The organism is Ensifer aridi (assembly GCF_002078505.1).
GTDB lineage: Bacteria > Pseudomonadota > Alphaproteobacteria > Rhizobiales > Rhizobiaceae > Sinorhizobium > Sinorhizobium aridi.
Map to the genome: position 1 here is coordinate 227,705 of NZ_LUAV01000007.1, position 47,831 is coordinate 275,535.

At 60.3% G+C, this 47,831-nt stretch carries 48 protein-coding genes, 5 tRNA genes and 2 pseudogenes (1 of these 55 cut by a window edge); 28 read left to right on the forward strand and 27 right to left on the reverse strand.

Annotated elements, in window-relative coordinates:
- Positions 1-1,187: the final stretch of a transcription-repair coupling factor gene (mfd, locus tag AYK65_RS08005; protein ID WP_081158154.1), read on the forward strand. It extends 2,329 nt beyond the left edge of the window; only the last 1,187 of its 3,516 coding nucleotides appear in the window; its start codon lies off the left edge, out of view; its stop codon occupies positions 1,185-1,187.
- Between the two features lie 46 nt (positions 1,188-1,233).
- On the opposite strand, the gene AYK65_RS08010 is transcribed toward mfd, so the two are convergent.
- Together AYK65_RS08010 and AYK65_RS08015 are read right to left on the reverse strand one after the other, a co-directional pair.
- Positions 1,234-1,899 carry a DsbA family oxidoreductase gene (locus AYK65_RS08010; protein WP_081158155.1) on the reverse strand — a complete coding sequence of 222 codons (666 nt, stop codon included), beginning with the start codon at positions 1,897-1,899 and terminating at the stop codon, positions 1,234-1,236.
- A gap of 81 nt (positions 1,900-1,980) precedes the next feature.
- The gene (locus AYK65_RS08015) at positions 1,981-3,795 is read right to left on the reverse strand and encodes an extracellular solute-binding protein (RefSeq protein ID WP_139793147.1); all 1,815 of its coding nucleotides are present in this window, start codon (positions 3,793-3,795) and stop codon (positions 1,981-1,983) included.
- Between the two features lie 322 nt (positions 3,796-4,117).
- On the opposite strand from AYK65_RS08015, the gene AYK65_RS08020 reads away from it, so the two are divergent.
- Positions 4,118-4,747, forward strand: a complete 630-nt coding sequence (locus AYK65_RS08020) for an invasion associated locus B family protein (RefSeq protein ID WP_026614157.1) — start codon at positions 4,118-4,120, stop codon at positions 4,745-4,747.
- 68 nt (positions 4,748-4,815) lie between these two features.
- Here AYK65_RS08020 and AYK65_RS08025 read toward each other — a convergent pair whose 3' ends face one another.
- Positions 4,816-5,700 carry a LysR substrate-binding domain-containing protein gene (locus tag AYK65_RS08025; RefSeq protein WP_081158157.1) on the reverse strand — a complete coding sequence of 295 codons (885 nt, stop codon included), beginning with the start codon at positions 5,698-5,700 and terminating at the stop codon, positions 4,816-4,818.
- A 588-nt stretch (positions 5,701-6,288) separates the two neighbouring features.
- On the opposite strand from AYK65_RS08025, the gene AYK65_RS08030 reads away from it, so the two are divergent.
- From AYK65_RS08030 to AYK65_RS08045, 4 genes are read left to right on the forward strand one after another with little or no spacing between them, the layout of a single operon-like run.
- Positions 6,289-7,212: an ABC transporter substrate-binding protein gene (locus AYK65_RS08030; RefSeq protein WP_420810241.1), complete on the forward strand. Its 924-nt coding sequence runs from the start codon at positions 6,289-6,291 to the stop codon at positions 7,210-7,212.
- A 21-nt stretch (positions 7,213-7,233) separates the two neighbouring features.
- A complete protein-coding gene (locus AYK65_RS08035) occupies positions 7,234-8,244 on the forward strand; it encodes a FecCD family ABC transporter permease (RefSeq protein WP_046120971.1) in 1,011 nt (336 codons plus the stop codon).
- Positions 8,241-9,272, forward strand: coding sequence for a FecCD family ABC transporter permease (locus AYK65_RS08040; protein ID WP_046120970.1), 1,032 nt, complete (start codon positions 8,241-8,243; stop codon positions 9,270-9,272). Before AYK65_RS08035 ends, AYK65_RS08040 begins: the two co-directional genes overlap by 4 nt.
- A gap of 9 nt (positions 9,273-9,281) precedes the next feature.
- Entirely contained in the window at positions 9,282-10,061 is a 780-nt protein-coding gene (locus tag AYK65_RS08045) for an ABC transporter ATP-binding protein (RefSeq protein ID WP_026614152.1), read from the forward strand.
- Positions 10,062-10,198: 137 nt separating this feature from the next.
- On the opposite strand, the gene hspQ is transcribed toward AYK65_RS08045, so the two are convergent.
- The 3 genes from hspQ to AYK65_RS08060 form a co-directional block, all read right to left on the reverse strand.
- A complete protein-coding gene (gene hspQ / locus AYK65_RS08050; protein ID WP_026614151.1) occupies positions 10,199-10,528 on the reverse strand; it encodes a heat shock protein HspQ in 330 nt (109 codons plus the stop codon).
- Between the two features lie 183 nt (positions 10,529-10,711).
- On the reverse strand, positions 10,712-12,121 hold the full coding sequence (glnA, locus tag AYK65_RS08055) for a type I glutamate--ammonia ligase (protein ID WP_026614150.1): 1,410 nt from the start codon (positions 12,119-12,121) through the stop codon (positions 10,712-10,714).
- A gap of 105 nt (positions 12,122-12,226) precedes the next feature.
- On the reverse strand, positions 12,227-12,565 hold the full coding sequence (locus AYK65_RS08060) for a P-II family nitrogen regulator (RefSeq protein ID WP_003528058.1): 339 nt from the start codon (positions 12,563-12,565) through the stop codon (positions 12,227-12,229).
- Between the two features lie 343 nt (positions 12,566-12,908).
- On the opposite strand from AYK65_RS08060, the gene AYK65_RS08065 reads away from it, so the two are divergent.
- Positions 12,909-14,384: a bifunctional ADP-dependent NAD(P)H-hydrate dehydratase/NAD(P)H-hydrate epimerase gene (locus tag AYK65_RS08065; RefSeq protein WP_046120969.1), complete on the forward strand. Its 1,476-nt coding sequence runs from the start codon at positions 12,909-12,911 to the stop codon at positions 14,382-14,384.
- A 139-nt stretch (positions 14,385-14,523) separates the two neighbouring features.
- Here AYK65_RS08065 and gpt read toward each other — a convergent pair whose 3' ends face one another.
- Together gpt and AYK65_RS08075 are read right to left on the reverse strand one after the other, a co-directional pair.
- Positions 14,524-15,021 (reverse strand): xanthine phosphoribosyltransferase, encoded by a 498-nt coding sequence (gpt, locus tag AYK65_RS08070; protein ID WP_026614148.1) that lies wholly within the window; start codon positions 15,019-15,021, stop codon positions 14,524-14,526.
- A gap of 233 nt (positions 15,022-15,254) precedes the next feature.
- Complete coding sequence (locus AYK65_RS08075; RefSeq protein WP_046120968.1) at positions 15,255-16,010, reverse strand: competence/damage-inducible protein A; 756 nt, start codon at positions 16,008-16,010, stop codon at positions 15,255-15,257.
- A 253-nt stretch (positions 16,011-16,263) separates the two neighbouring features.
- Between AYK65_RS08075 and AYK65_RS08085 the strand changes: the two genes are divergently transcribed.
- Together AYK65_RS08085 and AYK65_RS08090 are read left to right on the forward strand one after the other, a co-directional pair.
- Positions 16,264-16,506 carry a DUF2188 domain-containing protein gene (locus AYK65_RS08085; RefSeq protein ID WP_026614146.1) on the forward strand — a complete coding sequence of 81 codons (243 nt, stop codon included), beginning with the start codon at positions 16,264-16,266 and terminating at the stop codon, positions 16,504-16,506.
- Positions 16,507-16,591: 85 nt separating this feature from the next.
- The gene (locus AYK65_RS08090; RefSeq protein WP_026614145.1) at positions 16,592-16,810 is read left to right on the forward strand and encodes a hypothetical protein; all 219 of its coding nucleotides are present in this window, start codon (positions 16,592-16,594) and stop codon (positions 16,808-16,810) included.
- 85 nt (positions 16,811-16,895) lie between these two features.
- On the opposite strand, the gene AYK65_RS33610 is transcribed toward AYK65_RS08090, so the two are convergent.
- Complete coding sequence (locus AYK65_RS33610; protein WP_077068087.1) at positions 16,896-17,150, reverse strand: hypothetical protein; 255 nt, start codon at positions 17,148-17,150, stop codon at positions 16,896-16,898.
- Positions 17,151-17,341: 191 nt separating this feature from the next.
- Here AYK65_RS33610 and AYK65_RS08100 point away from each other — a divergent pair, with 191 nt between their 5' ends.
- Positions 17,342-17,602: a hypothetical protein gene (locus AYK65_RS08100; protein WP_046120966.1), complete on the forward strand. Its 261-nt coding sequence runs from the start codon at positions 17,342-17,344 to the stop codon at positions 17,600-17,602.
- Positions 17,603-17,984: 382 nt separating this feature from the next.
- Positions 17,985-18,353, forward strand: a pseudogene (locus AYK65_RS08105) (YciI family protein); the annotation flags it as partial.
- A gap of 135 nt (positions 18,354-18,488) precedes the next feature.
- Here AYK65_RS08105 and AYK65_RS32900 read toward each other — a convergent pair.
- Complete coding sequence (locus AYK65_RS32900; RefSeq protein WP_081158159.1) at positions 18,489-18,695, reverse strand: hypothetical protein; 207 nt, start codon at positions 18,693-18,695, stop codon at positions 18,489-18,491.
- 128 nt (positions 18,696-18,823) lie between these two features.
- Positions 18,824-19,069, reverse strand: a complete 246-nt coding sequence (locus AYK65_RS08115) for a hypothetical protein (protein WP_046120965.1) — start codon at positions 19,067-19,069, stop codon at positions 18,824-18,826.
- A 427-nt stretch (positions 19,070-19,496) separates the two neighbouring features.
- Between AYK65_RS08115 and AYK65_RS08120 the strand changes: the two genes are divergently transcribed.
- Positions 19,497-19,581 (forward strand) — tRNA-Leu (locus tag AYK65_RS08120).
- 97 nt (positions 19,582-19,678) lie between these two features.
- On the opposite strand, the gene AYK65_RS08125 is transcribed toward AYK65_RS08120, so the two are convergent.
- Both AYK65_RS08125 and AYK65_RS08130 read right to left on the reverse strand, forming a co-directional pair.
- Positions 19,679-20,269 (reverse strand): hypothetical protein, encoded by a 591-nt coding sequence (locus tag AYK65_RS08125; protein ID WP_026614141.1) that lies wholly within the window; start codon positions 20,267-20,269, stop codon positions 19,679-19,681.
- 83 nt (positions 20,270-20,352) lie between these two features.
- Entirely contained in the window at positions 20,353-21,807 is a 1,455-nt protein-coding gene (locus tag AYK65_RS08130) for a TrkH family potassium uptake protein (RefSeq protein WP_026614140.1), read from the reverse strand.
- Between the two features lie 156 nt (positions 21,808-21,963).
- Between AYK65_RS08130 and ilvA the strand changes: the two genes are divergently transcribed.
- Both ilvA and AYK65_RS08140 read left to right on the forward strand, forming a co-directional pair.
- Entirely contained in the window at positions 21,964-23,211 is a 1,248-nt protein-coding gene (ilvA, locus tag AYK65_RS08135) for a threonine ammonia-lyase (RefSeq protein ID WP_026614139.1), read from the forward strand.
- Between the two features lie 67 nt (positions 23,212-23,278).
- Complete coding sequence (locus AYK65_RS08140) at positions 23,279-23,599, forward strand: HlyU family transcriptional regulator (RefSeq protein ID WP_046120964.1); 321 nt, start codon at positions 23,279-23,281, stop codon at positions 23,597-23,599.
- Between the two features lie 122 nt (positions 23,600-23,721).
- Here the strand turns inward: AYK65_RS08140 and AYK65_RS08145 are convergent.
- Positions 23,722-25,703, reverse strand: a pseudogene (locus tag AYK65_RS08145) (bifunctional 2',3'-cyclic-nucleotide 2'-phosphodiesterase/3'-nucleotidase).
- Between the two features lie 227 nt (positions 25,704-25,930).
- Between AYK65_RS08145 and AYK65_RS08150 the strand changes: the two are divergent.
- Positions 25,931-27,178 carry a GGDEF domain-containing protein gene (locus tag AYK65_RS08150; protein WP_026614136.1) on the forward strand — a complete coding sequence of 416 codons (1,248 nt, stop codon included), beginning with the start codon at positions 25,931-25,933 and terminating at the stop codon, positions 27,176-27,178.
- A gap of 10 nt (positions 27,179-27,188) precedes the next feature.
- On the opposite strand, the gene AYK65_RS08155 is transcribed toward AYK65_RS08150, so the two are convergent.
- A complete protein-coding gene (locus AYK65_RS08155) occupies positions 27,189-27,650 on the reverse strand; it encodes an Lrp/AsnC family transcriptional regulator (protein WP_026614135.1) in 462 nt (153 codons plus the stop codon).
- Positions 27,651-27,808: 158 nt separating this feature from the next.
- On the opposite strand from AYK65_RS08155, the gene ald reads away from it, so the two are divergent.
- Positions 27,809-28,927, forward strand: coding sequence for an alanine dehydrogenase (gene ald, locus AYK65_RS08160; RefSeq protein ID WP_046120963.1), 1,119 nt, complete (start codon positions 27,809-27,811; stop codon positions 28,925-28,927).
- A 43-nt stretch (positions 28,928-28,970) separates the two neighbouring features.
- Here ald and AYK65_RS08165 read toward each other — a convergent pair whose 3' ends face one another.
- The 5 genes from AYK65_RS08165 to AYK65_RS08185 all read right to left on the reverse strand — a co-directional run bounded on the left by AYK65_RS08165 (position 28,971) and on the right by AYK65_RS08185 (position 32,922).
- Entirely contained in the window at positions 28,971-29,438 is a 468-nt protein-coding gene (locus AYK65_RS08165; protein ID WP_046120962.1) for a DUF1203 domain-containing protein, read from the reverse strand.
- A 149-nt stretch (positions 29,439-29,587) separates the two neighbouring features.
- On the reverse strand, positions 29,588-30,151 hold the full coding sequence (locus AYK65_RS08170; protein WP_026614132.1) for a GNAT family N-acetyltransferase: 564 nt from the start codon (positions 30,149-30,151) through the stop codon (positions 29,588-29,590).
- A 5-nt stretch (positions 30,152-30,156) separates the two neighbouring features.
- Positions 30,157-31,020, reverse strand: a complete 864-nt coding sequence (sseA, locus tag AYK65_RS08175; RefSeq protein WP_081158160.1) for a 3-mercaptopyruvate sulfurtransferase — start codon at positions 31,018-31,020, stop codon at positions 30,157-30,159.
- Positions 31,021-31,122: 102 nt separating this feature from the next.
- Positions 31,123-31,872 (reverse strand): alanyl-tRNA editing protein, encoded by a 750-nt coding sequence (locus AYK65_RS08180; RefSeq protein ID WP_081158161.1) that lies wholly within the window; start codon positions 31,870-31,872, stop codon positions 31,123-31,125.
- A gap of 9 nt (positions 31,873-31,881) precedes the next feature.
- The gene (locus AYK65_RS08185; RefSeq protein ID WP_081158162.1) at positions 31,882-32,922 is read right to left on the reverse strand and encodes a cysteine synthase A; all 1,041 of its coding nucleotides are present in this window, start codon (positions 32,920-32,922) and stop codon (positions 31,882-31,884) included.
- A 313-nt stretch (positions 32,923-33,235) separates the two neighbouring features.
- Between AYK65_RS08185 and AYK65_RS08190 the strand changes: the two genes are divergently transcribed.
- Entirely contained in the window at positions 33,236-34,084 is an 849-nt protein-coding gene (locus tag AYK65_RS08190) for an SDR family NAD(P)-dependent oxidoreductase (RefSeq protein ID WP_081158170.1), read from the forward strand.
- Here AYK65_RS08190 and AYK65_RS08195 read toward each other — a convergent pair.
- The 3 genes from AYK65_RS08195 to AYK65_RS08205 form a co-directional block, all read right to left on the reverse strand.
- A complete protein-coding gene (locus AYK65_RS08195; RefSeq protein WP_046120959.1) occupies positions 34,072-34,398 on the reverse strand; it encodes an SMR family transporter in 327 nt (108 codons plus the stop codon). The two genes, AYK65_RS08190 and AYK65_RS08195, sit on opposite strands and share 13 nt — an antisense overlap.
- A complete protein-coding gene (locus tag AYK65_RS08200; protein ID WP_046121041.1) occupies positions 34,395-34,751 on the reverse strand; it encodes an SMR family transporter in 357 nt (118 codons plus the stop codon). Before AYK65_RS08200 ends, AYK65_RS08195 begins: the two co-directional genes overlap by 4 nt.
- A gap of 63 nt (positions 34,752-34,814) precedes the next feature.
- Positions 34,815-34,889 (reverse strand) — tRNA-Asn (locus AYK65_RS08205).
- A gap of 138 nt (positions 34,890-35,027) precedes the next feature.
- On the opposite strand from AYK65_RS08205, the gene AYK65_RS08210 reads away from it, so the two are divergent.
- From AYK65_RS08210 to AYK65_RS31565, 3 genes are all read left to right on the forward strand, one after another.
- Positions 35,028-35,321 carry a membrane protein gene (locus AYK65_RS08210; RefSeq protein WP_046120958.1) on the forward strand — a complete coding sequence of 98 codons (294 nt, stop codon included), beginning with the start codon at positions 35,028-35,030 and terminating at the stop codon, positions 35,319-35,321.
- Positions 35,322-36,065: 744 nt separating this feature from the next.
- Positions 36,066-36,139, forward strand: a tRNA-Cys gene (locus AYK65_RS08215).
- Between the two features lie 499 nt (positions 36,140-36,638).
- On the forward strand, positions 36,639-36,833 hold the full coding sequence (locus AYK65_RS31565) for a hypothetical protein (RefSeq protein WP_026614124.1): 195 nt from the start codon (positions 36,639-36,641) through the stop codon (positions 36,831-36,833).
- A 208-nt stretch (positions 36,834-37,041) separates the two neighbouring features.
- On the opposite strand, the gene lexA is transcribed toward AYK65_RS31565, so the two are convergent.
- The 4 genes from lexA to AYK65_RS08235 all read right to left on the reverse strand — a co-directional run bounded on the left by lexA (position 37,042) and on the right by AYK65_RS08235 (position 38,692).
- A complete protein-coding gene (lexA, locus tag AYK65_RS08225; RefSeq protein WP_026614123.1) occupies positions 37,042-37,761 on the reverse strand; it encodes a transcriptional repressor LexA in 720 nt (239 codons plus the stop codon).
- A 231-nt stretch (positions 37,762-37,992) separates the two neighbouring features.
- Positions 37,993-38,157: a hypothetical protein gene (locus AYK65_RS31570; protein WP_139015649.1), complete on the reverse strand. Its 165-nt coding sequence runs from the start codon at positions 38,155-38,157 to the stop codon at positions 37,993-37,995.
- A gap of 167 nt (positions 38,158-38,324) precedes the next feature.
- Positions 38,325-38,400: transfer RNA gene (locus AYK65_RS08230), tRNA-Ala, on the reverse strand.
- 202 nt (positions 38,401-38,602) lie between these two features.
- Positions 38,603-38,692 (reverse strand) — tRNA-Ser (locus AYK65_RS08235).
- 282 nt (positions 38,693-38,974) lie between these two features.
- On the opposite strand from AYK65_RS08235, the gene AYK65_RS08240 reads away from it, so the two are divergent.
- The 8 genes from AYK65_RS08240 to AYK65_RS08275 all read left to right on the forward strand — a co-directional run bounded on the left by AYK65_RS08240 (position 38,975) and on the right by AYK65_RS08275 (position 47,398).
- On the forward strand, positions 38,975-40,015 hold the full coding sequence (locus AYK65_RS08240; RefSeq protein WP_046118754.1) for a septal ring lytic transglycosylase RlpA family protein: 1,041 nt from the start codon (positions 38,975-38,977) through the stop codon (positions 40,013-40,015).
- A gap of 57 nt (positions 40,016-40,072) precedes the next feature.
- Positions 40,073-41,227, forward strand: coding sequence for a D-alanyl-D-alanine carboxypeptidase family protein (locus tag AYK65_RS08245; RefSeq protein ID WP_026614121.1), 1,155 nt, complete (start codon positions 40,073-40,075; stop codon positions 41,225-41,227).
- A gap of 92 nt (positions 41,228-41,319) precedes the next feature.
- The gene (tmk, locus tag AYK65_RS08250) at positions 41,320-42,024 is read left to right on the forward strand and encodes a dTMP kinase (protein WP_081158163.1); all 705 of its coding nucleotides are present in this window, start codon (positions 41,320-41,322) and stop codon (positions 42,022-42,024) included.
- The gene (locus tag AYK65_RS08255) at positions 42,021-43,052 is read left to right on the forward strand and encodes a DNA polymerase III subunit delta' (protein ID WP_046120956.1); all 1,032 of its coding nucleotides are present in this window, start codon (positions 42,021-42,023) and stop codon (positions 43,050-43,052) included. Before tmk ends, AYK65_RS08255 begins: the two co-directional genes overlap by 4 nt.
- Before the next feature lie 117 nt (positions 43,053-43,169).
- Complete coding sequence (gene metG / locus AYK65_RS08260) at positions 43,170-44,720, forward strand: methionine--tRNA ligase (protein WP_081158164.1); 1,551 nt, start codon at positions 43,170-43,172, stop codon at positions 44,718-44,720.
- Positions 44,721-44,734: 14 nt separating this feature from the next.
- Positions 44,735-45,514: a TatD family hydrolase gene (locus AYK65_RS08265; RefSeq protein ID WP_046118806.1), complete on the forward strand. Its 780-nt coding sequence runs from the start codon at positions 44,735-44,737 to the stop codon at positions 45,512-45,514.
- 1 nt (position 45,515) lies between these two features.
- Positions 45,516-46,352: an MBL fold metallo-hydrolase gene (locus tag AYK65_RS08270; RefSeq protein WP_046120954.1), complete on the forward strand. Its 837-nt coding sequence runs from the start codon at positions 45,516-45,518 to the stop codon at positions 46,350-46,352.
- Positions 46,353-46,888: 536 nt separating this feature from the next.
- Positions 46,889-47,398 (forward strand): GNAT family N-acetyltransferase, encoded by a 510-nt coding sequence (locus tag AYK65_RS08275; protein WP_081158165.1) that lies wholly within the window; start codon positions 46,889-46,891, stop codon positions 47,396-47,398.
- The last annotated feature ends 433 nt before the right edge of the window (positions 47,399-47,831 follow it).

The following is a 47,831-nucleotide window of genomic DNA, read 5'->3' on the forward strand; positions in this document are numbered from 1 at the left end:
TCACGCTATCGGCGACGCCGATACCGCGCACGCTTCAGCTCGCGCTCACCGGCGTTCGCGAATTGTCGCTGATCACGACGCCGCCGGTGGATCGCATGGCGGTGCGCACCTTCATTTCGCCCTTCGACGCGCTGGTGATCCGCGAGACGTTGATGCGCGAGCATTACCGCGGCGGCCAGAGCTTCTACGTCTGCCCGCGTGTGAGCGACCTTCCGGAGATCCACGACTTCTTGAAATCCGACGTGCCGGAATTGAAGGTCGCCGTGGCGCACGGCCAGATGCCGGCGACCGAACTCGAGGACGTCATGAACGCCTTCTATGAGGGGCGCTTTGATGTCCTTCTCTCGACGACGATCGTCGAGTCGGGGCTTGACGTGCCGACTGCGAATACATTGATCGTGCACCGCGCCGACATGTTCGGTCTCGCCCAGCTCTACCAGCTTCGCGGCCGGGTAGGGCGGTCGAAGGTGCGCGCCTTCGCGCTCTTCACGCTTCCCGTCAACAAGACGTTGACGGGGCCGGCGGAACGGCGTCTCAAGGTATTGCAGTCGCTCGACACGCTTGGAGCCGGATTCCAGCTCGCCAGCCACGACCTCGATATCCGCGGCGCCGGCAATCTCCTCGGCGAGGAGCAATCCGGCCATATCAAGGAGGTCGGCTTCGAGCTCTATCAGCAGATGCTCGAGGAGGCGGTCGCCGAACTCAAGGGTGAAGAGGAAATCCACGACACCGGTTGGTCGCCGCAGATATCGGTCGGCACGCCGGTCATGATTCCGGAAGAGTACGTGCCGGATCTCAACCTGAGGCTCGGACTCTATCGTCGCCTCGGCGAGCTGACGGATCTCAAGGAAATCGACGGCTTCGGGGCGGAACTGATCGACCGCTTCGGTCCGCTGCCGACCGAGGTCCAGCATCTGCTGAAGATCGTCTACGTCAAGTCGCTCTGCCGCACTGCGAATGTCGAGAAGCTCGATGCCGGGCCGAAGGGCGTCGTCGTTCAGTTCCGCAACAAGGAGTTTCCGAACCCGGCCGCCCTCGTCGGCCATATCGCCAAGCAGGGAACGCTTGCCAAGATCCGGCCGGACCAGAGCATCTTCTTCCAGCGCGATCTCCCGACGCCCGAGAAGCGTCTCTCGGGTGCCGCGATGGTGATGACGCAGCTCGCGGTGCTCGCAAAACCCGCTTGAAACGAAACGCCGCAGCTCTTTCGCGCGGCGTTTTCCTCTTTGACGATCAGTGCGCCGGGTGGGCAGCCTTCATCTGCGCGATTTCGCGCAACGCATTCGTCAGGGTCTCGACAGATTGCGCGCCCATCACCGCATATTGCTGCTCGATGATGAAACAGGGCACGCCGGTAACGCCCATCTCCCGGGCCATGTCGACCTCCTGCTTCACGGCGTCCTTGTCGGCGTCGGATGCGAGTAGAGCGGCAATGACCGGGCGATCGAGGCCAGCCTGTTCCGCGATGTCAAGCAGAACGGCGTGGTCGCCGACGTTGCGACCTTCCTCGAAATTGGCCTTGAAGAGTCGCCGCACGACATCCGTCTGCGCGAGGTCACCGCTGGTTGCCGCCCAGCGTATCAGCCGATGCGCGTCGAGAGTGTTCGGGCTGATCTTCACGGCTTCGAAATCGAAAGCGATGCCGACTTCCTGCCCGAGTTCTTCGAGCATCCGATGCGCCTGGTCGACGGACGTCTGGCCGCCGAGTTTTGCCGCGAGATGCCGTTTATGGTCGACCCCTTCCGGTGGTAGATCGGGGTTCAGCTGATAGGGGCGCCACTGGATCGCTACATGAATCTCGCCGGCAACGTCGGCAATTGCCTGCTCAAGCCTGTTCTTTCCAAGATAACACCACGGGCAGACCACGTCCGAGACGATATCGATGTTGACGGTTTCCATGGTGCGGCCTTTCCAGTTGCCAAAGCTGCCACATAGGCCGCTCCGCCGCTTCTTTCAATGCGTTACAAAATAGATACCAGCTTACTGGGCGCGCTCGTCCCACCAGGTCGGCAGCTGATAGCCGTAGAGCGGCACCGTCGATGGGCGGCCGATATGTTTCCACCGCGCGATCCATTGCGCGTCCAGGTGGTAAAGCGGCACGAGGTAGGAATTGTTGACAAGCAGCCGGTCGTGGGCGCGAACGGCGGCGGTGAAGTCTTCGGGGCTCCGCGCCTGAAGGATGTTGTTGATCAGCTTGTCGACGTCCTTGTCGGCGACGCCCGCGAAGTTGGAACTACCTTGGCGATCACGCGAAACGGACCCCCAATAGGATATCTGCTCGGCGCCCGGAGACAGCGACGAAGGATAGGACTTGATGATAACGTCGTAGTCGAAGGACTGGCTGCGCAACTGGTATTGCGAATCATCGACGGTGCGCACCCTCGCGACGATGCCGAGCGGTGCGAGAAAGCGCTGATAGGCGAGCGCGATCTTCTCCTGGCCGGCATTCTGGCTCATGATTTCGAACGCGAGCGGGGTGCCCTTCGCGTCGACCATCTTGCCGTCCTTGATGGAATAACCCGCCTCGCGAAGCAGCGTCACCGCTTCCCGCAGGACGTTTCGATCGCGGCCCGAGCCGTCCGTGACCGGCAGGCGATAGGTGCCGTCGAGGATCGCGGGATTGATGCGCTCCCGAACGTCTCCCATCAGACCGAGCTCGCGGTCGTCGGCGGCAGCGCCGAGGAAGGAAAGCGACGAGTTCTGCCAATAGCTCTGGGTGCGCGTATAGGCGCTGTCGAAAAGGTTCTTGTTGACCCATTCGAAATCGAAAACGAGGGCGAGCCCCTGTCTTAGCTTGATGTTGTCGAACATCGGCTTGCGCGTGTTGAAGACGAAGCCGAGCATGCCGGAAGGGGTCCTGGGCTTGAACGTCTCCTTGATCACGTCTCCCGAGCGAACGGCGGGGAAATCATAGGCGCGCGCCCATTTGGTGGCGCTGCCTTCGGGATAGACGTCGATCTCGCCCTTCTTGAAGGCTTCGAAAAGCGTATTCTCCTGAAGGAAATACTCGACGGAGATCTCATCGTAGTTGTCGATACCGATCTTCGAGGGCAGGTCCTTGCCCCAGTAATCAGGATTGCGGCGATAGACGATGCGCTCGCCGGGCTTCACCTCCGTGACCCGGTAGGGGCCCGAGCCGAGCGGCGGCTCGAGCGTCGTCCTGTCAAAGCTATCGACATTGATGGCATGCCTCGGCAGCACCGGCGAGAGCGCCAGCAGCAGCGGAAACTCGCGATCGGCATCCTCGGTGAAGGTGAAGCGCACGCTGCGTTCGCCGACCTTCTCCATCTTTGCCACTTTGGAAAGGCGATTGCTGAAGGGGGCGCGTCCCTTGTCCCGCAGCAATTCGAAAGTGAAGATCACGTCTTCGGCTGTCACCGGCTGACCGTCGGCCCAGCGGGCTTTCGGATTGAGATTGAACTGGATGAAGGTGCGATCGTCGTCCCATTCGACGGTTTCGGCAAGCAGTCCGTACATCGTGAAAGGCTCATCCTGCGAGCGCTGCATCAACGATTCGTAGACCAGGTTGCCAAAGCCCGGATCCCACATGCCGCGCGCGGTGGTGCGCATGCTCTTCAGGATGAAGGGATTGAGGCTGTCGAAAGTGCCGACGACGCCATAGGAAATTTTCCCGCCCTTCTTCACGTTGGGATTGACATAGGGGAAGTGCTTGAAGTCTGCCGGCAGTGCAGGCTCGCCGTGCATCGAGATCGCATGGACCGGAGCGGCCATAGCTTCATTGGCCAACGTGTTGGCTGCCAGGAGCATGACCAAACCGGAAAGAACTGCGCGCAACTTCACCTCCCGCGGGATTGTACGAGGTCGATTCCCGGCACGTTAGCAACGCGGGCGCACATTTCCAACCTTCGGCGGCAGGGATCAGGAAAGGACAAGCTCGAATCCTGTCACGCCGGACTCTGATTGGAAAAGGCCGCTCAAACGCAATTGGTTGCGTAAAATGCAACGAAACACTGGATAATCGGCACGAGCCAATGTAACAGGTGTTTCCGGAATCGGGGCCATTCAAATGCCTCATTTGGCCAACAGGACAACGGGCGGCTGACGATACTCACCTGCGGAACAGTCCGTTCCGTGACCGGATTTCAGGGGAATAAGAATGATCTTCAAGTCGAACTTCACCAAACGCGCGGGATTGGCAGCGCTGGCGCTTTCTGTCGCAGCCGCCGGTGCGCCGAGCATCGCATCCGCGCAGCAGGCGGGAGGCAGGCCGCCGCAGGGTTGGTTCAAGGTCTGCACCAAGCAGGAAGACAACGATGTCTGCATCGTTCAGAACCTGCTGACCGCCAATAACGGCCAGCTCGTCACGGCCGTCGGCCTTATCTCCGTCTCAGGCAAGATTAATCGCAAGGTCATGCAGGTCTCCGTACCCTCCGCGCGCATGATCCCGCCGGGCGTTCAAATGCAGATCGACGGCGGCAAGGGCGTCAAGCTCGACTACGCGATCTGCATGCCCGACAAGTGCGTCGCCGAAGCACCGCTTTCCGATGCGCTGATCGCCAGCCTGAAGAAGGGCAATGAGGTGGTCTTCACCTCGGTCAACTTCCAGCGCGCTCCGAACCCGATCAAGATGACGCTGGAGGGGTTCACCGGCGTTTATGATGGTGAACCGATCGAACAGTCCCAGCTCGAAGAGCGCCAGCGCCTGCTGCAGGAAGAAATGCAGAAAAAGGCAGAGGACGCCCGCAAGAAGCTGGAAGAGGCGCAGAAGGCCGCCAAGGCGCAGTAATCATCACTCGCCTTCCCGAATGAAGCGAACGCCCGGACTATCCGGGCGTTTTTTTATGGCCCGCGAGCTCAGGTTGGCAAGTCCCATCGCGACAGCCACTCGAAAAAGCCCTGCGGCAGATGCGCGGTATGGGATTTCGCGATCTCATAGGCGCCGACGATTGGCGCAATAGAAGGAAAAAGTGCCAGAAGCTGGCCGCTACGCAGTTCCTTTTCCACGAAAGAAGGATTGGCCTGGCCGATACCCAATCCGGAAATGCAGGCGTCGATTGCCGCCTCGTCCGTGTCGAAGACGAGGTTCCCGCCTCGCGGGTCGAAGGCAAATCCGGCGCACTCGCACCAGCGATGCCACGACCAAGCGTCCGCCGTATCCAGAAGCAGAGGCAGATCCAAGAGCTGTGCTGGTTCGCGGCGGTGATCGAAACCGGAAAAAAGATGCGGCGAACAGACCGCAATCGTCCTGTCGATCAAAGAGCCTTGCGGAAAGGCGTGCGCCTGTGTGCCACGCTGATAAGTCACCGCCACGTCCGCTGCCTCGCCGGAACCGAGCGCCAGCGAATGAATGGAGATGTCGACCGTCGGATTTTGCTGAAGATAGGAGCCGAGACGCGGGATCAGCCAGCGCCGTGCCAATGTTATCGGAGCCTGGATGACGAGGCGAGAGCGGTTCGGCTGGATCGAGCGTGCTCCGGTTTCGAGCGTTGAAAGAGCGCTGGTGACATGAACGAGGAAATGCCGGCCGGCCTCGGTCAATTCGATGGCATTATGCCGACGATGAAAGAGCGCGACGCCGAGTGTCTGCTCGAGTGTCTTGACCTGACGGCTCACCGCGCCCGCAGTCAGATGCATTTCGGCGGCAGCCAGTGTCAGGCTTCCAGTCCTCGCCGCGGCGGCGAAGGCGGGTAGTGCGCCGAGCGGCGGAAGACGCGGAACCTTGGTTTGAGTTTTTCTCATGCCGGCGTGAAAACCTTTCGATTGCAATATAAATGCCCATCGACTTTTTAAGCTAAATTTACGTCAAGGAATATACCGGCTCGACAGGGACTTGTTTGGAATAATTCTAAATAAGGTTCGGCTACATCGGCGTTCGAGAGCTATAACTCCTGTCGACGTTCTTCTTCCGGCTGCTCGTTGCAACTCGAAAGGTCCTCCGCCATTCGGGTGAATTTCTATCTGCGGGCCAAGTATTCTCCAAAGAAAAATCCAGGATTTCTTGAACTTATTTAGAAGAATAAACTTGAATATAATTATCATGTATGCAATGCCGGAGCAGGATAACGAAGAGCGGGGGATCCGGGCGGAATGGGTGCAAGAGCATTGTCCGAGGCAGGGGTGACGAGCGGCGTTTCAAGAGTGCGACTTGCGGCTTTCTCATGCTGGATAGCAGAAACGCGGCGTCAGCCCCTCTCAGTCGCCGAGCCGTTGCCTCTTCGACCGGTCATTTCATCTCACAACCAGGAGGGTCCCATGTTTTCCCGGGTCAACATTATAACTTCTCGGTGGAGGGCCCAAGTTTACGCGGCCGGCATCGCGGCTCTGATCATGTCGGCGGCTCCCGTCTTGGCCGATGAAAATAAGACGCTGAGCCTTGTCGACGATCGCGGCGTTGCGGTCGAAGTTCCTGCATCGCCGACGAGGATCGCTTCGATCTCCTATTTCGCGGCGGATGTCGCCCTAGCCCTGGGCGTGAAGCCGATCGCGAGCACATACATGGTCCAAGGCCGCAATCCGGATTTCCTTGCAGACTATCTCGAGGGCGTGAAGGAAATCGGCCAGCGTGCAACACCGAACCTTGAGCTGCTCGCCGAAGCGAAGCCGGATGTAACGGTGGCGATCAGACGCTATACCGAAGGCAATGCCGAGCAGATTGCGAAGATTGCACCTTATCTTGCCTATAATCTGGAGCTCTATGCCGACAGTGACCGCACGATCAATCAACTCGCCGCGATCCTCGGTCAGCCGAAGCGTGGTCAGGAACTCAATGCACGCTTCAAGGCGGCGGTCGAAGAATTTTCTGCCAAGGCGCCGAGGGATCAGCATCCGCGCTTCGTGGTGATGTGGGGCGGCGATACCCCCTGGGTCTTCCGCTCTGAGAACATGACGGCGGCAATCCTCGTGGCACTCGGCGGCGACAATATCGCCGGGCAGAATCCGACGCCCTATCTTCCCGACAACTGGGGTATGGAGATGAGCCTCGAAATGATGCTCGAGAAGGATCCGGAGGTCATCTTCGTCTATGACTACGGCCCGGACCGGCCACATGAAAACAACCCGATATGGCAGCAACTCTCCGCGGTGAAGAACGGTCGCGTTCACTATGTCGGCGATCATTGGGTTGAGGCGCACGGCCCGATCGCCAGAGAGATCGTCCTGCGCGAGGCGGCACATCTGCTCTATCCGGACGCGTTTCCGGCCGTCGACGTCAAGGCGGAAGCGCGCAAGCTCATTCCGGCCTCTGTCGAATAGTGGCGATCTCGGAGAGGCGGCATGAGGACACGTAGCCGGTGCATCGCCGCAATCCTTCTGGCGGTCTCGGCGGCTGCGCTCATCGGCTTTGCGGCGTTGCTTTTCGGCGCCAAGCCGATGAGCCTCGACGCGGCGATGCGGGCCGTGTTCGTGCCCAGTCAGAACACTGACGGTATCATCGTCTGGACGCTCAGGATGCCTCGCAGCATTGCTGCCTTCCTCGCCGGCGCTGCGCTTGCGGTCGCCGGTCTGCTCCTGCAGGTGATCACCCGCAATCCGCTCGCCGCACCGGATTTGACGGGCGTTTCAGCGGGCGCAGTCGTACTAATCGTATTGACCTTCGTCGTCTTTCCAACGGTTTCCTCTGTCTTCTACCCCTTCATTGGAATGAGCGGGGGCCTGCTCGCCGCCGCAATGACGATCTGGGCCGCGCGAGCCGGACGGGCACCGCCGCTTCATCTGGCCCTCAGCGGCATCACGGTGTCCCTGTTCCTCAATGCAACCACCGCCTATATCCTGATAAGAGGGGCACCACAGTCGCCTTCTGTCCTGTTCTGGTTGTCGGGTGGCTTTCAGGGGCGCTCCTGGCCGCAGGTGACATACATGCTGCCGTGGATCGTCCTCGGCATCGGTGCGGCGCTCGCGAGCCATCGCGTCATCGGGCTGCTTGCGCTGGGCGACGAGGCATCGGCCGGCATGGGGCTGAATACGGCGCGATGCAAACTCCTGCTTCTCCTCTGTGCGGCGGCGTTGGTAGCCGGCGTGACGCCGGTGGCAGGACCGGTCGCCTTCATCGGCCTCACCGTGCCACATCTCGTTCGTCTCCTCCGGCCGGCGGAAGCCGTTTCGGCCATATTGCTCAACGCCTCGTTCGGCGGCGCCATTCTGCTTACGGCCGACGCGCTCGCCCGATCCGTCGCCGCGCCGCGCGAAATCCCCGTCAGCATCTTTACGGCGCTGATCGGCGGTCCGATCTTTCTCTATCTGGTGCAGAAGCGCGAACATCTGCCAAGCGGGGAAGGCGCGCGATGACTTTCGGGACGCCGACTTCGGGCCGATTGGGAAGAGGATTGGTCGCGCCGCTGACTCTATCGGCGGCGCTGCTGATCGCTGCGGTTTTTCTCGGCGTCGTCGATCTGCCCGCCGCAGACATTCTCGCGGTCCTTGCCGGACGCGGATCGGACGATGCCGACCTCGTCATCGGGACAATCCGCATTCCCCGTATTCTGACCGGTATTCTCGCCGGCGCTCACTTCGCGGTGGCCGGCCTGCTGCTGCAGGCGATCACACGCAATCCACTTGCCGATCCGACGATTCTCGGCATCTCGCAAGGCGCGACACTGACGGTTACGATCTTCCTGCTGTTCGCGGTCTATGGCTCGGGCGCGGATGCACACACGCTCTACAGCCTGCCGTTGCACTGGTTGCCACTCGTCGCCTGTGCGGGTGGCATGCTGACCGGACTGCTCGTCTATTATCTCGCGATGCGCAATCGCTTGAGCGTGCTGCGGCTGACGCTTTCCGGAATCGCCATCGGCGCGACGTTGCATGCCTTGGCGATGGGGCTGATCGCCGGGTGGGGCAGTTCCCGCTTCGAGATCGTCATGCAATGGCTGTCGGGGAGCCTCTATGCGCGCAGTTGGGAGCATGTGGTTTTTCTGCTCCCCTTTACGTTTGCTGCCGCGGTGGCCTTGCCCCTGTTGCACCGCTCGATAGACATGCTCCGATTTGAAGAAGACGTGGCCCGATCGTTCGGCCTTTCCTACCGCCTGCACTTCAGCCTGGTTCTTCTCACCGCCTGCGGTCTCGCGGCGAGCGCCGTTGGAACAGTTGGTCCGCTGATCTTCGTCGGCCTCGTTGTGCCGCATCTCGCGCATTTTCTCGCCGGGCGGAGTTTCGGCATGGTCATGCCGCTTACGGTGGTCCTCGGCGCCTCTCTCGTGACGGGCGCCGACCTTGCCGGACGTTTGCTTGGCCAGGCGGAGGAAATCCCGATAGGCGTAATCACCGCGCTTACTGGTGCTCCTGTGCTCCTCTTCCTTCTGCGCCGCCGTTCCTGAGGCATGCCCATGATCCTGAAAGCAACAAACGTCAGCATAAGATACGGTGCGCACTGCGCGCTCGACGGCTTCTCGCTTGGCTTTTCCCCCGCGGAGATAGTGGCACTTATCGGTCCGAATGGTTCGGGCAAGAGTACGGCTCTGCATGCGCTTGCCGGGCTGACGCGCCCGGAGGTAGGCGAGGTCGTTCTTGACGGACGGGAGATGAGGCAGTGGAAGAGGAGGAACCTCGCCAAAAGGCTCTCTTTCCTGCCCCAGGCGCCTTACGCACCGGACGACATGAGCGTGGAGCAATTGGTTCGGCAGGGACGCTTCGCTCACCTCGGACCGTTTCAGGGCTTTCGCAGTGAAGATCGCATGGCCGTTCAGTGGGCGCTCGAAAGCACCGGCCTCGAGGAACTTGCCGATCGCGGATTGAAGGAACTGTCCGGCGGCGAACGCCAGCGCGCGTGGATCGCCGCGGCGCTCGCCCAGGAAAGCGGCATATTGATTCTCGACGAACCGACCTCGTTTCTCGATATCGGTCACCAGGTGGAAATACTCGAGCTGATTTCCCGGCTTAGCCGCGAGCGCGGCGTGACCGTGGTCATTGCGATCCACGATCTCAATCACGCCATGGCGATCGCGGACAGGATCGCGCTTCTTTCCGCAGGCAGACTCGTGTTCGAAGGCTCGCCGGCCGCACTCAGCACCACAGGTCTTCTCGAGACGACCTTCAACGTCAAAGGCAAGTTCATTCGATCCGATGCCGCAGACGCACCCTATCTGCAGATACGGGTTCAGCGGTAGACGACAGGTGCGCCGTCCGCTCCAGCAAACACACAACGGGGAGTGAGTGGGAAAGAGTGAGCGGGTTGCCTCTGCATCCCGCTCGCTTGGGAGGTAGTGAATGGTGATGGGTCGGTCCGACCCAAAGTCCTAGCGACCTAGTGCCGATATATGGCCTTAGGCTTGTAGTGCCCGGCGTCGGCCTTTTCGAACAGCTCATCTACCTGCGTGTGGCGGATCGGCCTGTCGCTATCATCGGAAACGAGATTCTGTTCCGAGACATAGGCGACGTATTCGGTTTCATCATTCTCCGCGAACAGGTGATAGAAGGGCTGGTCCTTGGCGGGCCGGATCTCCTGCGGGATCGCGTTCCACCATTCTTCCGTATTGGCATATTCCGGGTCGACGTCGAAGATGACGCCGCGAAACGGGAATATCCGATGGCGAACCACCTGTCCGATCTCAAATTTCGCGTTTCTTTGTTTCATGACGCAACACATCCTTTCAGATGATTATCTGGGTTGTCGCATGTGGAACATCAATAGGTAGGCCAACCCGCCGGCGAACCGTTCGTTCCGGCGTCGAACTAAAAAGGCGGGATTCGAATGAACCCCGCCGCCTCGTTCATTTCGAACGGACCTGGCCAATGGGGTGCCCGGTCCGAGCCGTCATCAGACGGAATAGTACATGTCGAACTCGACCGGGTGCGGGGTCATTTCGAAGCGCATGACCTCCTGCATCTTCAGTTCGATGAAGGAGTCGATCTGGTCGTCATCGAAGACGCCGCCGGCGGTCAGGAACTTGCGATCCTTGTCCAGGCTCTCGAGGGCTTCGCGCAGGCTGCCGCAGACTGTCGGGATCTTCTTCAGCTCCTTCGGCGGCAGATCATAGAGGTCCTTGTCCATGGCTTTGCCGGGATGAAGCTTGTTCTTGATGCCGTCGAGACCGGCCATCAGCATAGCGGCGAAGGCGAGGTAGGGGTTCGCGCTCGGGTCCGGGAAGCGGACTTCGACGCGCTTTGCCTTCGGGTTGCTGCCGAACGGAATGCGGCAGGAGGCCGAGCGGTTGCGGGCGGAGTAGGCAAGCAGAACCGGCGCTTCGTAGCCCGGGACGAGACGCTTATAGGAGTTCGTCGACGGATTGGTGAAGGCGTTCAGCGCCTTGGCATGCTTGATGATGCCGCCGATGAAATAGAGGCAGGTCTCGGAAAGGCCGGCATATTCGTCGCCGGCAAACGTCGGCCTGCCGTCCTTCCAGATTGACAGATGCACGTGCATGCCGGAGCCATTATCGCCGAAGACCGGCTTCGGCATGAAGGTCGCGGTCTTGCCATAGGCATTGGCGACCTGGTGCACCACGTATTTGTAAATCTGCATCTTGTCGGCGTTGCGCACCAGCGCGTCGAACTTGACGCCGAGTTCATGCTGAGCCGCGGCCACTTCGTGGTGATGCTTTTCCACCGTGACGCCCATTTCGGTAAGAACGGTCAGCATCTCGGAGCGCATGTCCTGGCTGCTGTCGACCGGCGGGACCGGGAAGTAGCCGCCCTTGACGCGCGGGCGATGGCCGAGGTTGCCCGTCTCGTAGTCGGTGTCGTCATTGGAGGGCAGTTCGGAGCAGTCGAGCTTGAAGCCGGTGTTGTACGGGTCGGCCTTGTATTTGACGTCGTCGAAGACGAAGAATTCTGCTTCCGGACCGACGAAGATGGTGTCGCCGATGCCTGAGGCCTTGAGATAGGCTTCGGCCTTCTTGGCCGTACCGCGCGGGTCGCGATTATAGGATTCGCCCGAGACGGGATCGAGAATGTCGCAGAAAATGACCATGGTGGACTGAGCGAAGAACGGGTCCATATGCGCCGTTTCCGGATCAGGCATCAGTACCATGTCGGACTCGTTGATAGCCTTCCAACCGGCAATCGAGGAACCGTCGAACATGACGCCGTCGGCGAACATGTCTTCATCGACGACAGCGATATCCATCGTCACGTGCTGCAGCTTGCCCTTCGGATCGGTAAAGCGCAGGTCGACGAACTTGACGTCGTTATCCTTGATTTGCTTCAAAACTTCACTCGCAGTCGTCATTTGTTGCAATTCCCTGTTGAGATGACGAGGATTGGAAAAATTCGGGGCCGGGCGGCCCCAGGATGAGGTGACGGTATCAGACGGTGACGTTATCGGACGACGCGATCAGATGGCGTCGAGGCCCGTTTCGCCGGTGCGGATTCGAATGACTTCTTCCACATTGGATACGAAAATCTTCCCATCACCAATGCGGCCGGTTTGCGCTGCATTGCGGATGGCTTCGATCACAGCCTCCGCATTTTCATCCGCCAGCACCACCTCGACCTTCACCTTCGGCAGGAAGTCGACGACGTACTCGGCGCCCCTGTAGAGCTCGGTGTGTCCCTTCTGCCGCCCGAAGCCCTTCGCTTCCGTGACGGTTATCCCCTGCAGGCCGACCTCTTGAAGAGCTTCCTTCACTTCGTCGAGCTTGAAGGGTTTTATGATCGCTTCGATCTTTTTCATGAGAAAATGTCTCTCCGCTTCTCCCTTTAAAGCAGGTCGCGCCCGCTCGCCCTCCAATATGCATGTAGCGTGCCAATTTTATAGGGGAATGACGCGCTGATTGCGAAATTTCGCGGCACGAAGCGATGGGGTATCCGGGCCCGCCTCGCTCGCGGCCGCATTCTGCCTATTTTTTAACAAGCCTCATCCTCTTAAGTGAATGATCTAGCCGCAATGCGCCACGATTCGTGCTAAGTGCGTGTTATTTGAGCAACATTTACGTGCAAGTGCATAATTGTTGTGCACTTTGCTTATCTGTCGCTCGCCCTTGTCTTGCGGTCCCGACCGCGCTTAGATCGGCTCCATGAGTGACGCTCTCCAAGACATTCTCGTAACCCCGGCCGAGATGGCAGCCATCGACCAGGACGCTGCGCGTTCGGGCATCGATGGATTTTCGCTCATGCGCTCGGCAGGGATGGCCGTCTCGGCTGCCGCCTTGCGGCTCTTTCCGGCGGCGCGTCGTTTTGCCGTGCTTTGCGGGCCCGGCAACAACGGCGGCGATGGCTATGTGGCCGCGGCCGCTCTGGCGCGATGCGGCGCCAATGTCGTCGTCTTCGCGCTCGGCGACCCGGCGATGTTGAAGGGCGATGCGGCGCGCGCCCGTAACGCCTGCACGCTCGAGACAGGTGCTATCGCGGCCTATGAGCCGCAGTCGGGGGATGTCGTCGTTGACGCGCTCTTTGGGGCAGGCCTCTCGCGTGATTTGCCGGATGAGGCCCGCACAATCGTCGAGCGCGTGAATGAAAGCGGCCTGCCGGTCCTTGCGGTCGACCTGCCTTCGGGAATTGACGGGCATAGCGGAGAAGTGAGGGGCGCAAGCTTCATCGCCGCCCACACGGTGACGTTCATGGCAGCCAAACCCGGCCATCTGCTCATGCCGGGTCGCGCCCGTACCGGTACGTTGGAAGTGTTCGAAATCGGTATTCCGGCGCGGCTCGTTACGGCGCGATCCGGTGATTTGCGCGTCAACACGCCCGCGATTTGGAAACATCACGCTGCGTGCCTCGATCCGGGGACTCACAAATACAAGCGGGGCCATCTCGCCGTCCTTTCCGGCGGACAGATGTCGACTGGCGCTACACGCCTTTCGGCGGCGGCGGGCCTTCGTGCCGGTGCGGGCTTGGTAACGCTCGCCTCTCCGGCGGATGCGCTCGGGGTCAACGCCTCGCACTTGACGGCCGTGATGCTCAAGGAGATCAGGAATGCCGCCGATCTCGCCGATTGGCTCAAGGACAAGCGGCTGAATGCCTTCGTGCTCGGGCCCGGTTTCGGCGTTGGTAAGAAGGCGCGGGACTTCACCTTGATGCTGTGCGACCGGGCATTGGTTCTCGACGCCGATGGAATGACTTCGTTCCAGCAAGGAAGGAAGGAACTCTTTGAGGTGATAGCGGCGAGCGGCGGCGAGGTAGTGCTGACGCCGCACGAGGGGGAATTTGCCCGGCTCTTTTCGGAAATCGCCGCGGATGGCGCGCTGTCCAAGATCGAAAAGGCGCAGGCCGCCGCGAAACTGAGCCATGCCGTGATCGTCTACAAGGGACCGGATACGGTGATTGCCGCCCCCTCCGGCCGCGCCGTCGTTAACGCCAATGCGCCGCCCTGGCTTGCGACCGCGGGATCGGGCGACGTGCTTGCCGGCATCATCGGCGCGCATCTGGCGCAGGGAATGCCTGCCTTCGAGGCGGCGGCGGCCGCCGTCTGGCGCCACGGCGAGACGGCCATTCGCGCTGGCCGCACTGCCACGGCCGAGACCCTCGTCGAGAACATACCGCCGCTTGCGTGACCGGCAGCGGCGCGTGCCCCGAAAAGGCGCGCCGCGCTGAGATCATTTCATTGTTTCATCGAAACGGAGCAATGATCTAACTATTTGAAAGGGCGTAATTCCGGATGGAAAACGGTTACACACTTTTCCTGGAATTGCTCTAGCCGCGCGTACCCTTGGCGATCGGCTCCTGATAGGTAAAGCCCATGTCCCAGGGGAAATAGATCCAGGTGTCCTGGCTGACCTCGGTGACGAAGGTGTCGACAAGCGGGCGGCCCTTGGGCTTTGCGTAGACGGCGGCGAAATGTGCCTTGGGCAGCATGGCGCGGACTTCCGCGGCGGTCTTGCCGGTGTCGGTCAAGTCGTCGACGATCAGCACGCCTTCGCCCCCGTCCTTGGCGATCTCCGGCGAGATGCCCTTTAGCACCCTCATCTGACCCTGCGTGTCGTAGTCATGATAGGACGCAATGCAGACGGTTTCGATCATCCGGATATTGAGTTCCCGGGAGATGATGGCAGCCGGCACGAGGCCGCCGCGCGTGATGCAAACCATTGCGCGCCATTCCTGCCCATTGTCCGCCAGCCGCCAGGCGAGCGCACGCGCGTCGCGGTGAAACTGATCCCAGGAGACGGGAAAGGCTTTCTCGGGAAGGGACATATGCGGGGCTCCGGCTTCTCATTCAACGTCGATGCGGAAACGCCGCCGCGGGTCGACGTGTCAGGCGCGGCGCTTCCATGATTTGCACCATGCAATAGCGGCAAGGAAGCCAAGAGTGCAAGGGGTCGCTCGCACTGGGCGCGAGGCCGTCCTCCCGTGGTTTTCTCGACCCGCAGCCGAACTGCGAGCGATACATTCCAGCTACGCCTGGAACGGAAGTGTGGCGTGGGGTCCTAAGTGTTCTGCCGCGACCGGGAGATCGCCTCGATCATCGCCGCCACGTCGGCCTCGGCGGCAGCAAGTACGCCAGCGTCGCGTGCCCGGATGACAATGTCCGTCGAGAAGCTCCTGCCGTCGAATTTCGGATACGACCCGATGCTCGTGTCGGGATGATTCTTCTGGACTTCCGCCAAAGGCGCACCGATGTCGCCCTCGCCATGGGGAGAGCGAACTGTGCGGGAGAGAACGGGCGTGCCGGTCGTAAGGCTTGGCAGCAGGCTGTCGAGCATCGCCTGAAACACTTGCGGCACACCGGCCATGACATAGACGTTGTCGATCGCAAAGCCGGGCGCCGTCGATACGGGATTCGGAATATGCCTGGCGCCGATCGGCATCCGCGCCATCCGCTTGCGGGCATCGGTAAACTCCATGCCACGGCGCGCATACATGGCGCCAAGCAGTTCCATCGCGTTCGGATCATGGATGCACTCGACACCGAAAGCCTTCGAGATAGCGTCGGCGGTGATATCGTCATGCGTCGGACCGATGCCGCCGGAGGTGAAGACGTGGTCGTAGCGGCTACGGAGCGCATTGACCGCTTCCACGATTGCCTGTTCCTCGTCGGCTACGATGCGCACCTCGCGCAGATCAATGCCGACCATGGTCAACATGTCCGCAAGATGGCCGATGTTCTTGTCCTTGGTGCGGCCGGAAAGGAGCTCGTCGCCGATGGCGAGCATGGCGGCGGTGACGATCGTGGCGCTGGTCATTGGTACTCCGGGCGTGGCTCGAACCGCTCTGCACGGTCCGGTGGCGAATGGCTGAACAGGTGTCGGCCGCCCTGTTCCGGCGGCGAACTCACCGCATCGGCGAGGGTGTTCAAAACTGTCCCATCGCCGCCTTTTTGTGGTAACATCGCGCCGTCCGGCATGCAAATGCCACAGGCAAGAAGGAGCAGAAGGGGCTGTTCGGCGACAGCCCGGGTGGGGCAGGACATGTCCCTGAAATCCATGGGAGTGAAGAATGGTGCGGATCACTTATTCGATCGTTCCACACGACGGAGGCTGGGCCTACAAGGCCGCCGACGTGTACTCAGAGCCCTTTCCCAGTCGCGAGATGGCGCTGGCTGCCGCAAAGGCTGCAGCGGCCGAACAGCAGGTCGGCGGCGACGATGAGGAAATCAGCTTCCAGGATGAAAGGGGAGTCTGGCATTTTGAACACGCCGATGGGGGAGATCGACCTGAAGCAACCGTCGAGGATGGCTAAAGAAGTGTGTTGAAGGGCAGTGCCTACGGGCAGGGTTCGCCCTTGCCGTCCACGTACGCGGCGACTAACGCGACGGAGGATTTCCATGCATTACAGCGTTCAGATCTTCACCTGGACCCCTCGGGAAGGTGTGCATCAGGTGGGATCGGTAATCGAAGTCGATGCGCCCAATCCCAAGGCCGCGGCAGTATCCCTGCTCGGGCTGCGGCTTGACGACAAGGGTAAGTCGTCAAAACTCGCAGTTAGGGTCTGGCGAGGCGAAGACGCTAATAAGGCCGACTGCGATTGTTTTTACTATCATTGAGGCGAGCTTTTAGGAGCGGCGGCTGTGCGATTTACCTGATCGGTCTCCGCTCAGGTGCGTGTGCACTGCGGCCAGATGATCTGCATCAATCGGCGGCCCTTGCTAGCGCTCTTCTCTGCGCGTGGGAACGGCTTATCAAAGAGTGACCTGCCCGCAGGAGCAGCCGTTCATCACGCGTACCCGCCTGATATTCCTCGATCAGCATCCTGCCATATCGCTGTGCCTGGGCGCTCTCGCGAGGCCATCGGTACTCGCGGCACAGCCGGTCGAATACGCGCTGAAGCGCGTCGAGGTCTTCCGGAAGCAGAGGCACGGTGCTGGATGCTTGCAGTGGGCGCACGCCGGTATCCCCCAGTATTGAAGCGAGGACATTTTTTTGAGGCGGCTTACCTTGCCAGCAATGCGCGACGATTGAACCCCTGCCGAATCAGGGGTTGCATGAAATTTTAAGATCCTCTCCGTGCGCAGGCACATGGGAACCTTCGGAAATGTCCGGGGTTGAACGACTGAGAACAGGAAAGGATCGCGAATATGAGCAACCCCAAATACGACGATCTTACCGACCAGCCGATGCCATCGCCGACGTGGAAGCCGGAGCCCAGGGAAATGGATATGGATCCCCAACCCCTTCCGGATCAGGCAGCGGAGTCCGGCACCGAGGACGCCGACCAGCCGCCAGCGAGGAGCGGCATGTCCGAGCGCAGAGAGAAGCCGACGGAGGGAGCCCCTGAGGATGACCCGGTTCATCACACCGGTCGTGTTCCGCCAAAGGTGACCGACGATGAGGCCTGACCCTCTCGCTTCATAGCTCCACCCCGAAGCGCTTGGACGAACCGCTCGGCGACGTTAGGACTTTTGGCCGTGCCGCGTCGGACTAAGGTCCTATACATCTAACATGATGACACCCTAGTTTTTTGGGAGCCGCGGTAACACACCCACAAGAACCTAATTGTTTCAGAGCCAATTTAGAGCAGGGCCCGCCCGATGTTGTGGTGGGCTCTGCTTGAGGCTCGAGAGGCGTTTGCTTCACCGGGTCGGAAACGGCCGACACCGGCATCCCCTTCGGCTGAAACGGCAGGCCAGCGCAATTTCGCTTGGCCGGAACGACGCGCAGGGCTTGCCGCGACATTGGAGCCCCTTCTAATTGGCCGGACCCGACGAGGAGGGGTGATTCATGTTCTACGCGATCTTGGCCTATCACGAGGAAGAAGTGGTCGAATCCTGGACCAAGGAGGAGGATGCCGCTCTGATGACTGAGCTGCTCCAAATCAATGACCGTCTTGTCCGGGAGAAGCGTTTGGGGCCGGCCGCGCGGCTTGGCTCGACGCAGGGTGCCGTGACCTTGCGCGGCGATGGTGCAGGCATGGTCATCGACGGTCCGTTTACCGAGACCAAGGAGCAGTTGCTCGGTTTCTACGTTGTGGATTGCCCAACGATCGAGGCAGCAACAGCGATAGCGCGCGACCTGCGGCGCGCCAATCCGAGCGCGGTCTATGAAATCCGGCCGATCGTGCTCTATCTCCCCGGCGCGCCGCTGGAGGCCCTCGGACGAGAAATAGCGAGCTTTCACACACTATATTCGCAAAAATTGCAGCGCCCGTGCGGGGGAAGCACGGGCACCGCCTGCCACAGGTTGGGGGGACCTGCATGCCGCTCGGGGAGAGCGACACATAGTAAATCATGTAATGCTAATATTGTTCCGTGACGGCAGCCCGGACGGACTGCCCGTTCTCCATTCGGGCCGATGCTCGAAACAAAACCAGTTCGGCTCGGCCCCGCCGCTATCGAAGCCGAAGGCGCCCCACTTCTTGCAGCCGGGATGCTCGCAGTAATGGACGTAAAGGCTTGGGTCTTTACGGGGCACTGCGCCTCTTTCGTCGCTCATCATGCGCTCCCTACCGTCGCCGGTCCACGCGGTCACGGGTGAAACCGCGGGTGCACGCACTGAAAACCCTTTAAATGGCCGCCACTTCGTAGGTGGATGTTCTTATTATGTTCGAATTTCACTGAGACTCAATGCAGCATTCTCGGGTCGGGGCGGGCGAGCGTGGCGCCTCTTTCCGGCTGTGCGTTTAAACGCATTTCCATCACATATTCTTCAGTCAGATCCATCAACGCGAGCGCGATTTCCTGCCACGACCAGCCCGCGCGTTCGGCGATACCGGTCAGCGCTTGAAATTCGCAGTCAATCGCACGCTGACATTCAAGCTGGCGCTCAGGATGGTCGTCGTGGACAGTTGGTGCAACGATCTTCGACATCGTTCCTCCTATCTGGAGCTGAAACTCCGGAAAGTACCTGACAGTTCCACGCGAGAGCCGAGGAACAAGGGCTCGCCTGACGCGGCCCCTCCGGAACCGACCGGAGCGATGAGGGCTTTGTCGGACTCAATGGCGCGATAGATTCGTGACGAAGACGCGGGCCGGAAATATCGGGCGGAAGAAGCGGTCTCACCCAACCGGCGCTCGTCGCCTGGCTCGACATGGCTTAGCCGAATGAGGGCAGCATCCTTCAAAGGTTATCAGGGGGAGGGCGCGAAAGATGCCATGGTCCGAGATCAATAGCGGCATCAATGCGGCAAGGAGGCGTTCGCTGGAACGTCTTGGCGACACATTTTGCAAGAGACGAGGGAGGAGCTGCAAAACATTTCCTTGACTGAATCGGCTAAGTAATTGATCAAAACGCCGGGCGGACGTGGCGAAACTGGTAGACGCAAGGGACTTAAAATCCCTCGCCGAAAGGCTTACGGGTTCGATCCCCGTCGTCCGCACCAAGCCTGCGAGCATACCGCTCTACCGGTTCGCGGTCATAGGCGAGAGGGGTTGGCGGAGCGTGCTGTCCGATCGAGTGCCGGTGATTGTCGGCAGCTCTCAAGGTGCGGCGATTTTGAATGGCTGGTCGACGCTTGCGCTCTTGCCGCTGTTTATGTCGTTGAAACGGAAGCGCAGAATATAGTCGCCGGCAGGGGCGCCGGTGACATCGACCGTCAGGGTCGCGTAAATTTCCTGATTGCGCAGGTAGCCCTTGAAGGTGAAATCGCCGAATGCCTTCTGGCCGGCAAGAATCTCTCCCTTCGGATTGAGGATGTCGAAATCGACCGTGAACCGCGTCTCGAGCTTGCCCTTGTCGTTTGCCTCTTTCCAGGTCAGCCCTACAGGCTCGACATAGGACACCAGCGCCTCTCCGGTCTTGAAGACCGGCTCGGGCTTCGGCTCGTACATGGCGTAGCCAGCCGGATCACCGATGACGAAGACAGCCTTGCCGATCGCGAAGGGCAGCGTTTGCGAGAAGTCGCTCATCGCCTGCCGCAGCGTTTCCCGCGCGCCGGCCGCGTCGCCGGAGCTCGCCTGCTTTTCCGCCCTGGCCGCGGCATCCGCCAGCGGTCCGGCCTGTACGGCAAAGTGGGTCGAAGCGAAAGTCGCAGCGGTGAGCGCCAGAAGCAGGAGTCGCTGTTTCGGCATAACGTTTCCCCAATGCCCGAACGCTCAGAGACTTTCGGCATTTGGCATGGGGAGTCAAGATAAGGCTGCGCCGGCAGCGGCCGTTACTGCTTCCAGAAGATTGGGGTCAGAATAACGAGGACAGTCAGCACCTCGAGGCGACCGAGCAGCATCATGAGCGACAGCAGATAGAGCTCGGGATCCGCAAGCGTTGAGAAATTTCCGATGGGGCCGATGATGCTGCCAAGGCCCGGGCCGACATTGGAGAGGCAGGTGATCACGGCTGAGACGGACGTGACGAGATCGTAGCCAAAAGCCGCCATCGCCAAGCTGCCGAAAACCCACAGGAGGATATAGGTAATGAAGAACAGGAAGATGGCGCGTTGCGCATCGGCATCGACGGTGTTGCGGCCATATCGAACCGCATAGATGGCATTAGGATATACGAGCTTGTTGAGGCCTGATCGTATCGCGTTGAAAAGGACGATGAACCGATAGGCCTTGATACCGCCCGCGGTCGAGCCGGAGCATCCGCCCATGAAGGTGGCGATGAACGCCGCCATGACGACGAAGGGCCCCCACAGACTGTAGTCTTCGCTGGTATAACCGGTGGTTGAAAGGATCGAAGTGACATTGAAGAAGGAATATGTCAGCGCGAGGTGAAAATCGACGCCGTTTGCAAGCCGGTGGTAGATCGCGACGGCCAGGGAAAATACGACAAGATAGCCAAGGAAGACGACGATCTGCGGGTCGCGCAACGCGTCAAGCCGGCCGCGCGCGACGAACACGATAAGGATCGAAAACGGGAGGCTGCACAGCGTCATGAAGAACGTGCTCACCCACAAGAGCGGGAGGCTACCGAAATAGGCGAAGGATGCATCGTGGGTCGAGAAACCGCCGGTCGCGACAGTCGTCATCGCGTGGTTGATCGCGTCGAAGCGGTTCATTCCGGTCATGCCGTAGCCGATTGCGCAGAGGAGGGTGATCGTCACGTAGACGGCTAGGAAGGCGCGGCTGAAGGTTGCGAGGCGGGCAAATGGTTTGTCGCTCGTGTCGGAGGATTCCATCTTGAAGAAGGACATTCCTCCGACGCGCAGGTAGGGGATGATGAAAAGACCGAGGACGACGACGCCTATGCCGCCGAGCCAGCAAAGCAGCGAGCGCCAGAGCAGGAGACCTGGCGGCGCATCGTCGAGGCCCACGATCACCGTCGAGCCGGTGGTCGTGACCGCCGATACGGACTCGAAGAACGCCTGGGCGAAATCGAGCTTCATCGAGGAAAGCCAGAGCGGGATCGCGCCGATGACGGAAAAGGCGAGCCACAGCACGTTGACCAGCAGGAAGCCGAATTTCTTCGAGAACGGCGGCGGACCAGAGCGGGTCGCCATGAAGGTTGCAGCCGAAAAGCCGCCGACGATGAAAGCCGTAACCGCAAAGACCTGCCAGTCCGGATGGCCGTAATAGAGATCGATCAGCGCCGGAAGAAACATCGCAGCGGAGAGGTAGAGTCCCAGGATCGCCGCGATATGGACAGCGTGCCGGATCAGATTTGCATTCAAGCGTGATTTCCCGGAAGCGATTATCGATGGGTCGGCCATCGTCCAGACGGGCGCGATACTGCCGCGCATCCTTGATTCGTGTCAAATCAATGGTCTCGGGCGCAACAATGTGCCATAGCCACCGCCATCGGCAAACTCAACGAATGATGTCACGTTATGAAGCAGGATGTTGAAAACGCGGCGGCGGCAATGCGCGAGATCTTTCCGGCAACGCCGCTGCAGCTCAACGAGCACCTGAGCGCCCGCTACGGCGCCACGATCTTTCTGAAACGCGAGGATCTCTCGCCGGTTCGATCCTACAAGATCCGCGGCGCCTTCAATTTCTTCCGGAAGGCGCTGGGCTCCGGGGCGGCAGGCAAGACGTTCGTATGCGCCTCCGCGGGCAATCACGCGCAGGGTTTTGCCTTCGTCTGCCGGCATTTTGGTGTGCCGGGCGTCGTGTTTATGCCGGTGACGACGCCCCAGCAGAAGATCGACAAGACGCGCATTTTCGGCGGCGAATTCATCACGATCCGTCTCGTCGGGGATATCTTCGACCAGTGCTATCAGGCGGCGCGCGACCATGTCGAAGCGATCGGCGGCGTCATGGTGCCGCCCTTCGATCATGCTGATATCATCGAGGGCCAAGCGACGGTTGCGGCGGAGATTGCCGAGCAGTTGGCGGACGGCGTGCTGCCCGATCTCGTGGTGCTGCCCGTCGGCGGCGGCGGGCTAGCGGCCGGCGTCACCGGGTATTTCGATGGCAGCCTTTCGGCCGATCGCTTCATCTTCTGCGAACCGGCGGGTGCTCCAAGTCTGCGGCGGAGCCTTGAAAGCGGCAGCGTCGTCACGCTCGATCAAGTGGATAACTTCGTCGACGGCGCGGCGGTGGCGCGCATTGGCGATCTCAACTTCGCGGCACTCGAGGCATTCTCGCCGGAGCAGGTGATGCTGCTGCCCGAGAACGCGATCTGCCTGACGATCACCGAGATGCTGAACGTCGAAGGCGTCGTTCTGGAGCCGGCCGGCGCGTTGTCTCTCGCGGCGCTTGAGGCGCTTGGTCGCGACAAGCTCGAAGGCAGGACCGTGGTCGCCGTCGTTTCCGGAGGCAATTTCGATTTCGAGCGCCTGCCGGATGTGAAGGAGCGGGCCATGCGCCACGCCGGATTGAAGAAATACTTCATTCTGCGCATGGCGCAGCGCCCCGGCGCCCTTCGCGATTTCCTCAATCTGCTGGGCGAAGAAGACGACATCGCACGCTTCGAATATCTGAAGAAGTCCGCCCGCAATTTCGGTTCCGTCCTCATCGGCATCGAGACCAAGCATGCGGAGAATTTTCCGGACCTGAAGCAGCGTTTCGACGCGGCAGGGCTGCGCTATCAGGACATTACCGACAACGAGATCCTCGCCAACCTCGTCATCTGATCCGGCATCGTTTTCAGCGATGAACTTTGGCTTTGACAGCCTCGGCGGGCACAGCTAACTGTGAAGCATGGCATCGTTCTTCTCGAAACTATTCGGCTTTTCCGGCGGCTCTGAGAAGCAGGTACAGCCTGCGGCGGGAAAGACGGAGACCTATGCGGACTGCCTGATCCGTGCCACGCCGATGCGCGAGGGCGCGCAATACCGGCTCGCGGGCAGCATCGAAAAGGCCATGCCCGACGGCGCGACCAAGGTGCGCAATTTCATTCGGGCCGACCTCTTCACCTCGGAGCAGGACGCCATCGATTCGGCGCTGCGCAAGGGGCGACAGATCATCGACGAGCAGCGCTCGATGCTCTTTTCCGACGACGCGCAGTCCCGCTCGGTCTGACGCGATCGGCGATAATCGTTTGCGTCCGGTAGGTTGACGCCGTTTGTTCATGCGCTCCATTAGCTTTGACAGCTCTCGCGGCCGGCCGGGCGCTATCAGAAATGGCGCCGGGCCGCGGCCTCTCAAAGCTTGATGCGAAACCGCGCGAAGCCATCGGCGCCGTCGCCGGCATCTTCGATAGCCACCGCCTTGACCTGCGACAGGAACTCCCGCGCCTTCGGGCTGCTGTCGAAGAGCACGCTCGTGTCCTTAAGCGGTGCAAATTTCCAGTTCGAATCGGCTGACGGGTTGATCGTCCCCTGGTCGAGAATGTAGCGGACGATCACGTCGCGGTTGGTGTCTGGCGCGACGAAGACCACCTTGTCGGCAGCGATCTCCGGAAAATGGCCGCCACCGCCGGCGCGGTAATTGTTGGTCGCGACGACGAACTTCTGACCAGGATCAATCGCCTTGCCGGCGAATTGCAGGTCGCGAATGCGGTTTGCCTGCGGGTTCACAAGATTGCCGTCCTTGTCGAACTTCGGCGGCTGCGAGAGGTCGATCTGATAGGTGACACCATCGATGACGTCGAAATTGTAGGACGGGAAATCACCGTTGATCAGGCTCGCGTCGATCGATCCCGGAGCGATCCGGTTGAAGATGCCGGCGGACATTTCGAGCCAGTTCAGCACCTGCTCACCGGTGATCACGACCGCCTGCACCGTATTGGGATAGAGGTAGAGATCGGCGACGTTCTTGATGGCGATGTCGCCCGCCGGAACGTCGGTATAGTAATCCGCGCCGCCGCGCCCGCCGGCCTTGAACGGAGCGGCCGCGGAAAGCACCGGCAGATCCTTGTGCTCGGTGTCCTTGAGCATGTCGCGGATATACCAGGTCTGTGCCTGGCTGACGATCTGCACGGACGGGTCGTCGGCGACGAGGGCGAAATAGGAGTAGAGTGGCGCCGAAGTCCTGCCGACGGGCGTGCGAACATAGGCGAGTGTCGCGTCATGATCCTTCTGCGCAGCCGCAAGCACCTCCGGCTTGTCGCCGACTTCGGCGATCACCTTCTTCCCGTCCCGCCGAAAGATCGGCCGTGCCTCGCTGGTGGAGCCGATCACGCGCCATTCGCCGCCATCGCGTTCGAGCATGAGATCGATCAGACCGAGATGGGAGCCCCAGAAACCGCCCATGACGCCGGGCTTTCTGGAAATCAGCCCCTTGGCGTTGTCGACGCCGGCAAAACCGTCGAACTTGGGTCCGGGAAAGTCGAGGTGGCTGTGGCCGGTGACGATCGCGTCGATGCCGTCAATCGCCGCCAGCGGCACCGATGCATTTTCGAGATTCTCGGCATAGGCCTGCTGCCGATGCCGGAGTGGGAGAGGGCGATGACGATATCGGCGCCTTCCTCGCGCATCTGCGGCACCCAGGCTTCAGCGGTCTTGACGATGTCGCGCGCATTGGCCTTGCCCTCGAGATTTTTGGCATCCCAGGTCATGATCTGCGGCGGCACGAAGCCGATCAGGCCGATGCGGATCGGATGCTCCTGGCCGGCGCCATCCCTGACCTTTCGATCGAGGATGACGTAGGGCTTGAGGAAAAGCGCGTCCTGGCGCGGAGTGGCAGCAAGCCCGCCCTTGGTCAGATTGGCGCAGACGATCGGAAAATTCGCGCCGTGGAGGACATTGAACATGAAGTCCAGGCCGTAATTGAATTCGTGATTGCCGAGCGTGCCGCAATCGTAGCCGAGCACGTTCATCGCGGCGATGATCGGATGCATGTCGCCTTCCTTCATGCCGCGTTTGTAGGCGATGTAGTCCCCCATCGGATTGCCTTGAAGGAAATCACCATTGTCGACGAGGATCGTGTTCGTCGCCTCAGCCCGGATCTCATCGATGATCGAGGCGGTGCGAGCGAGACCGAGCGTGTCGTTCGGCTTGTCTGCGTAGTAGTCGTAAGGGAACACGTGGACGTGCAGATCGGTCGTTTCCATGATCCGCAGATGCGCCTGGTCAGCGCTTGCGCGGGCGGAGAAGGGGTGAAGGACCACGAGAGCCGAGGAGGCGGCCAGGCCACCGAGCAAGGCGCGGCGCGAGATAGGATGCGGGACGATCGTCTTTTGCATAATGCTCTCCGTGTTCAAACGCCTTTTTGAGATGCATGGAAACGCTGGAAGCCGCTCTCGTGGGTGGCCGATGCAACTTGACCGGGGGGCACTATGGCCGAATGCCTCCGCGTGGCAAAGCGGTGGATTCTTGCCTGCTCTTTTCGCGCGTCGGGGCTTAGGTAAAGCTTTCTTCAATTTCTAACTTTAAGGGAGGGCTAGATGAAAGTGGAAAGCCTCGCACGCGCATGTCAAATCCTAATCTCCTGCTCTTCTTCGGCGAGGCGCTCGTTTATGTCGCGGTGATGATAGGGCTTCTGCACTTGCGGGCGCGGGTGGGGCTCGGCGTCTTCATTGCAGCCCTCGGCGTCATGCACTTCCTTGAGACCTATCTCGCAGCAGTTTTCTACGTCCAGTTGCCGTTCGGCGTGATTTCTCCGGGCTCGGCCGTACTCTTTTCCGGCAAGCTGATGATGATCCTTCTCCTTTACGTGAAGGAGGATGCCGCGACGGTTCGCCAGCCGATCTACGGCTTGCTCGCCGGCAACTTTCTGACCGTTGCGTTGAGCCTGCTTTTGAGGCGGCATGATACGGTCGCCATCATTCCGAACCGTTTCGCCGACATCGCTTTCATCGACGAAATGGGATGGCTGATGGTTTGGGGCACGACGCTTCTCTACTTCGATTCACTCATCATCATCCTGCTCTACGAGAGGCTGGGGCGGTGGCTGCGCCGATTCGTGACGATCAGGTTCCTGGTCTGCGGCGTGGCCGTGCTGACGTTCGACCAACTGGGCTTCTATGCGGCACTTCGCTTCGTGAACGGTGCGCCCATGGACGTATTCTGGGGCGGATGGATGGCGAAGATGATGGCGGCGCCTTTCTTTGCCGCTGCCATCGGCTTTTACCTCAACGCCTCGCGTCATCCGTTCCTTGCGATTTCCGACCGCTCCTTGGGGGATATCTTCAACGATCTGACTTTCCGCGAACGCTACGAGGATCTGCTGTCCCGTTCCGGTCAGGATACTTTGACTGGCGCGCTTGATCGTGGCCGATTCGAGGGGGAAGGCCAGCAGATGATGCGCGACGCGGTTGCGCAAAATGCTCCCGTCAGCCTGATGATCATCGATGTTGACCATCTCAAGGGCATCAATGACCAGTTCGGTCATCCGGAAGGCGATCGCGTACTGCGCAAACTGGTCGAAACGGTAAGGACGAAGCTTCGGCCCACGGACCGCCTGTTCCGCTATGGCGGCGAGGAATTCGTCGTGCTCTGTCCGGGGCTCTCTTATGGCGATGCGCTCGCGCGCGCCGAAGACATACGACTTGCCGCCTCAGCTCTGGTTTCGACCTCGAACGGCCATCCGGTGACCGCCAGCATCGGGCTTTCATCGACGCTCGCCGACGGCGCGGGGATTCGCGAGTTGCTGTCCACGGCGGACGTTCGCCTCTATGCCGCGAAAAGCGCCGGCCGCAATCGGGTGGTGGGACGCTGATCTTTCTGGTTCAGATCCCGACATTGGGGCGATCGATGACCTCGCGAAGCGAGAAGCTCGAATTGATCTTCACCACATGCGGCAGCGCCGACAGCCAGTCGCGGTGGATGCGCTCGTAGTCCTCCAGATCCTTCGCCGCTACGCGCAGGATGTAATCGTATTCGCCGGACATCAGATAACAGACGAGCACATTGGGACAGAGCTTCACGGCCGCCTCGAATTCGGCGAGCGTCTTGGCGAACTGGCCGGAAAGCGAAATGTGCACGATGACCATGATCTTGTAATCGAGCGCCTTGTGCGCAATGCGGGCATGATAGCCGGCGATCGTCCCGGATTTTTCGAGAATGTCGACGCGCCGGGAACAGGCCGACGGCGAGAGGCCCACCTTTGTCGCAAGATCCGCATTGGAGATCCTGCCGTCCTGCTGGAGAATGCGCAGAATCGAACGATCAATAGCATCGAGGTCGCTCATCCGTGCTTTCCTTCAAAATTCCACCCGTCCGCGCAATAATCTACGAAAGCAATGCACGGAGAGGCACCTCTTTGCAAGGACATTCGCATGGCCATCTGTTTTGCTGGACTCCTTGATCAATGCGGCGGAAAGCCCACAGATAGGAGAGGAACGCGAAGATGCGTGTCGGTTGCCCGAAGGAAATCAAAAACCATGAATACCGTGTCGGCCTGACGCCCGGATCGGTCCGGGAATACGTCGCCCATGGACACGAAGTGATCGTGGAAACGAAGGCCGGGGCGGGGATCGGGGCGGACGACGATGCCTATCGCGCCGCGGGCGCCAGGATCGTTCCGACGGCGAAGGAAGTGTTCGAAAAGTCGGACATGATCGTCAAGGTCAAGGAGCCGCAACCTACCGAATGGGCGCAACTGCGCGAAGGCCAGATCCTCTACACCTATCTTCATCTCGCGCCGGATCCGGATCAGACCAGGGGGCTGCTCAATTCGGGTGCTACGGCCGTTGCCTATGAGACGGTGACGGATGAGCGCGGCGGTCTGCCGCTGCTGGCGCCGATGTCGGAAGTGGCTGGCCGCTTGGCTATCCAGGCCGGTGCCACCTCGCTTCAGAAGGCGAATGGCGGCCGCGGCATCCTGCTCGGCGGCGTGCCGGGCGTGCTTCCCGCCAAGGTCGCGATCATCGGCGGCGGCGTCGTCGGCCTGCACGCGGCCAAGATGGCCGCCGGTCTCGGCGCCGACGTCTCGATCCTCGACCGCTCGATCCCGCGCCTGCGCCAGCTCGACGACATCTTCAACGGCCGCATACATACGCGCTACTCGACGATCGACGCTTTGGAGGAGGAGGTCTTTTCGGCCGATCTGGTAATCGGGGCCGTTCTCATTCCGGGCGCTGCTGCGCCGAAGCTCGTTACGCGCGAGATGCTGTCCGGCATGAAAAAGGGTGCCGTTATCGTCGATGTTGCGATCGACCAGGGCGGCTGCTTCGAGACTTCACACGCGACGACGCACTCCGAGCCGACCTATGAAGTGGATGGCATCGTGCACTATTGCGTGGCGAACATGCCGGGTGCGGTACCGATCACGTCCACCCACGCGCTCAACAACGCCACCCTTTACTACGGCCTGCAGCTCGCCGACCGCGGCCTCAAGGCGATCGCCGAAGACCGGCATCTGCGCGCCGGTCTCAACGTTCACAGGGGACGCGTGACCAACGCAGCCGTCGCTGAAGCGCTCGGCTACGATGCTCACGCGCCGGAGGCAGTACTCAACGTCGCCTGATTTTTCTGGCGACCGACCTGGCGCTTTCGCGCCAGGTCCCTCCTCAATCAGCCTCGATGCGGCACTGGTAGCAGTTATACTTCGCCGAGCGGACATGCACGAAGGCCACCTCCTGCTGCGTCAGCAATTCCCCGGCACGTTGCGCGAGATTCTCCGCAGGTACGATCCCGCCGGTTCCATAGACGATGCGTTCGTCCGCGCCGTATCCACGCAGCAGGTATTCCTTGCTGGATCCGAGAATGGGCGGCAGGGAGCGCCCGTCGTGACCTGGGCATTTTTCGGCATGCAGGAAGATCGGCCCCGTCTCGGCGTAAGCCTGCACTGACGAAAACGGCCGATAGGCGAGGATCAGATAGGGCTCGCCTCTTTCGACATTGCGGAGGCAGTGCCTGCACGGGACGCCGTCGCCGTCCGAGATGTCCCGGTTTGGCAAGTTCCCATAGGCATCGCGGCCGCCTTGCTGCAGCCGCTCCGCCTCACCGTCGGACATCGCAATGTAGCGCAGATTCATCGCACCTCTCCTGATACTTGCTGGATCTTGGTGGAGAGGATGCGCCCTATGGTCTCGCGGCGACACCCGAAACTTGCTGCCGGGTCCGGCGTAGAGAACGACGCCTGCAGCTCCCGCTTACACCCGGAGCCAGCATTATCCGGGGCGCATCAGAGCTTCTTCGCAAACGCGAGCAACTCGTCGTCGCTCAGCGGGTTTACGGTCGCCTCGCGCGTCGCGACGGGTGAAAAGCCGAACTGCTGATAAAGCTGCAGGGCGCGGGGGTGATCGAGGCTGTTCGTCGTGACCTTGACCTTGCTGGGATTTACCGCCCACGCCTCGAACAACGCCTGCAGCAGGAACCACTTGCCGAGCCCGAGGCCAAGGGCATGTTCCATGAGTCCGAAATGGGTGATTTCGATAGCGTCGTCGTCCAATTGCTGCAGTTCGAAGAACCCCGCGGGCGCGCCGTTGACGTAGAGCACCGTGATCGTCGTGCGCTTGTCGTGGAGAATGGCCGCCAATTCCTCGTCGTTCATGCGCAGGCGTTCCGCCCAGTGCCAGCGCTTGCCGACGCGCAGATAGAGGAAGCGATAATAGGCGAGCGGAATATCCGACACGCGCAAGATCGCCGTATGTATGTTGATCGGCATAGGCAGGCTCTGCTTCGGCGGTGACGTCATTTCGAGTTCCGTCACTTGCGCCGTTAACGCCTCAGGCTTCGATCCTTGCATGATTCTCACTCTCTACCGGTTGCGACCGGCGTGTCAGACCGCCCGCCCCATTCGGACCAGGAGCCATCATAGAGCGTATTGTCGCTATGTCCCAAGGATTGAAGCGCAAGAGTGATGATGGCGGCGGTCACACCGGACCCGCAGGTGGTTACGACCGGTTTCGACAAGTCGATGCCCGCATCCGCAAACGTGCGGCGCAACGCATCGAGGCTCTTGAGCTTGCCGTTTTCGGAGAACGCACCGGACGGCAGGCTCTTGGCGCCAGGCATATGGCCCGACCGCATCCCCGCGCGCGGCTCCGCCTCCTCGCCGGCGAAGCGTCTGGCGCTGCGCGCATCGGCAATCTGGGCAAGCCGATTCTCGACGATGTCCCTCATGCGCTCGAATGACGTGATTGCCTCCGGATGGAAGCTCGCGTTGAAAGCCCGGGGGGCCGGCGTGGGTACCTCGGTGGTCGTCGGCCGACCTTCTGCCTTCCATCCATCCATGCCGCCGTCGAGAACGAAGACGTTCCTAGCGCCCATGATCCGGAACATCCACCAGACCCGTGGCGCGGTAAAGATGCCTGGGCCGTCATAGACGACGATCGTGTCGTCCTCGCCAATGCCCATTGCGCCAACTGCTTGAGCGAACGCCTCGGGGGAGGGTAGGGTGTGCGGAAGGCCGCTCGTCTGGTCGGCGATTGCGTCCTGGTCGAAGAAGACCGCCCCAGGAATGTGCGCGGCCTTGTATTCGGCCTTTGGATCGCGGTTCTGTGCCGGCAGGTACCAAGCTGCATCAACGATCTTGATCGACGGATCGCCGAGACGCTGTTCGAGCCAGTCCGCGGAAACGACAAAGCTGCTTTTGTTTTCACCTGTGTCATTCATTGTCGTCACCCCATTGCAGCGTCGCGCGTCCATTCGCCAACGCCGTTGTACCACATTGAATCGCTTCAGAATTCCCTAACTTGAGAGCAACTGGCTAATGATCTAGACGGAGGTCCGATTCTCCGGCGCACCGAACCGTATCCGAAAACGCCGGTTCTCCTTGCCCTTCTTCTCGATCTTGGCGATATGGATCGCGCCCACTTCCTGCGTCTCGGAAACATGCGTTCCGCCACAGGGCTGGCTATCCACGGACGAATTCTCCCCGATGCACACGAGGCTCACGCGGCCAAGACCCATCGGCGGGCGGACATTCTTCGACTTGACGATGCCAGGATTGTCGGCGAGTTCCTCGTCGGTGATCCACTGTACGTAGACCGGATGGTTCTCCTCGACGAGCTTCATCAGTGCCGCCGTGACCTGATCCTTGTCGATCGTTTCGCCCATATCGAAATCGACGCGGCTCTCCTCTTCGCCGACGGACGCGCCCGTAATCGGAAACGGGCAAACGACCGACAGCAGGTGACAGGCCGTGTGCATGCGCATCAGCCGGTATCGGCGCGGCCAGTCGATGTGCAGGACGAGCTTCTCGCCGACGGACGGCGTCGGCTGTCCATCGGCGGGAATATGAACGATGATGTCCTTGGTCGCGCCATGCCGGGTATCGGCAATCAAGATGCGGCTGCCGTCTTCCCGCTCGAGGAACCCCGTATCACCCGGCTGCCCGCCCGATGCGGCGTAGAAACAGGTCTGGTCGAACTCGATCCCCCCGTCGTCGAGGATTGCCGTCACCCTTGCTTCGCAGGTCGAAAGATAGAAATCGTCGCGGAAGAGGGCGGTCACGGTCCTGGTCATGGCAAGGTTCTATCCGACTGGTTCGTAAGGCACGGTGATGGTCGAAGTCGTCTTCAGCCAGGAGGGAAGCGGCAGTCCTTTCGAGCTCAGGAAATCCGGGTTGAAGAGTTTCGACTGATAGCGGTTACCATAGTCGCAGAGGATCGTCACGATCGTATGTCCGGGCCCGAGGTCCCGGGCGAGTCGGACGGCGCCGGCAATGTTGATGCCGGTCGAGCCGCCGACGCAGATGCCTTCTTTTTCAATGAGATCGAAGACGTAGGGCACGGCTTCGGAATCGGGAATCTGATAGGCGAAATCGGGCGTGAAGCCTTCGAGATTGGCGGTGATTCGGCCCTGTCCGATGCCCTCCGTGATCGAGCTGCCGCTCGCCTTGAGTTCGCCATGGGCATAGTAGTTGTAAAGTGCTGCCCCTTCCGGATCGGCAATACCGATCTTGATCGCCGGGTTCCTCGCACGCAATCCCTGCGCCACGCCGGCAAGCGTACCGCCAGAGCCGACGGCGCAGATGAAGCCGTGAACCTGGCCGTCGGTATCGCGCCAGATTTCCGGCGCTGTCGATTCCACGTGCGCGTCACGGTTGGCGACGTTGTCGAATTGATTTGCCCAGATGGCACCGTTCGGCTCGGTCTTGGCGAGCTCGGCCGCCAGTCGGCCGGAAATCTTCACGTAGTTGTTCGGGTTCTTGTAGGGGACGGCCGGCACTTCGACCAGCTCCGCACCGAGCAGGCGCAGGGCATCCTTCTTCTCCTGGCTCTGCGTCTCGGGGATCACGATGACCGTGCGGTATCCGAGCGCGCTGCCGACGACGGCAAGGCCGATTCCGGTGTTGCCGGCCGTTCCTTCGACGATCACGCCGCCCGGCCGCAACTGTCCGGCTTTCTCCGCCTCGCGGATGATCCAAAGTGCGGCCCGGTCCTTCACCGACTGCCCGGGATTGAGAAACTCCGCTTTGCCGAGGATGGTGCAGCCGGTGGCTTCGGAAACGGCCTTGAGCCGGATCAGCGGTGTATTGCCGATGGCTTCGAGCACGGACGGAAGAACACGCATGTTAGTAAACCTCACGCTGGACGGAAAAAACGCCGGGCTTCAGCCAAGCATTAACCTCGACGAACGGCAAGCCGATAAACATTTGGATTAAGAGCAGGATCGCCGAAATATTGGCGTCTTTTCGGCTCACTCTATGAAACAGGCAAGAAATAGCGTTTCGCAGCTTTCCTGTCCCGGGCAAAAATCGTCTCCGCTGTCAAATCGACGGGCGGAAGTGGAGAGTGCGGGCCAGGTGCTTGCCGTCGGAGAGGTTGGACCGGCCGATACTGCGCCGGCCCTGATGGAGAAGACCCCGTCGACGCGCGAGGATGAAATGACGACCGTATTTACCGCCCGCCCCGAACATGGACTGGTATGGATCACCGGGGCAAGCTCCGGCATCGGACGAGCCGTTGCGCTCCGGCTTGTGGAAGAAGGATATTCGGTGGTCGTTACGGCGCGCAGCCATGACAAGCTGGTCGCGCTGCAGCATGAGGTAACTGGCCCCGGCAAGATTGTCGTCCTCGACGGCGATGTTACCGATCCCCGTGACATGGATCGGCTGGTAGCGGCGATCGAATACGAGCACGGGCAGGTGGCGCTCGCCATTCTCAATGCCGGGGTTGTCATCCCGGTCCGCGGTGACGACCTGCACCGTGAGGACTTCGACAAGACTCTTGCCGTCAACCTTCACGGCGTCGTCAATTGCCTCATACCCGTCGTCGAGCACATGAAGGCTAAGGGACAGGGGCAGATCGCCATCATGTCTTCGGCGGCCGGCTATGGCGGCGTGCCGATGAACGCGGCCTATGGCGCAAGCAAGGCGGCTCTGATCAACATGGCGGAAAGCCTCAAGTTCGACCTCGATCGCATCGGAATCCGCCTGCAGCTGATCTGTCCCGGCTTTGTCGACACCGAACGAGCGGCAAAGAGCGGCATTTCACGGCCTGCTTTGGTAAGCGTCGAAGAAGCGGCGGAGCAAATAAGCCTTGGGTTGAAGTCTTCGCGCTTCGAGATCACTTTTCCGAAGCGCTTTACCTATGTCGTCAAACTGCTGCAGCTCCTGCCCTACAGCGCCTATTTCGCCCTGCTCAACTGGCTGGTGCCTTGGCGGGACGTGGTCGCCGCCGCACCGAAGAACAAGCAGTCCGGTTCCGATGGGCAGTCGCGTCAGGCGGTATGAAGCACGAGTACTGCGCCGAAGATCAGAGACAGACCGACCCAACCGATCGGTTTCAGCCGATGCCCGAAAAAGAAGCGGCCGCAGACGGCCGTCCCGAAAATGCCCGTCGCTCCGAGAACGGCATAGGCAATGGCAAGGTCCATGCCCTTGACCGCTTCCGCGAGCAGCGCGAAGGCGGCAAGCACCAGAAGAATCGAAAGCGCGCCCCAGCCGCGGCGGGCAAAGCCATTCGACTTCGTCGAGGCAAGGTTCGCCGCGACGTCGAGAATGCCGGCCATCACGGCGAGGGCGAAGGAGAGGCCCGGCGCGCTCAAGAGGCTGCTCCTTCAGCCGCTTCCTCTTTGTCGCTATCGCCCGCATTGACGAGCAGGATGCCCGCGACAGCCATCGTCAGACCGAGCATTTCGCGTCCGCTGAGCACATGGCCGAAAACGAATACCGAGACGAGCGTGATGAGGGCGACGCCGGACCCTTCCCAGATCGCATAGGCGACGCCGACCGGGATCGTCTTCACCGCTCTTGCCAGAAAGATGTAGGAGAGGGCGATCGAGGCATAAATGACCGCGTGCCCGAAGTAGGAGCCGGATGCGGAGGCCGCCTTCATGACCGTAAGGCCGACGACCTCGGTTACGACGGCGAGCATCAGGAAAAGCCAGGCAAGAGGCATGAGGAAACCTTGGCAAACGAAAAGAGCCATTCGGGCCTTCGCCGCGAATGGCTCTTTGGAAACTGGCTCCCCGGGCCGGATTCGAACCGGCGACCTATCGATTAACAGTCGAGTGCTCTACCGCTGAGCTACCAGGGATCATCTGCGCCGCAGAAGTGAGGCTGCTAATACAAATGCTTTTTCGATTTGCCAAGCGGTTTTTCAAAAAAAATCGCCGGCGGCAGTTGTCAGCCTGTGGAGGAGGCACCAACTCAGGAGGGACACGAAAGAGGACTGATGGCAAAAGCAGAGAAAAAAAGGCATTTCGGCATCGATCCGCAGACGCATGAGATCGTGCTCGGCAAGTGGCGGATCAAATTGCCCGACTCGCCCGCCTTGCGCATGCTGGTCGGCTCGCTCCTCATCGTCGGCGGCGTGCTCGGCTTCCTGCCGGTGCTGGGCTTCTGGATGATCCCCATGGGTCTGCTCGTGCTGTCGCACGATATTCCGATCGTGCGCCGCTGGCGGCGTAAACTCGCCGTTTGGTGGGCGCGCCGGCGAGGCACGCAGAATTCGTCCGGCGGATCCTGACGAGATGGGCAAGGCGAGAGGTGGGGCGGGTCGAATAGTGCCCAATTGAGCAGTCGGCCAGCTTCTTGAACGACGTCCTCTGCAAATTCGGTCTTGCGTCGCGCGATTTCGTATCTACAGCGAGCGGCACTCACTACAGCGCCGCGCGTCCGATCGGACGCGCAAAGGTCCCTGTGGCACTTCGAGTTGCTCCATGGTTTTAATCTTAAATCGATTTCGATTTAAGGAACCATGCAGTAACAGCTTAGCGGCTTCCGTTAAGGCATAATTTACCATGAGGGACCGCAGCGAAACTCTTCCCGGCTTGCTGCCCTGTTTTGTGCACATTCGGCGCACCAAGATGCGGGATGGATAAAGCAGGCCTCGCATTTCTGGCGCTTATATTCGTGCTCATCGCTCTCGTGATGAGCATCCTAGCTGTCGATCGACCAGCGATGGAGGCGCCGCAGAATAGGCCCGCACTCGTTCCCGCCAACTCGGCTTACCCGTGAGCTGGACGACCTTTCGCCCTACAGCGCCGCGCGTCTTATCAGCCGCGCAAAGGTCGAATTTAGGAGACATGCGGCAGAACGACGAGTCTCGAGCGAGTGGCTAACACGGTTGCCTGCATGCCGCCGACCATACAGCGAAGGGAAAGCAAGCGGTTATTCGGAATAAAAAAGACCCTATTCAGAATGAACCCTCTTGCGGTTTCCGGGCAATCATTCTAAATCCGCGCCACGACTTGGGAATTCAAGTCAGAGAGGCCTCGTGGCGGAGTGGTGACGCAGAGGACTGCAAATCCTTGTACCCCGGTTCAATTCCGGGCGAGGCCTCCAAAGACACATCTAACTGTTGATTCGCTGGGCAAAAACTTCGCCTAAATCCACCCCACTTTCGGGCGGCTGTGGCATTTTGTTCCCGTTTTCGTCGGTTGGACCTTTGCTCAAGGCCAATAGCTGGTTGCCTATTCCATTCCAGTCGATCCTAGCCACCGCAAGCATTGCATGATCGCTATTGACCGGCCTGACGACCTGCAAAGATCAGCGCACTTGTGTTTGCGCGGCCGGCAGATAGACCTTGGAGGTGACACTCTCTCCCTCGGTCAAAGAGGCCCCGACCAGTAGATAGGCCGATATTGCGAGGACTGAGAGCAACAGAATGCTTACTGGCAGCCCCGCTGAGGCGTGATGTTCCGGTCCTCGGTAATTTCTTCCAGTCATGATGACGAACTCCACTCTATACAAACGAAAACGACCCATCGATGCAGCGGTTCCTGCAACGATGGTTGGACCCGGTAACAAAGTTTGAGGTGTCGTAACGAGCTGGCATTATACCATGCTGGCCGACGCACTGGCGGGTGCTGCGGAGTTATCCATTCCACATGTTCACGGCCTGTTCGTAGCTATTTCAGGCAAACTCGACGGGGCAGTTGCTGAGCTCGGTTTCATCATTCATCCGGCGTCGAGAGGCTTCAGCCAAAATCTGGATCCCGCCACCTGGCATGCAGCTGGCATCGGTGGTCTGGAATGAAACCAAGAAGATCCCTAGGCGGTGGTTGCTGACCGCAGGAGATTACTGCATGTTTCCTTTAATCGCGCCCGATTAGGGGCAAAAACATGCAGAAATTCAAAGCGCTGCAACATTCTTTGTGCGTCTGAAGGGACGCACGGCGCTGTGGCACGGCAGTCGACTTTGAGAAATGGCGAGTGTCCAGCGAGCGCTGAGCCCCCAATGCGCGCTAGTGATAACGCCGGATGAGGCCGATGAGCTTGCCCTGGATCTTGACCCGGTCGGGCCCGAAGATACGCGTTTCGTAGGCCGGGTTCGCCGCTTCGAGCGCGATCGATGCACCCTTTCGACGGAACCGCTTCAGTGTCGCTTCCTCGTCGTCGATCAGGGCGACGACGATATCTCCCGGATTGGCCGTGCTTGCGTTTCTGATGATGACCGTATCGCCGTCGAGGATGCCGGCCTCGATCATCGAGTCGCCCTTGATCTCGAGCGCATAATGTTCGCCGTTGCCGATCATTTCGATCGGTACCGAAATGTCGTGCGTATTGTTCTGGATTGCCGAAATCGGGACGCCCGCAGCAATTCGGCCCATGACGGGAACGGTGACCGATGCGGTCTCCGCCGCCGGCGCCGGCTTCGGCGTGATGGTCGGCGCCGCGGGTGGCTTGCCCCGGCTTCCCTCGATCACGCTCGGCGAAAAACCACGCCGAACCTGCGCGGCGCCAGTATAGGCTTCCGGCAGCTTGATGACCTCCAGGGCGCGGGCGCGATTGGGTAGCCGGCGAATGAACCCGCGCTCCTCGAGTGCGGTAATCAAACGGTGGATGCCTGACTTCGACGCGAGATCCAGCGCGTCCTTCATTTCATCGAAGGACGGCGGGACCCCGGACTCCTTCATTCGCTCGTGAATGAACAGAAGCAATTCCTGTTGCTTGCGGGTCAGCATGGCGCGTCACTCCAGAATCGCGAAACAAATCAAGAACAGAAACTATCTGTTCCATATGTGTTCCGCAAGTGCCTAAAATTCCGTGAATTTCGCCGACAGTTAAAGCGCCGAAACCGGCCCGAAAGCGCGCGGCAATGTATCGGTAAAAGAATGTCTGAAACTCCGAGGGCGGGCTGCCCGTCCCCTTGCTTTTTCTTGGCGTGGTTCGCGCACGAGGGTCCCCGCGTGGCGCTAGTAAGCGAGACGCAGGCCGCCCGGGCTCAAGACGTCGAAATCAGGCTCCGGATAGGGGCCATACCACTGGGTGTAAGTCGTGTTGGTCGAGCCGGTGCTTGCACATCCCGAAAGTGTGGAAAGCGCGATTGCCGCGGCTGCAATCAGGAATTTAAGAGGCATGGTGTTCTCCACTCGCGGGAGTTGCCAAGACCCTCGAACGGGGTCAGACTAAGACTTTCTCTCAAAACAGGTTTTTTGGCAAGCACAACCCTAACGACAGGAAGCCGACCGCACCTTATGGCGTCTGCGATCCGTCACGCATCTCTCCAGGCTGGGCAGCGAAATCCTGGTGGAGTCGAAGGGAGTCGAACCCTCGACCTCCGCAGTGCGATTGCGGCGCTCTCCCAACTGAGCTACGACCCCAGCGGCACCAGTGTATAAGCGGTTTCGAGCGAACGCGCCAGTACCTTCGCGCGGGTCCCGGCGTCACTTTTTGCGGGTCTGGGCGAAGCCTTGAATAGCGGACTCCAATGAAATCGCGGGTCAGCGTTACACGCGGGCAATAGGGCTAAGCTTCGCAGGCAAGCCGATGCCTACGCCTCCGGCTAGGCTGAAAAAGAACTGCTGGCGGATGGGGTGGGATTCGAACCCACGGTAGGCTTTCACCTACGCCGGTTTTCAAGACCGGTGCCTTAAACCGCTCGGCCACCCATCCGGGCAGCGCGTTATTGCGCGAAGCGCGAAGCGTTGCAAGATTTAAGCTGCACGATTTGCGAATTTCCCAATTCCGTAGCGGCGACAAACTCCGCTCGCGCGAACCTCTCTTTACCAATGGTAAACCATAACGGGCGAATTCCGACGCGTCTTCGCCCTCTGGTTCGCAATTTTGCCCTGTTGTTGTCATGATTGTTCGACTGTTCCGTTTCGGGACGCGAACTGTCCGCGGGGGCTTTGAGCGGATTGTTCGTGAGGCTTTGCGAATGATCTTGTGGGACAAATGATATCGAATAAGAGTGCGGCATATCTCGTGAGGGGAATACGTCTCGCTGCGATTCCGTTGCTTTGCGCGGTGCTGACGGCTTGTGGATCGACGCCGAGCGTCAAGAAGAGCAAGACTCGGAGCAAGGAATATTTCGCCGAGTCGGTTTACGGCGTCAAAGCGAGCCCGCGAGTAGCCTCCGGGCGCAACATCCCGAAAGGCGGCGGACGCTATCAGGTGGGCAAGCCGTATCAGGTCAAGGGCAAATGGTATCAGCCGAAAGAGGATTTCGGCTACAACAGGACCGGGATGGCCTCCTGGTACGGCTCCGCCTTCCACGGCCGTCTTACGGCAAACGGGGAGGTCTACGACAAGTATCACCTGTCGGCCGCACACCCGACCTTTCCGCTGCCGAGCTATGCGCGCGTGACCAATCTTGAGAACGGTACGTCGGTGATCGTGCGCGTCAACGATCGTGGTCCCTACGAATACGGGCGGATCATCGACGTCTCCTCGAAGACTGCCGATCTCCTGGACATAAAGGGGAAAGGCAGCGCCAAGGTGCGCGTGCAATATGTGGGCCGAGCGCCGCTCGAGGGCAATGATATGCCCTATCTCATGGCTTCCTACGTGAAGAAGGGCGACCGCAGTCCGAGAGTCATGCCGGAGGGGCAGATCGCCACGGGGGTCATGGTTGCCTCGAACGAGCCGCTGCGCAACCAGGTTCCCGATCTCGGCTCCGTTCCGGTCCCGCAGAAATCGATGCTTGATACGGGTGTGCCGGTCACTGCGCTTGCCGAGCCGGCGCCGGGCCTTTCGACACCTCGGGCGCTGGGCGAGTTCGCGATCCTGCCGGAGATCGGGCCGATCCCAACCGCTCGTCCGCAATTGATCCCGATGCCGGACGGAAACATGGCCTATGCGGCCGCTTATGTTGAAGTCCGCGTCAGCGACAGGGCCTCGCCATTCGAGGCAATCATGGTCGAAAGCAATCCCCTGACGCCCGACTCCATTCTCGCCTATGCGAAGCGTCGGCACGAGGCCGCTTCCGCGCGATAACGCCGGTTGAAGAGGGGTGACGGCGCTGCTATGCCCATGAGGAAACCGGAGTTTCTCATGGGCATAAAGTGGCTTGCGGTCGTGGGTTTGCTCGCGGCCATCGTTTCGGGGGAGGCGGTCGCGCAAGCGCCGGCATTCGACACAAAGGCGAAGCAGATCTATCTCGTCGATGCCGAAACCGGGACCGTGCTTTTCTCGCGTGGTGAGAACGAACCGGTACCGCCTGCTTCGCTGGCCAAGCTCATGGCGATGGAGGTGGTCTTCGAAGCGCTCGACAAGGGCGAGCTGACGCCGGATACGAGTTTCGAAGTCTCCGAACATGCATGGCGGACGGGCGGCGCCCCTTCCGGCACTGCCACCATGTTCGCCGCAATCAAATCGAGGATCCGCGTTGCCGATCTCATCCAGGGCGCAGTCGTGCAACTGGCGAATGACGCATGCATCATCCTGGCTGAAGGGATGGCCGGCAGCGAGGCAGCGTTTGCGGAGCACATGACAGCGCGGGCGCGCGAGCTCGGCATGCAGGTTGCAAGCTTCAGGAACGCAACTGGTCTGCCGGACCCGGGAAACAGGATCACCATGCGCGAAGTGGTCGCACTGGAGCGGCATCTTTTCGAAGCGCACCGTGACTACTATCGGCTCTATTCGCAACCGGAATTCGAGTGGAACAAGATCCTTCAGCGCAACAAGAATCCGCTGATCGCCGCCAATGTAGGCGTCGATGGATTGGCGACGGGATTTGCCGAGGGCTTCGGCTTCTCGGTCGCAGCATCGATGCAGCGTGGCGGCCGCCGGGTGTTTTTGGCGATGAGCGGGCTCGAGAGCGATAAGGAAAGGACCGAGGAGAGCCGCAGGGTACTCGATTGGGCAATGACCGCCTTCGAGAAGCGCCGCATCTTTGCCGATGGCGAAACGATTGGAGAGGCAAGCGTCTATGGCGGAGCGGCCGCCCGCGTCGCGCTCGCCGCCGACGGGCCCGTCGACGTGCTGCTGCCTGTGAACAACCCCGAGCGGTTGACGGCCCGGATCGTCTACAAGTGGCCGCTCACTGCGCCCGTGGCCGCCGGGCAACAGGTGGGAGTCGTCAAGCTCTGGAACGGCGAGAAGCTGCTGCGAGAGGTACCCGTGAGGACCATTAAGGCGGTGGAGAAGGGGACGCTCACCAGCCGCGCGCTCGACGCGCTGCAGGAGCTTCTCTTCTTCTGGCTCTGAGAAATACGCGCTGGGGCAGTTGCCTCCAACGAACAAACTTGAGCCAACAGAATTGTTTCCATTAACCGGGAAAGGCTCTAAACAGAGCCGATATTCACGCCGATCTGGAACGAAATGTGTCGCCGACAAAGGGTTTGTTCGTAACATTCGAGGGAGGGGAAGGGGCCGGAAAATCGACCCAGATGCGCCTCCTCGCCGAGGCGCTCAGCGCGCGCGGCTACCACGTGCTTACCACACGTGAACCCGGTGGCTCGGTGGGGGCGGAGGCGGTACGCCACGTGCTTCTCTCCGGAGCGGCCGAGCCCTTTGGCGTTCGCATGGAGGCGATACTTTTCGCCGCCGCGCGCAGCGATCATGTGGAGGAGGTGATTCGCCCGGCGCTTAAGGAGGGCACGATCGTCCTTTGCGATCGTTTCATGGATTCCTCACGCGTCTATCAGGGGATCACCGGCAACCTGGAGCCCGCTTTCGTCGAAACGCTGGAGCGCGTCGCCGTCAACGGCGTGATTCCCGATCGCACGATCATCTTCGATCTGCCCGCCGCCGTCGGCCTCGAGCGCGCGCGGCGCCGCGCCGCCAACGACAGCCCCGACCGCTTCGAGAAGGAGCAATTGGAGACGCACGAGAAACGGCGCGAAGCCTTTCTGGATATCGCCGAGGCCGATTCGGAACGTTGCCGCGTGGTCGACGCAACGCGGCCCCCGGATGTCATCGCCGCCGAAGTGCTGAGCCTCGTCGAGGCGTTGTTGCCCCGCGAGGGCAGGGCGCAACCGTCGAACGCGGAAGCAGCGCCATGACGATGGAACGTCCAGATGTGCTGGAGGGGGCGATCGCTCCAGCGGAAAACAGCAAGCTCTTCGGTCATAAGGAAGCGGAAGCCTTTCTCGCTCAGAGCTACCGGTCCGGCAAGGGCCATCACGCGATCCTCATCGAAGGTCCGGAGGGCATCGGCAAGGCGACGCTCGCCTTCAGGTTTGCGAATCATATCTTGCGCCATCCGGAGCCTGCGGAGGCGCCCGACAGTCTTGGCGATCCGGACCCGGCTTCGATCGTCACGCGGCAGATTGCCTCCGGCGCATCGCACAACCTGCTGCATCTGTCACGGCCGGTGGACGAGAAGACGGGCCGGCCGAAGGGCGCGATCACGGTCGACGAGGTGCGTCGAGCCGGCAAGTTCTTTGGTCAGACCTCCGGCAGCGGGAACTGGCGTATCGTCATCATCGATCCGGCGGACGATCTCAACCGTAACGCCGCCAACGCGATTTTGAAGATACTGGAGGAGCCGCCGCGCCGTTCGCTATTCCTGGTCCTGACCCATGCGCCCGGAAAGCTCCTGCCGACGATCCGGTCGCGCTGCCTGCCTTTGCGGTTGAAGCCACTGGAAGCGGGAGCTATGCGCCAGGCGCTTGCGCATCTCGGCTTCGACGTCGCTGGGGCAAATGCGGAGCGGATCCTTGCCGCTGCCGGCGGCAGTGTCTCTGAGGCCCTTAAGCTGATCAATTATGGCGGATTGGACATCGCCGAGGCCTTCGAGGATATCCTCAAGGGGCAGGGGCCGTCCGTCCGCAAGAGCATGCACAAGCTTGCCGATATTCTTTCGGCGAAGGACAGCGAAACGATCTTCGACTTCTTCTCATCCCTGCTGACAGGCCGAGTCATGCAGTCGGCGCGGGAGGCTGCGCATGCGGGCGATATCGACAGGGCGGAGCGCCTTGCCAAACTTTCGGGCAACTTCGCCGAGCGCCTGGCCGTTAGCGATGCCTACAATTTGGACCGCAAGCAGACGATCCTGTCGCTGATGGATGACTTGAAGGACGCTCTATAGAGCGGGCGTCAAGGTCGCCGTTCTACAAGGGGCTTTTTCTGGGCGCAGCGGTTCCCTACCTGAAGGCGATGCGCTAATAGCTGCCTAGTTCCCGATCCGAGATATATCGAAGCCGCTATGAGAGATACGTCCCCCTTCTACATCACGACCGCGATTTCCTACCCGAACGGTAGGCCGCATATCGGCCATGCCTATGAGCTCATCGCGACGGATGCCATGGCCCGCTTCCAGCGGCTCGACGGGCGCGAGGTCTTCTTCCTGACCGGGACGGACGAGCACGGCCAGAAGATGCAGCAGACGGCGAAGAAAGAGGGAGTTTCGCCGCAGGAGCTTGCGGACCGGAATTCGGCCGAATTCCAGAAGATGGCGCGCCTTCTCAACGCGTCCAACGACGATTTCATACGCACGACCGAAAAGCGCCATCACGAGGCCTCGCAGGCGATCTGGATCCGCATGAGCGAAGCAGGAGACCTCTACAAGGACTCCTATGCGGGCTGGTATTCCGTTCGCGACGAAGCCTATTACCAGGAGAACGAGACGGAGCTGCGCGACGACGGTGTGCGCTACGGGCCTCAAGGGACGCCGGTGGAATGGGTCGAGGAGGAGAGCTATTTCTTCCGGCTGTCGGCCTACCAGGAAAAGCTCTTGAAGCATTACGAGGAGAATCCGGACTTCATCGGCCCGGCGGAGCGGCGCAACGAGGTCATCTCCTTCGTCAAGTCGGGACTCAAGGACCTCTCGGTTTCGCGCACCACCTTCGACTGGGGCATCAAGGTTCCGAACGATCCGGCTCATGTCATGTATGTCTGGGTGGACGCACTCACCAACTACCTGACGGCAACGGGTTACCTGACGGACCCGAACGGACCGAGGGCAAAATTCTGGCCGGCGAATATCCATGTCATCGGCAAGGACATCATCCGCTTCCATGCGGTCTATTGGCCCGCTTTCCTCATGTCGGCCGGTCTGCCTCTGCCTCGGCGCGTCTTCGCTCACGGCTTCCTGCTTAACAAGGGCGAGAAGATGTCGAAATCGCTGGGCAATGTCGTCGACCCGTTCGACCTGGTCGAACATTTCGGTTTGGATCAGATCCGTTATTTCTTCCTTCGCGAGGTTTCGTTCGGCCAGGACGGCAGCTACAGCGAGGAGGGGATTGCAACACGCATCAACTCCGACCTCGCCAACGGCATCGGCAATCTTGCCAGCCGCTCGTTGTCGATGATTGTCAAGAACTGCGACGGTCAGATTCCCGTCTGCGGCCCGTTGACTGATGAGGACAAGGCGATGTTATCGGCAGCCGACTCCCTCATTGACACGGCGCGGGAGGAAATGGGCAAGCAGCTCATTCATCGTGCGCTCGCAGCGGTTATCGCGGTCGTTTCCGAGACCGATCGCTACTTCGCGGGCCAGGAGCCGTGGGCACTGAAGAAGACCGATCCGGAACGCATGGCAACGGTGCTTTATGTGACGGCCGAGGTCGTCCGCCAGATCGCGGTCCTCTTGCAGCCGTTCATGCCGGAATCGGCAGGCAAGCTCCTCGATCTCGTCGCTGTCCCGGCTGACAAGCGCGATTTCGCGCATCTTGGCGAAGCGGGCCGCCTCGTCTCCGGAACGCCGCTCGAGGCGCCGAAGCCGGTCTTCCCGCGCTATGTGGCGCCGGAAGCGTAAGCGAGAGCCGTCGTATGCTGATCGATACCCACTGCCATCTGGACTTTCCCGACTTCGAAGCTGAGCGCGAGGCGATCATCGAACGGGCGCGTGAGGGTGGCGTGGGCCAGATGGTGACGATCTCGACAAGGGTAAAGCGTTTCGACACGATCCTCGCGATCGCCGAGGCCTATCCGAATGTCTTCTGTTCGGTTGGCACTCACCCACATAATGCAGACGAAGAACTCGACATCACCGTCGATGATCTCGTTCGGCTGTCGGGGCATCCGAAGGTGGTGGCGATCGGCGAAGCGGGCCTCGATTATTTCTACGACAACGCGCCGCGAGCCGCGCAGACGGAGGGCTTGAGGCGTCACATAGCCGCAGCGCGGCAAACGAAACTACCGCTCGTCATCCACAGCCGGTCTGCAGACGAAGACATGGCGGCAATTCTGACTGAGGAAACGGGGAAGGGCGCTTTCCCTTTCCTTCTCCATTGTTTTTCGTCCGGCCCGGATCTCGCCCGAATCGGCGTCGAGCTCGGCGGTTATGTATCGTTCTCCGGCATTCTGACCTTCCCGAAGTCCGAGGAACTGCGTGAGATCGCTAAGACCGTGCCGCGCGACCGGCTGGTCGTGGAGACGGACGCGCCATATCTCGCGCCAAAGCCCTTCCGCGGTAAGCGCAACGAGCCGGCTTACGTGGCGCATACGGCCGAGGTGCTGGCGCAAACCATCGGCGTATCCAAGGAAGAAATTGCGGCCATCACCACGGAGAACGCTTTCCGTATCTTCTCGAAAATGCCGAGGCTTTGAGATGGCATTTCGGCGGGTGTTCACCATCCTGGGTTGCGGATCGTCGCCTGGCGTGCCGCGCATTACAGGTGATTGGGGCGCCTGCGATCCGTCGAACCCGCGCAATCGACGCATGCGGGCGGCGCTGCTCGTGGAACAGGTTGCGCCCGACGGTGGAAAAACGACCGTCGTGATCGATACCGGCCCGGATTTCCGCGCGCAGATGATCGCCGCGGACGTCCGTCACATTGATGCGGTACTTTACACACATGCTCATGCGGATCATCTTCACGGGATCGACGATTTGCGCGGTTTCGTCATCGAGAATCGCAAGCGCGTGCCGATCTGGGCCGACACCCACACGATGGGCCTGATCTGCGATAGATTTCGCTATTGCCTCGAATCCCCGCATGGCAGCGGCTATCCGCCAATCATCGAGGCGCACATCATCGCCGATGATCTTTCTCCCGTGATCATTCAAGGGGCCGGCGGTCCGATCGCCTTCGAGCCGCTGATGCAGTTTCACGGCAACATCCATTCGCTCGGCTTTCGCATCGGCGATTTTGCCTATTGCAGCGACGTCAGTGACTTTCCGCCGGAGACGATCGGCAAGCTTGCCGGGCTAGATCTGCTCGTGATCGATGCGCTGCAGTACAAGTTTCATCCGAGCCATTTGGCACTCGTGCAGTCGCTCGGCTGGATCAACCGGCTTCAGCCGAAGCGCGCGGTGCTGACGCACATGCACGTGCCATTGGACTACGACGTCGTAAGCGACGAGACGCCGGACAACGTCGAGCCGGCCTACGACATGATGCGGCTCGAATTCGAAATCGACAGGCCGAGCGCTGAAGAAGCGTGAAAGTGCGACATAAACTTTCTGTCTCAACAAGTTGATTCAAAAGGCGCTATCCGTTCCTTTGCTTATGCGCACGAGTTCCAAAGTCCTGTATCACAGGCGTTCTAGGCAATCGTCGCTGCAGCGGCCCGTTGCTATGCCTAGTTCGGGCCGTTTGTTGCTTTCCAGACTAGGCGATTTGCAACAGGAAAGTCCCTGTAGCTCGTCCCAAAACACCGTTCTGTTGCTTTTGGGACGTCTTAGTGTGAGCCAATTGACGCTGATGCGACGGCCGGTGATCATCGTTGCATCGCACGAGGATTCGCCGAGATGGATTCTGATCAGGGCAGCGCAGTTACGCCGACTATCTCCGGCCCACGCCCTGACCCTGACAATCATGTCTGCCTTCAGCTAGGTCCTGAAGGCGACCTGCGCTCAACCATCCGCACGCGAGCATTTAGCTCGCGTCGGGCTTTGCGGCGTCGTGATTACCGCTTGGAATGCCTGCGGACTATGTGCGAGTAGAACCTGTCGAGCAATCGACCTAAAGGTACAGCCAGATGATTGACTTCAGGTCACTGACCGAAGCAGATTTTCCGATATTGTGTGAATGGCTAAATAGCCCTCATATGCGTGCTCACTACCAAAAGACGCCGATAACAATAGAGGAAGTTCAGAGGAAGTATTCCGAACGCCTCAATCCAAGCCATCCCACCCATTGCCATATAGCCAGTTATAATGGTGAGCCTTTTGGAAACTTGCAGTGCTATTTGCTTCGCGACTATCCCGATTTCGCGTTTGAGATAGGCGAGCACGACGGCGTAGCGGTCGACCTATTTATCGGTGATGAGCGTTTCATAGGGAGGGGCTTGGGGAAGGCTATGCTTCGCTCATATGTGCTGAACGTGGTTCCTTCCCTTTTTCCCCAAGACTGCAAATGCTTCATTTGTCACGCTAAAGAGAACAAAATAGCTATTCGTGGTTCGCTGTCCGCAGGGTTTCTGCCGTATCGAGACGTCATCGAGGGCGGGGTGGAAAGTCTGCTACTTTCATTCGACCGTCCGATTTAGAGGGATTGGGACTTAAAGCCGAACTGGGCCGTCATGCCCTCGACCGTCTCGGTTATCTCGCGGGTAAGTCAGACCATCTTTGGGGCATTATCCGACGTGCGGACCTCTGGGCGTCAAAAGTCGGTTGGAGTATTAGGCTGTCCGATGCATAGGGTAAGCCGAGGGCACAATTTACTCTGCAATGTCGCTTTGCATGTCATTTTCGCGTCGAAGTAACCGACCCATGTTGTCCCTGGACAGCCTGGTACAGTCGCTCCATGCCAGCCAGATGCTTTCGTCGAATAGAGGCCTCCAGCGAAGGGTTCAACACGTCGCTCCAAACCGCTGGTTTATCGTGAAAATCCACAGTTTCGTGAAAAGCGGTTCGTGGCCAAAAGCAACAGTCGGAAAACCGCTCTCTAGTTCCATAATCTATCTTATGCGATCCGCGTGT

What these genes read in the sequence shown, in the direction of transcription:
- AYK65_RS08190 (WP_081158170.1), top strand. Translation starts at nt 33,236, where the DNA reads ATGACGACCGTATTTACCGCCCGCCCCGAACATGGACTGGTATGGATC.
- AYK65_RS08265 (WP_046118806.1), top strand. Translation starts at nt 44,735, where the DNA reads ATGCTGATCGATACCCACTGCCATCTGGACTTTCCCGACTTCGAAGCT.
- AYK65_RS08040 (WP_046120970.1), top strand. Translation starts at nt 8,241, where the DNA reads ATGACTTTCGGGACGCCGACTTCGGGCCGATTGGGAAGAGGATTGGTC.
- AYK65_RS08200 (WP_046121041.1), bottom strand. Translation starts at nt 34,751, where the DNA reads ATGCCTCTTGCCTGGCTTTTCCTGATGCTCGCCGTCGTAACCGAGGTC.
- glnA (WP_026614150.1), bottom strand. Translation starts at nt 12,121, where the DNA reads ATGACGACTGCGAGTGAAGTTTTGAAGCAAATCAAGGATAACGACGTC.
- AYK65_RS08030 (WP_420810241.1), top strand. Translation starts at nt 6,289, where the DNA reads ATGTCGGCGGCTCCCGTCTTGGCCGATGAAAATAAGACGCTGAGCCTT.
- ald (WP_046120963.1), top strand. Translation starts at nt 27,809, where the DNA reads ATGCGTGTCGGTTGCCCGAAGGAAATCAAAAACCATGAATACCGTGTC.
- AYK65_RS08255 (WP_046120956.1), top strand. Translation starts at nt 42,021, where the DNA reads ATGACGATGGAACGTCCAGATGTGCTGGAGGGGGCGATCGCTCCAGCG.
- gpt (WP_026614148.1), bottom strand. Translation starts at nt 15,021, where the DNA reads ATGTCCCTTCCCGAGAAAGCCTTTCCCGTCTCCTGGGATCAGTTTCAC.
- AYK65_RS08245 (WP_026614121.1), top strand. Translation starts at nt 40,073, where the DNA reads ATGGGCATAAAGTGGCTTGCGGTCGTGGGTTTGCTCGCGGCCATCGTT.
- AYK65_RS08210 (WP_046120958.1), top strand. Translation starts at nt 35,028, where the DNA reads ATGGCAAAAGCAGAGAAAAAAAGGCATTTCGGCATCGATCCGCAGACG.
- AYK65_RS08275 (WP_081158165.1), top strand. Translation starts at nt 46,889, where the DNA reads ATGATTGACTTCAGGTCACTGACCGAAGCAGATTTTCCGATATTGTGT.
- AYK65_RS08115 (WP_046120965.1), bottom strand. Translation starts at nt 19,069, where the DNA reads ATGTCGAAGATCGTTGCACCAACTGTCCACGACGACCATCCTGAGCGC.
- AYK65_RS08155 (WP_026614135.1), bottom strand. Translation starts at nt 27,650, where the DNA reads ATGAGCGACCTCGATGCTATTGATCGTTCGATTCTGCGCATTCTCCAG.
- AYK65_RS08125 (WP_026614141.1), bottom strand. Translation starts at nt 20,269, where the DNA reads ATGCCGAAACAGCGACTCCTGCTTCTGGCGCTCACCGCTGCGACTTTC.
- AYK65_RS08020 (WP_026614157.1), top strand. Translation starts at nt 4,118, where the DNA reads ATGATCTTCAAGTCGAACTTCACCAAACGCGCGGGATTGGCAGCGCTG.
- AYK65_RS08240 (WP_046118754.1), top strand. Translation starts at nt 38,975, where the DNA reads ATGATATCGAATAAGAGTGCGGCATATCTCGTGAGGGGAATACGTCTC.
- AYK65_RS08170 (WP_026614132.1), bottom strand. Translation starts at nt 30,151, where the DNA reads ATGCAAGGATCGAAGCCTGAGGCGTTAACGGCGCAAGTGACGGAACTC.
- AYK65_RS08140 (WP_046120964.1), top strand. Translation starts at nt 23,279, where the DNA reads ATGGCATCGTTCTTCTCGAAACTATTCGGCTTTTCCGGCGGCTCTGAG.
- AYK65_RS32900 (WP_081158159.1), bottom strand. Translation starts at nt 18,695, where the DNA reads ATGAGCGACGAAAGAGGCGCAGTGCCCCGTAAAGACCCAAGCCTTTAC.
- AYK65_RS08085 (WP_026614146.1), top strand. Translation starts at nt 16,264, where the DNA reads ATGGTGCGGATCACTTATTCGATCGTTCCACACGACGGAGGCTGGGCC.
- AYK65_RS31565 (WP_026614124.1), top strand. Translation starts at nt 36,639, where the DNA reads ATGCTGGCCGACGCACTGGCGGGTGCTGCGGAGTTATCCATTCCACAT.
- AYK65_RS08100 (WP_046120966.1), top strand. Translation starts at nt 17,342, where the DNA reads ATGAGCAACCCCAAATACGACGATCTTACCGACCAGCCGATGCCATCG.
- AYK65_RS31570 (WP_139015649.1), bottom strand. Translation starts at nt 38,157, where the DNA reads ATGCCTCTTAAATTCCTGATTGCAGCCGCGGCAATCGCGCTTTCCACA.
- AYK65_RS08150 (WP_026614136.1), top strand. Translation starts at nt 25,931, where the DNA reads ATGTCAAATCCTAATCTCCTGCTCTTCTTCGGCGAGGCGCTCGTTTAT.
- metG (WP_081158164.1), top strand. Translation starts at nt 43,170, where the DNA reads ATGAGAGATACGTCCCCCTTCTACATCACGACCGCGATTTCCTACCCG.
- lexA (WP_026614123.1), bottom strand. Translation starts at nt 37,761, where the DNA reads ATGCTGACCCGCAAGCAACAGGAATTGCTTCTGTTCATTCACGAGCGA.
- AYK65_RS08180 (WP_081158161.1), bottom strand. Translation starts at nt 31,872, where the DNA reads ATGACCAGGACCGTGACCGCCCTCTTCCGCGACGATTTCTATCTTTCG.
- AYK65_RS08035 (WP_046120971.1), top strand. Translation starts at nt 7,234, where the DNA reads ATGAGGACACGTAGCCGGTGCATCGCCGCAATCCTTCTGGCGGTCTCG.
- AYK65_RS08270 (WP_046120954.1), top strand. Translation starts at nt 45,516, where the DNA reads ATGGCATTTCGGCGGGTGTTCACCATCCTGGGTTGCGGATCGTCGCCT.
- AYK65_RS08025 (WP_081158157.1), bottom strand. Translation starts at nt 5,700, where the DNA reads ATGAGAAAAACTCAAACCAAGGTTCCGCGTCTTCCGCCGCTCGGCGCA.
- AYK65_RS08060 (WP_003528058.1), bottom strand. Translation starts at nt 12,565, where the DNA reads ATGAAAAAGATCGAAGCGATCATAAAACCCTTCAAGCTCGACGAAGTG.
- hspQ (WP_026614151.1), bottom strand. Translation starts at nt 10,528, where the DNA reads ATGAAACAAAGAAACGCGAAATTTGAGATCGGACAGGTGGTTCGCCAT.
- ilvA (WP_026614139.1), top strand. Translation starts at nt 21,964, where the DNA reads ATGAAGCAGGATGTTGAAAACGCGGCGGCGGCAATGCGCGAGATCTTT.
- AYK65_RS08065 (WP_046120969.1), top strand. Translation starts at nt 12,909, where the DNA reads ATGAGTGACGCTCTCCAAGACATTCTCGTAACCCCGGCCGAGATGGCA.
- AYK65_RS08075 (WP_046120968.1), bottom strand. Translation starts at nt 16,010, where the DNA reads ATGACCAGCGCCACGATCGTCACCGCCGCCATGCTCGCCATCGGCGAC.
- AYK65_RS08165 (WP_046120962.1), bottom strand. Translation starts at nt 29,438, where the DNA reads ATGAATCTGCGCTACATTGCGATGTCCGACGGTGAGGCGGAGCGGCTG.
- AYK65_RS08045 (WP_026614152.1), top strand. Translation starts at nt 9,282, where the DNA reads ATGATCCTGAAAGCAACAAACGTCAGCATAAGATACGGTGCGCACTGC.
- AYK65_RS08010 (WP_081158155.1), bottom strand. Translation starts at nt 1,899, where the DNA reads ATGGAAACCGTCAACATCGATATCGTCTCGGACGTGGTCTGCCCGTGG.
- AYK65_RS08090 (WP_026614145.1), top strand. Translation starts at nt 16,592, where the DNA reads ATGCATTACAGCGTTCAGATCTTCACCTGGACCCCTCGGGAAGGTGTG.
- sseA (WP_081158160.1), bottom strand. Translation starts at nt 31,020, where the DNA reads ATGAATGACACAGGTGAAAACAAAAGCAGCTTTGTCGTTTCCGCGGAC.
- AYK65_RS08185 (WP_081158162.1), bottom strand. Translation starts at nt 32,922, where the DNA reads ATGCGTGTTCTTCCGTCCGTGCTCGAAGCCATCGGCAATACACCGCTG.